A 57,671-nucleotide genomic window follows, 5' to 3' on the forward strand; every position below is an offset into this window, starting at 1 on the left:
TTCATTTATTCTCATGGGTTTTTATCCCAGCCCCTCCGGGAATGCAATTCCCGGACTAATAGCATAAGTCCTCTCAAGAGGACTAAAATTTTACCCTTCATAACTAATGCAATAGACCATTAGTACTCCACCACATAAGTTATGAGGGGTGTCTGGTAGTGCGTTCACGAAGTGTGCGCTAATTGTAACGAGCGACCAAGATGGTCGCACTACGAAAATTTTATCCATCAAAATTAATGTGGTGGAGTATTAGTAGTTCATTTCATTAGTTTTGAAGGCTTGTATTTCAGTCCTATTTATAGGACTTTCGCTATTAGACGGGGGTTGAAAACCACCGGCAGGTTGCGATCAAAACCAGTCAAATTTAATGCAATCGAATACTAGCTATGAAGATTTTCTTCAAGGCGATTGATAGCCAAATTATGCATGAAAAGCCCCAATCCCCAACCTGAAATCGGATAAATCGCCCAAAAATCGCGGGGAGTTGTCGCTAAATTCAGCACTACTAAGAATGTATTTACTGCTATAAATGAAATTAAGTGGGCTTTAAATCCTTGAATTTTAATTTCACGACGAGCTTGTTGTTCTTGTTGCACTTTGGTTTGAATCAGCCATTCCTGTTCTGCTGTTTTGAGTAATTCGGGAGAAATTCCCAATTCTACTCCCATTTCCAAAAGTTGTTTTTCTGAAAAAAGTTCTTCCTGCTGAGTAGCCATTGCCAAAATCAGGATTTTCTGCACGTCTTGCGAACTATAAGTCATATTAAATATTTCCTTAATTTATTTCTCAGGTTTTAGAGAGGTTAAAGCTTCATGCTCTCCTGAAACTGAGTAAGGAATGGTAAGCAGCGAACGAAAATCCGCAAATTAAGTAGGTCAGCGTTAAAAATCACAGTTATGAAAAGGGAGTAGGGAATAGGGTTCGGGTTTTGTTGACGCGCAAGCGTCTTCTCTTTGAGAGCTTAATTTACATTCTGTTACATAGTTTGATTTATTTCTACCAACCTACTTAATTAGCTAGACCCTATTCTCTACAGACCGACGTGCGCTTTCCCTACGCTTTACCACTGGTAGAAGCGATCACTCTGTTAAATAAATCAGTTTAAAAATTGTATGCTCTGCCCATAAGTAGGTTCCCGACAACTCTTTCACCTGCTAAAATATTTTGGTCGTTTAATAGCAATTAAATCTGTCTTTGAGTCAGTCAACAAACGTAATAAATAGCATCGATACATTAGCGCAAGAATTAGCGACTATTCAGCAAATGGGTTCCAAGCGAATCGCTGTGCTGGGTTCTCGTCATGTGCCTATTACCCACCAGAATCTAATTGAAATGATGACTTATGCCCTGGTTTTATCGGGTAATCGAGTTATCACCTCTGGTGCTACAGGTACAAATTCAGCCGCTATTAAAGGCGCAATGCGAGCCGACCCTAACTTTCTTACGGTAATTTTACCCCAAAGTTTAGACCGTCAGCCTTCGGAATCGCGCCAGCAATTAGAAAAGGTCATGCATTTGGTAGAAAACTCCAGCAATGACCATTTATCACTCGCTGAAGCTAGTTACCAATGCAATAAGGAGATCATCTCTCGCTGTCAACAACTTGTCTGCTTTGCTTTTCACGACAGTGGTATTCTGTTACAAACGTGTAAGGATGCGGAAGATCAAAGAAAAGTGGTAACTTTGTTCTATTTTGATTAGTCAGCTAGTTATTCAAGTTACTTTTTTATTCGTCATTAGTCATTTGATTTTGGATTCATGATTTTGAGGATACTGCGTTGCGGTGAGTCCATCCTATGGGGTATGGACTTCCGTCTCGTTAATCTAATTAAAATCTAAAATTACCCATGACTAGTGAAATCTTAAAGCGTACAGCTATCTACTGTTGATAGTATAGTTCGTCTTTGAAGCACAATAAATCAGTAACTTCTCACCTTAATTGCTGTAATAGCTGTAAGAACAATTACTGAAAATAGTTCGTTTCCTCAACCATCAAATTACATCGAAAGCTAGATTTTTTCCCAATATTTCCCAGAATTTATTTATGTTGATGCCTTTTTCACAATTGCCCGTACCAGTTATCTTTTTATACTGTATTGCTATAGCTTTCCTATTAATTTACGTTCCATTTTTAGCTATTGCTTTTGCCCGTTTGAATGTCGGTTACGATTATTACGCTCCTCGCGCTATGTTTGAGAAGCTGCCACCTTATGCACAACGCGCTACTTGGGCGCATCAAAACTGTTTTGAAACCTTTCCTATTTTTGCTGCTGCGGCTTTGATGGCTTACGTAACGGGTGTTAATTCTCCTTTAGCTGCATGGGCGGCATTAAGTTTTATTGCAGCACGTTTATTGTATTCATTTTTTTATATTTCAAACATCCCGATGCTGCGATCGCTAATGTATGCGATCGGCTTGGTTTGTTCTTGCACCTTATTTGTGCTGAGCATAATTCAAGCAAATAGTTAAATCTTAAGTTGCGATCGAATACAATTATTTAAATGTAAAATTACGAATAAAGAAAACTGGATTTTAATTATGGCTTCTACTTATTCTTTTGATGTTGTTAGCGATTTTGATAGACAAGAATTGGTTAATGCTATCGACCAAACTACGCGAGAAATTAAAGGTCGTTACGATTTGAAAGACACCAAAACCACAATGGAATTAGGAGAAGAAAGCATTAAAGTTAATGCAGACAGTGACTTTACTTTAGAAACTATCAATACGATATTGCGAGAAAAAGCAGCAAAGCGTAATCTTTCTCAGAAAATCTTTGAATTTGGTGAACCTGAATCTGCTGGGGGTAATCGCGTTAATCAAGAAGTAAAGTTGAAAAAAGGCATTAGTCAAGATATTGCCAAGAAACTTTCTAAGTTGATTCGCGATGAATTTAAGAAAGTACAGGCTTCTATTCAAGGAGACGTAATACGAGTTAGTAGTAAGAATAAAGATGATTTGCAAGTTGTGATGCAGCGCTTAAAAGAAGAAGATTTATCAGTCGCTTTGCAGTTTACAAATTATCGTTAGAAGTTTACCTATCAATTGAGTACTCGTGCAAAATATATAAACATTTCGTGTGGGGAGGGAATAGGGAATAGGGAGTAGGCAAGATTTATATAATTCACGAGTAATCATATAAATAAGTTTGCGTTAGTACTTGTTAAGCCCTTATTACTGCGGGTTCAGTCTGTGTATCGCGGTTTCAACCGCAAAATAAATCATAATTAAACATCCCCTGCTCAACTCAAACCAGTTATAACAATAATTAGGAAGCTGTAAATAGGGCAATTGCATGGGATGGACACCATTAAGAGAACGTATCGATCAACTACCACTCGTTCTTGCAGGACCAATTTTACGACGTACTCAACCAGATTCTGTAACTGTATGGGTGGCTTTAAAAGCAAGTCGTCACGTCACTTTAACAATATTTGACCAAAATCATAATTTCCTGTTTGAAAGTACTAGAACTACGGCAAGAATTGGCATTAATCTACACGTTGTTGCCGTGACTGCGAAGGCTTCATCAAATGTACTTATTAACGGTGAAAATTATCTCTACGATTTAGATTTTGGTAAGGGAGAATTACTTAATAGTCCCGGTATCTTAACTGCTGAGGGAACCCTTGAAGGTATTACTTATCCTCAATATAAATTACCTTCTTTTGCTTTACCACCAAGCGATTTAAAAGATTTACGTATCATTCATGGTTCTTGTCGCAAACCCCACGGTGAAAGCTCAGATGCGCTTGCTGCTATGGATAAAATGATTAAAGAAGCGTTGGAAAAAGAACCCAAAAAACGACCGCATCAACTGTTTTTAACCGGCGATCAAATTTATGCTGATGATGTCGCCGATGTATTACTTTTTATGTTAATGGATGCATCTGAAACGCTGTTGGGATGGTCGGAAAAGTTACCAGATGTTGAAAACTTAGCAGAACTAAAACCGGGAGAACGCAATAATTTAGTCACAAAAACGGCTGGGTTTACCGCAAGTATTGGTAAATTTAATCACATAACAAATGTTGCGAAAAGTCATCTATTTACTTATGGCGAATATTTGGCGATGTATTTATTTGCTTGGAGTGATGTACTGTGGGTTGAGGATGAATTTTTTCCAGATTTTGCTGATGTTAATTCCAAGCATTGGCAAGCTAAAAACGAAAAAAGGAAAGCTTACGAAGACGAAGTTGAGGATATTAAAGGTTTTTGGTCAAGTTTAAAAAGTGTCAGACGGGCTTTAGCAAATATTCCCACCTACATGATATTCGATGACCACGAAATTACCGATGATTGGTATTTAAATATGGCTTGGTGTTCCCGCATTCTCGATAAACCTTTGGGAAAGCGGATTTTACAAAACGGGATGCTGGCTTATACAATTTGTCAGGCTTGGGGAAATACACCGGAACAGTTTGAGAAAGATACTGTTGGTGAAACGTTACTCAAAGCTGCTGTCGCTTGGTCGATGAGTGGAGGTACAGATAGGACTTGTGAATCTCAAATTACTCGTAGTGTCGGTTTACCTAGTGTTGCAGATATTCAAAATAACTCGAAGAAGTTACCTCATGACGATGCTACCTTGACTTGGCACTATATAGTTAACGGACCAGGGTATGAAGTTATATTACTTGATGCCCGCACTTGGCGAGAATTTCCCGGCAAGGAATTTGATTTTCCCGCACTGATAAGTGAGGAAGGTTACGAAGAACAAATATTAAAATTAGTGCGTCGCGATGATGTTAAAGTTACTTTTATCGTATCTCCAAGTCCATTTATCGGCGTACCTTTTGTAGAAAATATTCAAAAAGTTGCTAAAAGTTTCTACGAAAAAATAGGTAATGCGGCTTGGGGTTTTGATACAGAAGCTTGGTCGTTAAATGAAACTGCATATGAGCGAATGCTTGCTAAATTAGCATTACGAGCATTACCCAATTTAAAAAGTCGTGTAGTGTTTTTATCCGGCGATGTTCACTACAGTTTTGGTGCGCGTTTGCAATATTCAACAACCCATCCTTTTGAAAGTCCCGAACCGATTAATTCTCAACTTGTAATTGCTCAATTAACCAGCAGTTCATTTAAAAATGAGGTTAGCGGTATGGGTGGTAGTCATTCTGCACACAAGAAAGGTTTTATCCCAATTGGAGTTGGTAGCGATTTACCAACAGCAGAAGTATTAGGATGGGAAAATAAGCAAGGAGAAACAGAAATTGGCAATATTTGTCTTGCGATCGAAGATATATTTCAACGTATTCCTTTAAAAATCAAAGGTAGTCCCGGAACAATTGATTTAATCAAACAAAGAAATAGTTTTCACAGTATAGAAATAACTAAAGAACCCGAATGGTGGTATAGAATTGATTTTTTGGCAGCTAAAGATGAAGGATTAAGTAAATTCAAAGCTGAGAAAATCGAAATTACTTCCCCGATAGCTCCACTACCAGGAGAAAACCGTAAAGAAGCTTTAGAAAAATATTTATCAATGGCGAAAAATTATCGTGAATATATTAGTAGGAAGGGAAATGGCACAGAAATTGTTGGTTTAAATAACCTTGCTGAAATAACATTTGACATCGTTGATGGTAAGGAAGTTGTAGTTCAAACTCTTTGGTGGAAATTAGAAAGTCAAGATGGCAAAATGTTAGAACCTTTTCCTTTAACTAGATGTGAAGTTTCATTAGATTTTGACGATAAACAACATCCCATGAGTGATGTAATTAAGGAAGTTGAGATTTAGTTAGGAGTTAGGAGTTAGGAGTTACAGCAGTTTGTAAATAAATGAGGTACATTCCCCTACTCCCTTCCCGCTAGAAGATTACCGAATTAAAAACCACAGAGACGCAGAGAACACAGAGAAAAGAGATAAAGAGAGATAGGTAATCTTAGAGCGGGATAGGAGTAATTCAATTATTTATTATCAAAAAGCCTGTACCCACTCTTTAACACAATACTCAGTCCAAATCCCGTTTTTCCAATAAGGGTCATTTTCTACCAATTTACGTACCGTCGCTTCATCAGCTGCTTCGTAAATCCCAAAAACTTGAGTTGTATCTTTTGTCGGTCCGATTGTCACTAAAACACCATCTTCTTTTTGCTTCTTTAACCCATCTAAATGTTCCTGACGATAAGGAGCGCGTTTTTCTAAAACGTTCTCACAGTAGCTGCCCCACATTATATATTTAGTCATGATTTATCGCTGATTAAATGGATGACGCTGATGACACTGATTGTTAACTCCTAACTCCTAACTCCTAATCCAAAATCCAAAATTCAAAATTGATTAGCTTCTTAAACTTACCCCAAACTGTTCTACTAAAGTATCTCGAACTTTTTGATGTACTGGTTCAACGTCTGCATCGGTAAGAGTGCGATCGCTCAAACGATAAATTAACCGAAATGCTAAGCTTCTTTGTCCTGATGGTACTTTTTCTCCGCGATATTCATCAAATAACTCGACGGAATCTAATAAGTTTTTACCGGCTTTGGTAATTGCTTTTTCGATTTCGGCAACTGTTAAATTAATGGGTGCGAAAAAGGCTATATCTCTATCGGATGCTGGATAAGTAGAATAAGATTTGAATCCAATCCTCTGTATATCATCGCTGTCTATTGCATCTAAAATTACATCCAGACTCAATTGAAAGACATAAACATCATCTGGTAAATCTCTTGCACTGCGAATTTGGGGATGCACTTGTCCAAATACACCTAATCTGTTACCTCCAACCCAAAGCGAAGCGGTACGACCGGGATGTAAGAACTCGTTGCGGCGATCTGGCTGATATTCTACCTGCAATCCCATGACTTGAAAGACGCTTTCTAAGACACCTTTGGCTTCAAACCAACTTAGCGATCGCGAACTACCACCGTTGATCCATTTACTCGAAGTAACATCACCTCCGATGATTCCCGCTACGATGTCTGTTTCTTGAAAACCGTCTTCTTCTTCCCAGAAAATTCTGCCGATTTCAAAGCCGTTTAGCGCACCGTTTCCTTGTTGGATGTTGTATTCAAACGCATCAATCAAACCGGATATCAAATCGGCTCGTAATGCTGAATATTCTGTAAACAACGGGTTGCTCAACACTACCTGTCTTTCTTCTCCGGGTTTGACCAAGGAGTAATGCATCAATTCTGTTAATCCAGCAGCGCGAAATGTCGCTCGTAATTTACGAATTAATTCTTGGTCTACTGGTAAATAACCGATTTCTGTTTTTTCTGGTAAGGTATCGCAAAGGTTATCGTAACCGTACAAACGAGCGACTTCTTCAATTAAATCGATTTCTCGCTCTAAGTCGCGGTAGCGATAAGCTGGTACAGAAACCGTCCAAGTTCCATCACCCGAAACAGTTAACCGACATCCCAATGCAGTTAAAATCCGCTCTACATCTTCGCTCTTAATTTCTCCTGTTTCTTCTCCCAAGTCAACAGGTCCCAATATTTGATTAATTCGATCTAAACGCAATTCAATCGAACGAGTCCAAGTAGAAGAATCGGCACGGGTCTCAGAAATTTCTTGAGTAACCAAAGTACCACCGGCAATTTCCACAATCAGCGATAAAGCACGACGACAAGCAACTTCTAACTCTACCTGATTTACTCCTCGTTCGTATCTAGTGGAAGATTCGCTTCTCAAACCAACGCTACGAGATGAACGACGAATAGCTACTGTATCAAACAACGCTGCTTCTAAAATCAAATTTTCGGTTCCGTCATGAACTTCGCTTTCTTCCCCACCCATGACTCCCGCTAAAGCGATGGGTTTGTTGTTAACAGTAATCAATAAATTTTGAGTTGATAGTTTACGAGTTTTTCCATCCAGGGTTTTGAAAGATTCCCCGTTATCTGCAAATCTCACCCCAACCTTAATCTTTTCACTATTAGCGATCGCTTGCAGTCGATCGCGGTCAAATGCGTGTAGCGGCTGTCCCCATTCCAACATTACATAGTTAGTAATATCAACTATATTGCTAATCGGTCGGACTCCGGCGGCTAATAACCTTTGCTGCAACCACTGGGGAGATGGAGCGATTTTTACTTGAGCGATCGCCGTTCCAATATAGGCAGGACAAGCTCTGGTTTCATCAATTTCTATACTTAAATTTCCCGCACCTTGAGGAACCGATATTTCTTCAGGTTGAGAAATTTTGAGCTTTCCCCCAGTTATTGCGGCAACTTCCCGCGCTATCCCTACCATACACAAAGCATCGGCACGGTTTGCGGTCGCGGTGACATCCAAAATTACGTCGTCTAACCCCAACAGCGGACGTACATCTGAGCCGACTTTGAGGTTTTCCCCAGTAAAAATATGAATTCCGTCTACATCAGTTGGTAAACCGAGTTCTTCTAAAGAACAAATCATTCCTTGAGAAGGTACCCCGCGTAATTTTGCAGGCTTAATCTTTAAATCTTTATTTGGCAGGTAAGTACCGACCGTCGCAACTGGCACATAAATATCTGCTCGCACGTTCGCAGCACCGCAGACAATATTTAAGTTTTCACCTCCACCCACATCAACCTGACAAACGCTGAGTTTATCGGCGTTTGGGTGCTGTTCGCGTTCAATAACTCTCCCAATAACAACCCCATCAGCCCAGGTACGACGGTCTTCAATATCTTCGACTTCAAACCCCGCCATCGTCAGTGTTTCTGCGAGGTCTTCGGGACTTAATTTTAACTCTACAAGTTCCTGTAACCAATTTAAAGAAATACGCATGGAATATATTTGCTTATGCGATTAAAAATAGCGAATCAACACGCACAAACTATTTTAGATGGGAATGGGGTTGAAAGACCGAAGGGTATTGACAGTTACTCCAATATTTTCGTTTTAGGCAAATTCAAATCTCGAAATAAATCGCTATAAGAATGATAATCATGTTTAGGGGGAATAGAAGACAATACGGTTGAGTTAACGATATCTAAATATTGTCGCTCATTCCTAGTCCTTGTTAAAAAGGATGAAACTAAGCCCCCATTTCTAAGGGGGGTTGGGGGGATCGAACCTTAACTGAACTGTATTGGAATACAAGAGGTAGACAGCAGCGAATAACTCTTAGCGCTGATAAAAAACTTCATAACATGATTATCATTATCAGCTTGGAGAAAGGAGGATCAATAAAAAACCCGGAAATATCCTTTATCGATCAATATCGAGAATATCAGCAACTAGACCTGTTTGCAGTTCTAACTTCTGACGAATTTTTCTGCCATTTTTTCTACCACTGACAAACACAACCTGCTTCTGAGAACCTTCTGCTTCTCCCTCGTAACGTATTGCGATTGTAGACTTCTTTTGCTTTGCGAATAATCCCCAGACTCCCAAAGCGAGAACCGCACCAACATCAGTTTTACTTTTTTCAGAGTATGAGAAAGACTTAATTGTCTTCATTGGAATAACAACTTCTTGTGTATTCTTTTCCCCTCCTAAAACATCCAATCCCTCCCCAATTTCAAAATACAGCTTAACTTGATCGTCGCTAAGATCAACTTTGCAACGCTTTCCTTTTTCCTCACCAGTGAAAAGACATTTAGCTTTTTCCCCAGAACGAGTATCAAGAGAAATAGGAGATGTCGCTTTATAACCTCCACATTCAGAGTTAGAAGGAAACTTTGAGCAGATGCTTTGGAGGTCATCAACCTCTTTAGCTTGTACAACTTCTGATAGTGTTGCAAACTGCATACATAACAAAACCGGTAACAATACTAGCTTAGTAAGTTTCATATGTTTAGGAGGTAGTATCTATTTGGACGTTTGTTCCAGAAAATATCATTAGTAAGTTGATTGTAATTATCCGCTTTATTTCGGAGGCTAACTCACAACTATAATTGCATATTAGACCCTAAATAAGTATTTGTATGTTCTTAAAATAACATTCAAATACTTGTTTACAGATAATTTAGAAGAAAATCAGAGGATTGAGGAGGTTTGCTGCTTGGCACTAATATTACGACCCAAAAGTCTTAAAAATTCAAAACCTCTGCTTAAAAAAACAGAGGATGAAAAAAAATAATCGCAAGTTATAAGTTAGCAGTATTTTAAAAGATATTGCCGTCTGTACATAAAGCGGATTGCGGATACATAATTTTAGGACTTACGCAAGCCCCCCTTTTTTAAGAGGGGTTGGGGGGATCTCAATGTTTAGAATAATAGTTTTTTTGTTCTTGTTGCGTAAGTCCTGAATTGGTGCAAGTAAGTTTTTAACAGGTAAGAAAACGAATAAAAGTAAATTAATCCAAATCGTTAATATAAAAATTAAGCATTAACAAAGTTAATGCGCTTGCGAATAATATTGTATTTTAGGTAGATACACTGTCAAAATAAACCATATAGACAAAATAATTAAATAATAACTGACTTTACGGCACTAATTAATTGCTGTCTAGTAAAAGGTTTTGTCAGATATGCATTAGCTCCCTGTCTCATTCCCCAAATCCGGTCAATATCTTTGTTTTTAGAACTACAGAAAATAATCGGTATTTTTTGCGTAGTCAAATCTCGTCTTAGTTTACGACAAAATTCAAAACCGCTCATTCCCGGCATTACTACATCTGAAATAATCGCATCTGGTTGATGTAGCTGCGCTTTTTCTAACCCGTCTTTAGCATTAGTTGCTCGGATTACCGTATACCCACTATCAGTCAAGAAAATATTCATTAACTCCAACTGAGAAGGAGTATCTTCAACAACCAAAATTGTAGCCATATTTTATCCTTACGATTTACATTTATTAGTAATTTGCTCGAATCAAAGCCAGCACTAAAGATAATCCTTAATTTATATTTCAGAAGTTTAGATATAACTTATATTGATGCAATTAATCAAGTTAAATGCATGAACACCATTTTGAGTAAATCTGCACGAGTAAAAGGTTTAGTTAAATAGCCACTAGCTCCAACCAATCTCGCTTTTACTTTATCTACAAATCCCTTACTTCCCGTTACCATAACAATGGGAGTATTTTTAAACTTCGAGTTATTCCTGATGATCCGGCACAATTCATAACCATCAATTCCTTCCATATTCAAATCTAATAAAATTAAATCTGGCTGATGTCGAATAATTGACATTACAGCTTTAAGAGGATTATCAATAGTCACAACAGAAAAACTTTCATCTTCTAAGAAACGACTAATTTCTTTGAGCATTACCGGACTATCATCCACAGAAACAATTTTGTAAACTTTTCGTGGTGGTAAGGTTTCCGCAGGAAGGGTAGGCTTAATCCGATCTGGTTTTACAACTTGTTCAACTTTTTCTGCGGTCGGAGAAGAAAGAGCAACAGACTGAATTGTGACTTTATTGACAGGAATTTGTTGCTTTTGTGGGGGAATACTCGGCTTTGGTTTGGTAGTTACTGTTGATGTTGTTTCTATTTTATTAGTTACTTCCGTCTTAATAAGTTGCGTTACCTTACTGTTAGTATGGGATATCTCACCATTAGTTTTAGGTAGTTTATCAAACGGTGGATCTGGTTCATGGAGTAAAATCGCTCCACTTTGGATATGAGGATATAAACTCCGTGCTAACTGTAGTTCATCTTGATTCATGATTACAGCAAGATGACGCAGACTAAATCCTTTCATCCAGTTAACTAAATTCGGCTGAATTTCTGAGATTTTCTGTATATGACTTTTTGTATTAATCCATAAATAAGGACGTTGAAATACAGAAGTAATATGTGGGGCAAGATTTCGCCAAGATTGCAATCTATCTTGAGAAACTAGTAATAGTTTTTCTGCATCCAATCGACAAATTTTCGGGGATAAAGTTAAATTCTTATGAAATTCATATGTACCTTGTTTAATTAGTAAAAATGATTCCACAACTTCTTTGACTAACTCTTGAATTAGTATCGCTGCTTGTGTAGGATTCAAATGTCTTTGAGTTACTAGCCAGCAAATTGCTTGATAATCTGGAGGCTGTTGAGAAGACGCAAGTTCTGATAAATTTTCTATAGTTTGAACTGACTTGTTTTGCGAATCTGGTTCAAACATCATGCGTAACTGCACCCGAATTTCGCTGGTCAATGCGGGTATTTGAACCGATAATCGACGTAAATGACGTTCCAGGCGATCGAAAGGCTCTATAGAATGAGTAGCATAAGCAATTTTGCCTTCTTCTAAGTAAATCCACCAGTTAACCGAATTACTTTGAACTTGTAAACAAGTGTTCTCAAAGCAACTAGACAAGTGTCTTAATAAACTTAAGGGAGGCAATTTTGTAAAGGTTGCAAAATTATTCATATAGCATGGAGAATTACAGTAAATAACCCAAAATATTTGTAAGCATCAATTGAATCCAGCTAAGTATTAAAGAGTAAATATTCTACATCAATCAATTTGTTCTCTTATAACATGGATATATTACCAGCTAAAAATATTACATCACAGCTTAATTGTTACATTTGTTTTTACAATATCCGAGTCAACAATACATCACCTAACCTTTAAGAAACTTACTATTCATTTTTATTTTCAGTTAATTAACTCTCTTTTTAAGAAGAGATAATTTTCATCCCCTAGGTATTTCATCTAATTTGGGTTTTTTCTACATATAATCTTTAAGTTTCCGCGTATGCATAGGTACGGATTTATTGTATTCTAGTTCTATTATGTATATTAACCCTTACAGTTAAAAACCATTGTTAATCAATGTTCCAGAAAAATACTTATGATTTATCAAATAACAATAAAGATATGTTAGATCTTATAAGCAATTATGCATTAGTAATCTGCGAACAGTAAAAAAAATATCTATCGTTTAAAATGCCACAGCTATAATTTGTTTGGGGCTTTAAACTATTTACTTTGATAAATCAAAAATCCTACCTTAGAACTTCAATATAGCACTGAAAGTTATGTCCGATACCTTAAGACTAGACGAAGTAGTTGATTTCGCGGAGAACCCCGAACCTCGTTGTCCTTGCGTACTATTGTTAGATACATCCGGGTCGATGCAAGGAGCGCCAATAGATGCTTTAAATCAAGGCTTGCTTAGTTTTAAGGATGAACTAACTAAAAATCCTTTAGCATCAAGAAGAGTAGAAGTATCCATAGTTACTTTTGATAGCAATATCAACGTAGTACAAGATTTTGTGACTGCCGACCAATTTACTCCGCCCATATTAACAGCACAAGGTTTAACAACTATGGGTGCTGGCATTCATAAATCTTTGGACTTGATTCAAGAACGTAAAGCTCAGTATCGCTCTAACGGTGTAGCTTATTATCGTCCTTGGATATTTATGATTACCGATGGTGAACCACAAGGAGAACCCGACGAGGCGATCGATCAAGCATCGTCTCGGTTGCAAAGCGACGAATCAAATAAGCGCGTAGCCTTTTTCTCTGTGGGAGTAGAAAATGCCAACATGATGCGCTTGAGTCAATTAACCGTGCGTACTCCTTTAAAGCTGAACGGATTAAACTTTGTGGAAATGTTTGTCTGGTTATCTGCTAGTATGTCAGCAGTCTCTCATTCCAAAGTAGACGAGCAAGTAGCTTTACCGCCAATTGGCTGGGGTTCTGTTTAATATAGTTCAAGTACAACTAAGCAGCCCTAGATCGAGGTAAGTTTATGAATTCAAGACAAAAGCTTCACTGGCGGGTAGTGGGTGCATCAGTTTGTGGAACTAGCCACATTAAGAACTCCCTGCTTTGTCAGGATGCCCATCACTGGCAGATGTTGCCAGATAATATTTTAGTGGCAGCCGCAGCAGATGGTGCGGGGAGTGCGAGTCTTGGGAAAGTAGGAGCTATGGTAGCAGTAGAAGCAGCAATTGAAAACATATGTGTGAAGCAGTTTAACCAAAGCACCCTTGCCTCGGACAGTTCGGCGAAGGCAATATTGAGCGAAGCGATTTTGGCTGCAAAAACAGCAGTTGAGGAAGAAGCCATAGCTTCAAATAGACCACCAAAGGATTTATCAACAACTTTAATTGTTGTAGTAGCAACGCCTAGCGTCGCCGTGGTGGCTCAAATAGGGGATGGTGTTGCAGTTGCTAAAGATAGCATGGGTAACTTGTCAGCTTTGACCTTCCCTGATAGCGGCGAGTACATTAACGAAACCAGCTTTCTAACCTCACCGACTGCTTTGGATTCAGTACAGGTAAATGTATGGCGACAGGGTATTACCAATATTGCGATTCTTACGGATGGGTTGCAAATGCTAGCAATAAATATGGCAGTAGGTTTACCCCACAAGCCGTTCTTTTTACCTTTATTTGACTTTGTAGCGAATGCCCAAGAATTAAAAGGAGCAAAAGAGCAACTAGTAAAATTTTTGCGTTCCGAAAAAATTACCCAACGTACTGATGATGATCTAACTTTAATCATAGCGGCATTAAGCGATGAATAATCGTTCTAACTATAATGTTCAACCGCAGTCAAATTTAAACAACAAAGTGTAATTTTAAATAAAATGCAGGTACTACGTCTTAGCAATCAAAAAAATATTCCGATTGACCTCAACATCAGTTTGGGGCGTGGTGGTGAAGCGTGCATCTATACAATACAGTCAGATGCCGAAATGGTTGCCAAAGTTTATCACAAGCCTACGCTTGAGAAAGCCCGTAAGCTAGAAGCGATGGTTCTTCACCCACCGGAAAATCCTACGGCATCTTTAGGACATATCTCAATTGCTTGGCCTTACGAACTGATTAGAGCGGCAGACGGTAGCAACCAAATTATTGGTTTTACAATGCCGCGCATCCGGGGAATGCGTCCGATTATTGATTTTTACAATCCTAGGACTCGTCGTCAGCATTGTCCTTTATTTAACTATCAGTACCTCATACGCACTGCTCGAAATTTGGCTGCGGCATTTGCGGCTCTGCACGCAAGCGGATATTGTGTCGGAGATGTGAATGAATCGAATATTTTAGTTAGCGATACGGCATTGGTCACGGTGGTAGACACGGATTCGTTTCAGGTGCGAGACCCAGAAACCGATACCGTTTATCGTACCCCCGTAGGTAAGCCAGAATTTACCCCCCCTGAACTACAAAATAAAACATTTTCCGAGTGCGATCGCGCTATTCCTCACGATTTATTTGGTTTAGGAGTGCTGATATTTCAACTTTTAATGGAAGGTACCCATCCATTTTCTGGAATTTTTCAAAGTGTAGGCGAACCACCACCGTATGAAGGACGCATTGCCAAAGGGCATTTTACCTACAGCGTCAATCGTCGCGTACCTTATAGCCCTACACCAATTGCACCATCTTGGAACATTCTTCACCCTACCTTACAACAACTTTTTGTCCGTTGTTTTGAAGATGGTCATAACAACCCCAACATTCGTCCTAACGCTCAAACCTGGCTGCTGGCGCTAGCTGAAGCCGAAGAGGCTCTGGTGCGATGTCAGAAAAACCCCCAACATCTCCACGGTAAACATCAGCATAAATGTCCTTGGTGCGAACGTAGTGCAAAATTAGGCGGAAGAGACCCTTTCCCTTCAATTCAAGCCGTAGAAACCAAACAGCATTTGCAGCCGCGTCCCAAGCCCAAACGGCGACGTACAGCCCCAACTCCTAGAAGACGGACTGCTGCTATAGCAACTGCACCGAGACAAACCGTTACTTATCGTCGTAACCCGCAAGTTTTTCATAATTCCTACTATCAGCCGCGTCAAAAGCCAAGATTTTACCCGGTGATTTTGTGCTTACTTGGCTTTTTGACATTGGGCTATTTAGATATAGTGACAAAGTTTACATCCTCGACCGTTGATAAAAATCAATATGCTCAACAAACTTTGATTGGTTCCAAAGCAGTCGAAAATAGCGGTAGTACGGATTATTATAAGCAGGGTCGTACTGCCTACAAAGGACAAAAATACGAAGAAGCTATTACTAATTTTGCCCAAGCAATCCAAAAAAATCCCGATGATTCAAAGGCTTACGTTAATCGCGGCAATTCGCATTACAACTTAAAAGAATATGAAGCGGCCCTAAGTGACTACACTCATGCCGTAACCTTAAATCCAAGTGAAGTCAAAGCTTTTGTGAATCGCGGTAACGTCCGGTATATGCTTGCCGAATATAGCAGCGACCCAGATAAAGAATATAAATTGGCAATTGATGATTACAATCAAGCCCTCAGAATTGACCGTGACGAAGTAGAAGCTTATATCAGAAGAGGTATTGTTCGTTCTCAAATAGCTAAATTTAGCGGAGATTCTCAGAAAGATTATTTACGAGCGATCGCCGATTTTAATCAAGCATTACAAATTGAGTCATCAAGACCAGAAGCTTTTTATCAAAGAGGTTTAGTTCGCTATCAATTAGCTCAATATAGCAGCAACTTTGAGCAAGAATATAAAAAAGCTCTTGAAGATTTTAACCTAGCATTGCAACTTAATTCTAAGCTACCAAAAGTTTATCTCAAACGAGGTTTAGTTCGTTACGAACTTGCACAATATGGAGGAGATGAATCTAATATGTATCGTCAACAAGCGATGGAAGATTTACAAAAAGCTGCTAAAATCTCCCTTGAGCAAGATGACATGGATAATTATCAGCAAGCGCTCAGCAGCATCTGCGTTGTTGTTGACAATAAATGCGACACTTTATTTCAAAAAACAAGCGTAATCGCACAGTAAAATTAGCTCGGATATCAAATATTTATTTGCTGTTAGCTGTTACAAATGTAGTGGGAGCTAATAATTTATAGTGAGTTATTAAGTTATATTTTTAGATTCAAGAAATGTGTTAATTTAATCAGCGCGGATGCGAGATAATCTTGCTTCCGCGCTGATTAAGTATAAATGTACTTAATATAGCGGTTTTCAATTGGGTGCAATAAGTAGGTTGGCGTTGAAAATTATAATTAGGGCAGGCAGTAGGCAGTAGGCAGTCGGCAGTAGGGGTAAGAGTTTAAGGCTAATTAACATTCTGTTACATGATTCGGTTTATTTCTGCCGACTTACTTACACGCTCAACCTCACCGAGTAAAATTTTAAGGTCTGAGCAAGACGGATTTATCCGTGGTAATGACTCTACCGAAGCCCCTAAATTTAATTTATGGGGCATTAATTACGAATTACGAATTATACTCACCCCCTTCCCCTGTCCCTTATTAAGGAGAGGGGTGAGGTTCAATATGTACTCAAGTCAACCGTAATTCGCTATATTTGCGTATGTTGTATTTCAACATATAAGTTATGAGTGTTTGGTAATGCGTTAGTGTAGTGCGACGCTGCGCGAATCTGCGCTTACGCACACGCTCGCTGCTTTTAGCTCGATAGTTGTAACGAGCAAGCAAGATGCGGTCTTTACGGACACGTTATACGAACGCACTACAAATTGGTTAAATGGCGATCGCAAAATCCTTCTTCTACCTTTTGCTTCTTCGTTAATCTAAAAATACTGATATAACTACCTTCTAGCTAGTATAATTTTTAATTATTTTTAGTAATATTACTGAGAAAAAGGGATTAGATAGATTTACTATATTCTTGGATTCCCAATGATTGATTAGTTGTTATATTGTGAGAAATTAAATGGTAACTATTTAAAATATCTATTGTCTGCTGTCTCTTCTTGGGCGGATAATTCGTCACCAACGCGGTTAATTTTGGAATATTAGACAAACTTAGAGTACAAGTATTTGAGAGTGACTTATATAAAAAATTATGTAAATAGATCGTTAGGGACAAAAATTATAAACAAAAGATATTTTACTTCGCTGATGCAATTATTCTTTGATTTTGAGAGTAAAAGTCAAGCAATAAGGTCAATTAGCTCTAAAATGCCCTCAAAACTAAGCTTAAACAGTAACAATAGATTTTAATTTTTAAATTTACTGAGAGAATAATAGCTAATTATCCAGATTATACTTAATGATTTAAGTAACTAAGGCAGGAGATTGGTTGATCGTTCATAAATTATATTTCCGTATTTTATATATTAACTTTTGATCAAAATAAATTTATTGATACTTCACTTTATTCTACAAAAACTTTGTTTTATAGCCTTTATTCTGCTAGAATCTTCGCTTTTTGAACGATACTTTTTTACTAAACCAAGCTTTTTCATTTTTTTACAGACAAAACAGCTATATTTATCTGGTCTTTACAATTTCCAGTAAAAATACGGTTAGATTGTATACTTAGAAAAATCAAAATAGATTTTCTAAATTCGGGTCGAAAATCGCAAGATAATTATTCAATCATCTATTTAAGAGATTAGAGGCAGTTTTTATGAAAGCAGTAATTTTGGCTGGAGGTCTTGGTACGCGCTTAAGTGAAGAAACTAGCGTTAGACCAAAACCGATGGTAGAAATTGGTGGGAAGCCAATTTTGTGGCACATCATGAAAATCTATTCCGCTCACGGTATCAATGACTTCATTATTTGTTGTGGTTATAAGGGTTACATAATTAAGGAGTATTTTGCTAACTACTTCTTACATATGTCGGACGTGACCTTTGATATGCGGTTTAATCAGATGAACGTGCATTCTGGTTATGCAGAACCTTGGCGCGTCACCTTGGTAGATACAGGAGATAATACTTTAACGGGTGGACGCTTAAAGCGAGTCAAAGAGCATATCGGTAACGAAACTTTTTGCTTTACCTATGGTGATGGTGTTAGTAACGTTAATGTTACTAATCTGATAAAATTTCATCAAGAACAAAAATCTTTAGCAACTTTAAGCGCAGTACAGCCACCAGGACGTTTTGGTGCGATTGTTCTAGGACAAGAACAAACTAAGATTACTAACTTCCGGGAAAAACCAGACGGAGATAACGCTTGGATTAACGGTGGCTTTTTTATATTAGAACCTCAAGTTATTGATTTTATTGAAGGTGATTCCACTGTTTGGGAAAAAGAGCCATTAGAAAAGCTGGCTGACATGGAACAGTTATCTGCTTACAAGCATGATGGCTTTTGGCAACCAATGGATACTTTAAGAGATAAGAATTATTTAGAAAACCTTTGGAAAAACAACGAAGCTCCTTGGAAGGTTTGGTAAATGAATATAAGTTATAAGTTTTCAATTATTCTACTTATAACTTTTAAGCTTAAATTATTGTAAATTGTTTGATTACAGGGGAGCAAATTTGAATGTATGATTTCGTAATTGTCGGTGGGGGTATAGTCGGTCTTTCTACGAGTATGGCATTAGGAGAACGCTATCCCCAAGCAAGAATTTTAGTTTTGGAAAAAGAAAATCAAGTCGCGTTGCACCAAACTGGCAATAATAGCGGTGTGATTCACTCAGGTGTTTATTATAAGCCCGGTAGCTTTAAAGCAAAGTTTTCCCGTGAAGGTTGTCGTTCGATGGTGCAATTTTGCCAAGAACACGACATTGACCATGAAGTCTGCGGTAAAGTGATTGTGGCAACTTCTCCCCAAGAACTTCCTCGTTTAGAAAACCTCTATAAGCGAGGTTTAGAAAATGGGATAGAAGTTAAAAAAATTACTAGCGAACAAGTAAAAGAAATCGAACCCCACGTCAGCAGTGTCGCTGGAATTTGGGTAGCATCAACTGGAATTGTTAACTATAAACAAGTTTGCCAGAAATACGCCGAAATCATTGAAAAACAGGGCGGAGAAATTAAATTTAATACCAAAGTTGAGAAAATAGTTAATAGCGGTGAAAACCAGGTTTTAGAAACCAATAATGGTAGCTTTGAGACTCGTTTTGTAATTAACTGCGCGGGTTTGTACTCCGACCGTGTAGCCAAATTAGGTAACGTCGATCCCCAGGCTAAAATTGTACCTTTCCGGGGAGAATATTACGAACTAACTCCAGAAAAACGTCATTTGGTAAAAGGTCTAATTTATCCAGTTCCCAACCCAGATTTTCCTTTTCTCGGCGTTCATTTTACCAGAATGATAGATGGTACAGTTCATGCCGGACCGAATGCCGTACTTAGTCTCAAACGTGAAGGTTATAAAAAAACAGATTTTAATTTACGTGATTTTGCGGAAGTAATGAGCTATCCAGGCTTTTGGAAACTAGCAGCGAAGCACTCAGATGAAGGGATCAAAGAAATTATCCGATCCTACAGTAAAGCAGCCTTTGTCAAAAGCTTGCAAAACTTAATTCCGGAAGTGCGATCGCAAGATGTAGTTCCGACCCATGCAGGAGTTCGCGCTCAAGCTTTAATGAACGATGGTAAATTAGTAGACGACTTTTTAATTGTTAAAACTAAAAACTCCGTTCATGTGTGCAATGCTCCTTCTCCAGCAGCTACTTCTTCTATCGAAATTGGTAAAGCTGTAGCCGCAGAAATTCCAGAAATTGCACATCTCAAACCAGCAGCAGTCAATTGCTAAAAATTGTCGCAAAAAATCTCTATCTGAATAACTAATAATAAATAGGAATTATTTCAATGAAAATTCTCGTTACTGGTACAGAAGGTTATCTGGGTTGTTTGCTAGCTCCTTTGTTAATCGAACGGGGACATGAAGTTATTGGTGTGGACACTGGTTATTATAAAGTTGGTTGGCTGTACAACGGGACTCAAACAACTGCTAAAACTTTAAATAAAGATATTCGTCACATCACCGTAGAAGATTTACAAGGTGTAGAAGCGATAGTTCACATGGCTGAACTTTCCAACGATCCCACCGGACAATTATCACCAAATATTACTTACGATATCAATCATGTAGGTTCGGTTCGTCTAGCTAAACTAGCCAAACAAGCGGGTGTGCGTCGCTTCGTATATATGTCTTCCTGTAGCGTTTATGGTGTTGCTACTGAGGGTGATGTTACCGAAGAATCCCCAGTCAACCCGCAAACTGCTTATGCAGAATGTAAAACCTTTGTAGAACGAGATATCAAACCGCTTGCTAGCGATGATTTTTCACCGACCTTCATGCGGAACGCAACCGCTTTTGGTGCTTCCCCAAGAATGCGCTTTGATATTGTACTAAATAACTTAGCTGGTTTAGCCTGGACTACCAAAGAAATTAAAATGACTAGCGATGGTACTCCTTGGAGACCGTTGGTTCATGCGCTAGATATTTCTAAATCAATTATTTGCGCTTTGGAAGCTCCTCGCGATATCATACACAACCAAATATTTAATGTTGGGGATACTGCGAATAATTATCGAGTTAAGCAAATAGCTGAATTTGTAGCTGAAGCCTTTCCGGGATGTAAATTGAGCTTTGGTGATAATGCTTCAGATAATCGCAGCTATCGAGTATCTTTTGAAAAAATTAATACTCTTTTACCAGGCTTTAAATGCGATTGGGATGCACGTTTGGGAGCCAAACAACTAGCTGATGTGTTCGGTGAGATTGATATGACCGAGGAAATATTTTTCTCTAGAGGTTTTACCCGTTTAAAACAGTTAGAGTATTTGATTCGCACCCAACAAATCGATAAAGATTTCTTCTGGGCTAAAAAATAGGAAAGCTATATTTCATCTAAATCAAATCGGTACGGTTACGATAAATAGCCGTACCCAAATATCCAAAAACAAAATCTTTAATAGGTTGCCATGATTTTTACCGAAACCGGACTTCAAGGGGCTTACACTATCGACTTAGAAGAAAAACACGATACTCGTGGCTTCTTCGCTCGTACTTTTTGCGCTAAAGAATTAGAAGCACATGGTTTAAAGTCAGTAGTTGCTCAATGTAATTTATCCTTTAACCATAAGAAAGGTACTTTGCGGGGAATGCACTATCAAGTAGCTCCCGCAGCAGAAACAAAATTAGTTCGCTGCACAAAAGGTGCCATCTATGACGTAATTATTGATATGCGTCCCGAATCTCCTTCCTACTTACAACATTTCGGTGTGGAATTAACCGCAGACAACCACCGCGCTTTATACATTCCGGAAATGTTTGCTCACGGCTACCAAGCACTGACCGATGGCTGTGAAGTTATGTATATGGTAGGTGAATTTTATACACCGGGCTACGAGAAAGGGTTGCGTTATGACGACCCGTTTTTTAACATCCAATGGCCGCTCGAAGCAACTGAAATGTCTGAAAAAGATACTCAGTGGCCCCTGATGAGAATGATGACCGTTGGTGGTGCTTCCTAAATTATTCTTAAGCTAATTTATACAATGCCATAATATGTGAGAAGTTGATTTAATAAACAAATTAAAAAAATAAAATATATTTAGGCATTGGTATTAGTCAGTTTTACATAGAAAACGCAAAAATCTATTACTCAAACCAGGATATCTAACAGGAGTTTAATTCATGATTATTATAGACCGCGCTTTACAAGCACGCGCCGAAGCAGGAAACCCAGTAAAAGTAGCAATGATTGGTGCTGGGTTTATGGGTCGCGGTATTGCCAATCAAATTGCTAATTCAGTTCCTGGAATGGAGTTGGTAGCGATTTCCAATCGTAATTTAGATGCAGCGAAGCGGGCTTATACAGAAGCTGGAATTGAAACAGTTAAAGAAATTTCCAACGTTACGGATTTGGAAGATGTCATCAAAAAAGGTGGATACGCAGTCACAGAGGATGCAATGCTGCTGTGTCGCGCTGAAGGTATTGATGCAATTATTGAAGTAACTGGAGCGATTGAATTTGGCGCTCATATTGTGATGGAGGCGATCGCTCATCGCAAGCATATCATTATGATGAATGCGGAGCTTGACGGTACTATTGGCTGTATTTTGAAAGTTTACGCCGATCAAGCCGGAGTTATCCTCTCAGCTTGTGACGGGGATCAACCGGGAGTAGAAATGAATCTCTATCGGTTTGTCAAAAGTATTGGTTTGACTCCGTTGCTGTGCGGAAACATCAAGGGACTGCAAGACCCCTATCGCAACCCTACCACTCAAGAAGCATTTGCCAAGCAGTGGGGACAGAAGCCTCACATGGTAACTAGCTTTGCCGACGGAAGCAAAATTTCCTTTGAACAAGCAATTGTTGCGAACGCTACGGGAATGAAAGTTGCCCAACGGGGAATGTTGGGATACGACTTTAGAGGTCATGTGGATGAAATGACCTCGATGTATGATGTAGAACAACTCAAGCAACTTGGCGGTATTGTTGATTATGTTGTGGGTACCAAACCCGGTCCGGGAGTATTCGTTTTTGCAACTCACGACGACCCCAAACAGCAACACTATCTCAATCTGTATAAGTTGGGTGAAGGACCTCTTTACAGTTTCTATACCCCCTATCACTTGTGCCACTTTGAAGTACCATTGTCAGTAGCTAGAGCCGTACTATTTGATGATGCGGTAATGGCTCCATTGGCTGGTCCTCTAGTCGATGTAGTAACTACCGCCAAAATTGACCTCAAAGCAGGAGAAACTCTTGACGGTATTGGCTACTATATGACCTACGGTCAATGCGAAAACTCCGAAATAGTTCGCGAACAAAACCTGCTCCCAATGGGACTAGCCGAAGGTTGTCGTTTAAAGCGAGACATTGCTAAAGACCAGGTTCTTACCTATGATGACGTAGAATTACCCCAAGGTAGACTTTGCGACCAATTGCGAGCCGAACAAAACGCAAAATTTGCTTCATCAAAAACCTTGGCAATAGCTAGATAAAATAACGAACAAAAACCCATGCGTTACGCGATCGGTTGACCTAAGTAACTCAGAAGAAATAAGTTGTGTAGTGAAGGATTCTTAACTCAAATATTTAGATCTTCTTCACTTCACTTCACTTAGTTAAAGTAGTTAAAAATTAATCAAGCTTTGCCAGGATATTTATGCAAACAAATTTAGTTAAGCGTGTAGCAGATAACATAGCCATAGTCGCAAATAAAATCCAAGGTCGTCTCGAAAGAAGGCGTATGGTTTCGCTCAAACCAAATAAACCTGCAATTGGAAACGTACTTATATCCTATATCGTTAGTCCATTTACTTTGAAACCGGGTGAGCCTGTCCCAACTTTTCATACTCAACATTGGGAATGCTTGCAAATGGCTAAAACTTTTTTAGACTTCGGCTATAACGTTGATGTTATAACCTTCGCTAACGATGTATTTATTCCCAAAAAAGACTATGCCTTTTTCGTGGAGACACGTTGGAATTTACAGAGATGCGTGCCGCTTCTGAATAAGGATTGTATAAAAATCTTTCATTCAGATACAGCACATCTTTTGTTTCATAACGCAGCCGAAGCGAACAGATTGTTAAAGTTGCAGCAAAGACGCGGTATTACTTTAAGTCCAAAAAGATTTGAGCAGCCAAACAAAGCCATCGAATCCGCCGATTGCGCTACGGTTTTGGGTAACGAATTTACGATGAACACATTGAGATACGCGAATAAACCGCTGTATCGAGTTCCTATTTCTGCTCCTCGGCTGTATTCTTTTCCTGAAGATAAAGATTTTTCAGCTTGTCGTAAAAACTTTCTTTGGTTTGGTAGCGCTGGCTTTGTTCATAAGGGATTAGATTTACTTTTAGAAGCCTTTTCCGAAATGCCAGATTATCATTTGACCATTTGCGGACCAATTGACAAAGAGCCAGATTTTCAAACAGCTTTTAATAAAGAACTTTATCAAACTCCTAACATTCATACAGTTGGTTGGGTTGATGTCAACTCCCAAAAGTTTTTAGACATTGTTAATAATTGCCTGGGTATTATTTATCCTTCCTGTTCTGAAGGTGGTGGGGGATGCGTAATCAACTGTATGCATACAGGTCTAATTCCGATTGTTAGTTACGAATCAAGTGTAGATGTTCGCGATGATTATGGAGTTATTTTAAAAGAAAATTCTGTGGCAGAAATTAAGCAGAGTATTCAGGATATTTCCAGATTAAATCCATCGCAACTCGAACAAATGGCGAGAAATTCCTGGAAATTTGTCAGAAAAAATCATACTAGAGAAAGATTTGCTCAAGTTTATCAAGAGACTATTGAAAAAATCATGTTGCAGCAGGGTGTAAAACAAGAGTTATTAACCTATGTCTAAATTGTCTTTGAATCAATTACGAATTACTTTAGGAGCCGCAGTTAGAGATACGAACTATAATGTACTCTACAATTGGCTGTTGCGTTTTAAAAGCAAACCTCTTGAGGTGAGTAAAAAATCGGCTATAGTCTTTTCTCCCCATCAAGATGACGAAACTATCGGTTGTGGAGGTGCGATCGCCCTGAAGCGTTCCCAAGGAATACCAGTCAAAGTTGTGTTCCTTACAGATGGACGTTACGGTAGACCTGATTGGATTGAGCCGGAGAATATTATCGGATATCGCCAACAAGAAGCGAACAGCGCTTTGAATATTTTGGGAGTTGAACCATCACAAACGCAATTTCTAGGTGTTGCCGATGGAACCCTAACTCAATTATCTGCCGAACAGCGAAACTTATTAATTGCTAAATTAGTGGAGATCATCCAATCCTTCGCACCGCAAGAAGTTTACGTTCCACATCATGACGATGGACATCCAGACCATGAAGCAACTTACTCTTTGGTTAGCAGTGCGATTAAAGCTTCTAAAATGCCGATAGAACTTTTACAATATCCAATTTGGATGTTGTGGCGGAGTCCCCTATCAACTCATAAATATTTGCAGAAACAAAGCAAAGCTTACCGCTTATTTATCGGTGATTCTCAAGAGAAGAAACAACAGGCAATTGCAATTTATAAATCGCAAACTCCAAATCTACCTTCTAGCTTGAAACAGGCAGCAAGTTCACCTTATGAAATGTTTTTCAAAGATTAAGTAGATTTATGAATATTGACACGAAATCATCATCTAAAATATTAAAATTAAGTTAATCTTATATTTATATATAACGGTGAATTAGTCACAATCGTTTTCTTAATTAACTTTTTTATATGCCTGTGATCGAACTGTCATTTTATAGTGAACAACATGAAAGTTGCTTTAGTCCATGATTACTTAACCCAAAAAGGTGGCGCGGAACGAGTATTTGAATTACTTTGCAAACGTTTTCCTGAAGCTGATATTTTTACATCTTTATACGATGCTCAAAAAACTATCGATCTCGGCGATCGAATAGTCAATACGACTTACTTACAAAGTATCCCTGGAGCAGCAAAATACTTCCGTCTCATGGCTCCCTTTTATTTTCCTGCCTTTCGAGCTTTAGACTTACAAGAGTATGATTTAATTATTAGTAGTAGTACTAGTTTTGCGAAAGCGGTGCGAAAAAGCCCCAAGGCACGCCACGTTTGTTTTTGTCACAACGTTACCCGCTTTCTATGGGATACGGAAACTTATCTTAGAGAATATGCTGACTATCAATATTTTGCTCCGTTAATTGAGAAAATTTTTCAGTTAATGAGAAATGTAGACTTAACTTATGCCCAAGAGCCAGACCTATATATTGCGAATTCTAGCGTTGTTGCGCGACGGATCAAAAGCATTTATGGTAAAAAAGCAATAGTTATTAACTACCCAATTGATACCAGTAAATTTGTTTATTCCGATTCCAAAGAAGACTATTTTCTTGCATCTGCCAGAATGATCGGTTACAAACGACTTGATATAATAATTGAAGCTTTTAACTGGCTGGGATGGCATCTAAAAATATCAGGTGACGGTCCAGAGAAAGAACGGTTACAATCAAAAGCTTTGAAAAATATCGAATTTGTGGGTCACGTATCAGATTTTGAACGTACCCAATTGTTTTCTAAGGCAAAGTCTGTAATAGTTGCAGCCTTAGAAGATTATGGATTAGTTCCGGTGGAGGCAAATGCTAGTGGAACACCAGTAGTTGCCTTCGGAGCCGGAGGAGTTTTAGATACTCAGGTACCTGGTAAAACAGGAGTCTTTTTCAAAAGGCAAACACCTGATTCTCTACAAACCGCATTATTAGAAGCCAGGGAAATCTATTGGAATTACGACAACATCCGCAATCATGCTGTAGCCAATTTTTCGGAAGAGGCATTTTTTAGCAAAGTCGAACAAGTTATCGACCAAACTAATCAAGTACAGCGATCGCAATCTCTGATTTGTTAGCTGAGGAAATTAATAAAGTGAATCAAGCCAGTCTAAGTCCCCATGTAAATCCAGCGGCTGATACAGAACCGGGTTACGGACAGCTGTTTGCGGTATTAATCCGGCGATTTCCTTGGTTTTTGATTGTATTTGTAGCTTCAGTAGGTGCGGGTTATTATATATACAAAAAAACCCCACCTACATACAAGAGTTCAATGGAACTGTTAGTAGAGCCAAATTATCAAGGAACAACTGAAGGAACCGAATTAGAAAAAAACCAGTTTACCGACTCTAGCGTGAAGATAGATACTGCTACGCAGTTGAACTTAATGCGTAGTTCTTCACTTATAAAAGAAGCTGTTGATAAATTAAAGCCAGAATATCCCCAAATAACAGTACAGCAGATAAAAAGCGCTTTATCCTTAGAGCAAGTAAGGTCAAAAGAAGATAATATTGCAACTAAGATTTTTCGCGTCGAGTATACGGGTCAAGACAAGCTCAAGACTCAAAGGGTGTTAGAAGCCATACGGCAAGTTTATCTTGACTATAACCAAGAACAGCAGCGAAAGCGTTTAGGAAATGGTCTGAAAGTTGTCAGGGAACAGAAAAAAAATGTAGCTGACGAGTTAAATCAAGCTGAAGCAAAGTTGTTAAGGTTTCGCAAATCTGAGAATTTAACAGACCCTTCTACACAAGCTAAAGCTTATGAAGATGCTTTAAATAGCGTTCAACAAGAACGAACCACAACTCGCAATCAATATAAAGAAGCTCAAGCTCGACTGAACTCTTTACAGCAACAACTTAAAAGCACTCCCCAGAACGCACTGATTTCTTCTCGCTTGAGTCAGTCAACTCGCTACCAATCCTTGCTGAACGAAATTCAAAAAACCGAACTGGCGATCGGTCAAGCCAATTTGCGTTTTACAGAAAATCATCCCGAAGTTTTAAAGCTTAGGGAACAGTTAGTAGAACAAAAGCAGTTACTCCAGCAAGAAGTAGGAAGAGCTTTAGGAGGAAGTAACGTAGATGCAAACGCGATTAATTCTGCTGAAATACTCAACCAAGGACAGCTAAGTCAGACAGACCTCAACCTTGCTAGCAACTTAGCAGAGACGCAAACAAATTTGTTTTCTTTAGCAGCTCGCGACCAAAGTTTGGCACAAAGAGAAGAGCAATTGAGCGAAGCGCTGAAAAAATTTCCTCTTTTGTTGGCTCAGTATAATCGCTTACAGCCCCAGGTAGATATTAGCCGTCAAAACTTGCAGCGACTGTTAAAAGTAGAACAAGAATTAGAACAAGAACTTAACAAAGGTGGATTTAAGTGGGAAGTAGTTGAACAACCCCAAGAAGGAGATTACCTCGGTCCAAACCTGCAACAAAACCTGTTGTTAGGTGGAGTAGTTGGTTTAATGTTGGGAGGGATAGCGGCTTTTGCTCGGGAAGCGGGTGATGATGCGGTTCGTACTACCGCTGAATTAGAAAAACAAGTTGCCATTCCGCTGTTAGGAACAACTCCTAAACTGCCTCCTGCTAGAGCCAAAGAATCGGTATTTAGATTACCCTTTGGTAAGCCAGAAGTTCTTGCTCCTTGGACTATTCAAGTATTGCAATCACCACCACGCTGGGAATCACTCGACTTAATTTATAAAAATATAGAATTGCTCAATTCTGTTTCCACCTTCAAGTCTTTAATGGTAACTTCAGCTTTACCAGATGAAGGTAAATCAGCTTTGGCTTTAGGTTTAGCGATGAGTGCTGCCCGCTTGCATAAAAAGGTATTATTAATTGATGCCAATTTACGCGACCCTAACGTACACAAGCATTTAAATCTTCCCAACGAACAAGGACTTTCTACTTTACTGACAAATGATGTAGCTTTACCTAACCAGATAACTCTTCAATCTTCAGGTTCATCTTACATAGATATTTTAACCGCAGGACCGATTCCAGAAGACCCTGCAAATCTATTAAGCTCTCCTCGCATGGAAGAATTGATGAGTGCATTTGAAGAAAACTACGATTTGGTGATCCTCGATGGGTCTTCAGTACTTGGTTTAGTGGATGCTTTACTGACTGCATCAACTTGTCGCGGCGTAATCATGGTAGCAAGTATTGGTAGAGTCACTCGTACTCAAGTTGCCCAAGCTACTGCGATGTTAGGCAAGTTAAATCTACTTGGGGTAGTCGCAAATGGAGTTTCAAACTCTGGTTTTAGCTACGTTCCCCACGTTAAGCAACAGCAACTGGCATTGAAAGGAGCCGTGGAAGAGTAGATATAGCCGTTTTTATTCGAGTGAGGTACGCATCATATCGTTATAAGGCAGGGGAGCAGGGGGAATGTACCTCATTTATGCGGCATTGGGCTGTATGTAATTAGTTCATCAAGGCAGCGCTTTCGTTTAAGCGTATGCCTTTTATATTATAAATTCCAATGCTTGTGTTTCTCTGTAGAGTAGCATTCATAGCGTTTTCACTTCCGTAGAATACAGATCCGAACCTCACGCCCTTAGTAAGGAGAGGGCTGAAGTATTATTTTTTACTTCACTCAACCGAAAACGCTCCACGTGATGGAAAATACTTAGATTACTTAAGATAGTCGCAAACGAGAATTTGACAGCTAAATAAACCAACTTTGAATAGTTTTATAAAAATCACATAACATCAAATCAGGTATATATGAATTTTACGTGAATTCCCTAGTATATTTAATTTATTTTAGATGAAGCTGTTGGAATACAGAAAAGTTTATTCAGTCCCAAAAAATATTTATGTTACAATTGCCTAGAATTCTATCGAAATACACTTATTAAGTGTTACGTAAATTTAATTCATAGTAGCTTAATAATAAATAGAATAAACCACTTACTATTTGAAGAATAAATAAAGAATTTATTTTAGATCGCCTTATTCCTATCGTTTCCTATATCCTATTTATTGAATACCGTTGCAAAAATAAAAAAGAATAGCGAAAATTCGTCGATTTATCGGTAGCCTCGTATCTTTTCTTAACATAGCTTTTATATCAAATCGATCAAAAGTATGTAATTCCCGCAACGGCATTTTTTCTATTCATTATTTGCCTGCATCATTTTTTTTTGATGGAAGCGAAGCCAACTATTACGGACAATATAGACGTTTTCTCAAGCTGTATATAAGACAAGCTGTCTACCACCATATAAAACAAAATTGATATGACAACCTCAATAGTTCCGACTTTATACAATAGCGATAGTGCATTAGAATCTAATAGCCTACCCTACTGCACCCTTCAATGGCGGCGTAACCAACTACTAGTTAAATATAAGGGTACAATTAAGCAGCCCTATATGCCTTTACTAGATAACCATGAATCGTTGAAGGAATGCCTAAAACATTCTTCCGTTAAGCTAGTTCGCATAGACCCGGAATTGGGTGAAGAAAAGGTAAGGCTTTGGGCGGATGCCTGTGCGGAAGCTTCTAAGCCAATATATTTATGTATAGGTGCCGACAAAAGCTTAAAGCCAAATAGCTTGTTTTTGTGGTGTTTAAAGCGTTTAACCGAACGAGCGATCGCCAGCGTTTTTTTAGTAGTGCTAAGTCCACTGATGCTGCTATTGGGCTTATTGATGAAAGTAGATGCTCAAGCACCAATATTTGAACGTTCTTGGCACGTTGGTGAAAGAGGTAAATTATTTAAGATCATCAAATACCGGACAAATGCCGACCAAAATATTTATAGCCAAGATTTAGAAAATAGAGAAATACAGGAAAACACCTTGCAACTTACTAGCTGGATGCATAAGTCTGGGCTAGAAAACTTGCCACAGTTGTTAAACGTGCTTCGAGGTGAAATTGGTTTATTTGGTTCTCGTTGCTGGACTTTGGAAGAAGCTATAAGCTTAACTCCCGAAGCAAAAAAGCAACTGAATCATCTACCCGGAATTATGGGTTCGTGGGAAGTAGAGGCTGAATCGAATATATTGCAACATCTAGATAGTCAAACATCATAGTTGATGTGTTGCCTATAAGATTAATGTTATTCATAACTTTACCTTGCGAAACGATAAGTGCCAGCACTTTTAAAAACTATTCAGCTTTTGTGTTGGCATCGTATCCTTGAGGAATAATTACTAAATACTCGTAGAAAAGAAAATAACTATTTATTTCATGCGACTACCATATTAAAAAAGGACTGATGCTTGATTATCCGTGACTTCTACACTTTAAAATATATATATGCAGTTAAAAATATACCAGCCATTAAGCAATTTACTGAAAGCAACAAACTTCTGGCGCGATAATTATTTGGTATTGCGAGAATTTAAACATTTTCGTAAAGTTACTATTTTTGCTTTAATTTTTTCTCTACTAGCAGCAGCTTTTGAAGGTTTTAGTATTGGTTTCTTGTTAACTTTTTTACAAAGTTTGACGGCTGGAAGCAATGCCGAACCGATACACACGGGCAATGCTTGGTTTGATATTTGGATCTTAGGAGTCAAAACTTCTGCAACAAGTCGTTTATATAGAATATCAATATTAATTTTATTAAGTACTTGGCTGCGTTCTGCATTCAACTATTTTGGTTCAATATATACGGAGTCAGCACAGTTACATCTTGCAGATCGTTTGCGTAAACGGATGTTTGAACATTTACAAGCATTACCGTTAAGCTACTTTGTGAAAACTCGTTCCGGCGAACTTATAAACACGATAACTACTGAAATTGAGAGATTGAAGCAAGGCTTCGGTGGTGTTGCTTTTCTAATTACTAGAGGAATGGCAGTCTCTGTATATTTTGCCTCAATGTTTTTAATCTCATGGCAGCTTTCGATAATTTCCGTTTTGCTGTTTACACTCTTAGGAGTAGGACTTTCAACGCTTAATGCTCGTGTTCGAGAATCAAGTTTTGGAATCTCGAATGCTAACGGTGCTTTTCATTCAACAGCTACGGAGTTTATTAACGGTATCCGTACAGTTCAAGCATCGGGTACGCAAGATTTTGAGCGCGAGCGTTTTTATAGCGTTAGCAGTAAATTACTTAATGCTTCAATAAAAGTTGCAAAAGCTTGGACTCTGGTAAAACCCATCGCTGAAGCAATTGCGACTACTGCTCTTATTGGTTTAATTATTCTTTCTTTTGCGAAATTTACCTTACCAGTTGAGTCTTTATTAACATTTTTCTTTGTAATGACTCGTCTTGTACCTAGCATTCAGGATATCAATGGAACCGTAGCATTTATGAGTACGTTGAACGGTTCCTTGGATAACGTTAAAAAACTGTTGCAAAGTAACGATCAAGCCTACTTTCAAAATGGCTTTACTGAGTTTACACAGTTAAATCGTTCTATTGACATCGTATCTATTGATTTTGGCTACGAACCTACTAGTTTGGTGTTGCAAAATATTACCCTTACAATTGAAAAAGGAAAAACAACTGCTTTGGTAGGAGCTTCCGGGGCTGGAAAAACCACCCTTGCAGATTTGATCCCTCGATTTTACGACCCAACAGAAGGACATATTTTTGTTGATGGAGTTGATTTAAAAGATTTTGAGATTTACTCGCTGCGGAAAAATATGGCTGTTGTCAGTCAAGATACATTTATCTTCAATACTTCCGTTTGGAATAATATTGCTTACGGTACGCAAAATGCGAGTGAAGCCGAAATTAAAGAAGCTGCTCGTCTTGCAAATGCCCTAGAATTTATCGAAGAGATGCCTCAAGGTTTCGATACTCAACTTGGCGATCGCGGAGTCCGATTATCTGGGGGACAAAGACAGCGAATCGCGATCGCTCGTGCATTACTTCGCGACCCTCAAATTTTGATTTTAGATGAAGCTACCAGCGCTTTGGATTCTGTATCAGAACGGTTGATTCAAGAATCTTTAGAAAAACTTTCTGTCGGTCGAACAGTAATTGCGATCGCTCATAGACTTTCTACAATTGCTAAAGCCGATAAGGTAGTTGTATTAGAGGGGGGAAATATTGTGGAGCAAGGAAAATATCAAGATTTACTACAATTACGCGGCAAGTTATGGAAATATCATCAAATGCAGAATGAAGTCGGTCAAACAAATTGATATATTTAATTAGTCAAAAATATAGGAATCCGTTTTGATTTCTGTACGCGAAGCTTGGCGTAGCCATGTAACTCGTAGGGGTTAGGGAATAGGAAACGGGGAACAGAAGAAAATCTACTTAATCTTTTATGCCCTCCGGGCAATCTCCGCTAACAAAATTCAAGTAGGATTCCTATATTAATCATGAGGCTTGCCAATGGCAAGCCTTATTTTTTTAGATCGAAAATCATAAATAAGTACTAACGCAAAATTATTTATATAAGTAGGTTGGTGTAAATAAACATAACTATACTTTGTCATTGCGTGTGCGTAAGCGCAGATTCACAGAGTGTTCCCTCTTAGGGAAGGAGGCACGACGAAGCAATCGCAAGGGTTTCGGATTATTTACATTTTGTTATATAGTTGTAAATTTCCCCGCCCACCTACTTAATTACTCGTGAGTTATATAAACCTTCCTTATTGCCTATTCCCTTACCAGACCAAATGTTTAATTTACTTGCAGACAACTGATAACTAATTATTATGGCATAAAAATTGATTACAAATAATTATAATTTGCCAAATTACTTAATACATTAAATACTTTCAATATTTGATTGTAGTTAGTTTTTTGTAATTACCAAATCTAAATGTAAAGTTTTTGTAAAGAAGATTCTCTTTAACATTTTAATTCCAAGAAATCACGCAAAAGCTCTCGCCTAAGATACATATCTTTTGATATAACCTATTGAAAAGATACACATAGCAATTATCCAAAAATAACTTGCTTGCTGAGAATAAGTAAAAATTAAATACGATTACTTGCATGAATTAATTAAACATAATTTTTTTATACTTAGATTTATTAAGTATATACACTTGCAACGGCAATAACTAGATTGCCAAAGTCGTAGGAAGTAATCATTTATTTTTTCCCGCGAATATATCAGTCAAACACAACTTTTTCAAATAACCATGAATTGTTTTAATCCTTATCGTCCAAGCATTTTACCAGTTTCTGGAGAAGTAGAGCGTCCACTATGGTCTGTAATGATTCCAACGTATAATTGTGCGGAATATTTACGGGATACGTTGAAGAGTGTTTTAGCTCAAGATCCTGGTGCAGATCGGATGCAAATTGTAGTTGTTGATAACCACTCGACGGTAGATGACTCAGAAGCAGTTGTAAAAGAATTGGGTGAGGGACGGGTGGAATTTTACCGTCAACCGCGCAATGTCGGGATAATGAATAATTTTCAAACTTGTTTTGAATTATCTCGGGGAAAGTTAATTCATCTGCTGTGCAGCGACGATTGCGTCAGGGAGGGCTTTTATGAAAAAATGGCACAACCTTTTGCACAACACCCGGAGGTAGGGGCCGCTTTTTGTCGCAGTATCTTGATTGATAAACACAATCAATGGCAGGGTCTATCAAATTTTGAAGTACCTAATAGCGGTATTTTACCTAAAACTTGGCTGCACAAAATTGCGGAAAGTTGCCGTATTTCCGTACCTTCTCTTGCGGTAGTGCGACGGGAGGTTTACGAAAACCTTGGAGGTTTTGATCGACGCTGCGGTATCAGTGGAGATTGGGAAATGTGGGTGAGAATCTTTGCTCACTATTCAATGTGGTTTGAAGCCGAACCTCTAGCTCTGTGGAGAGTGCATTTACAGTCTGCAAACAACCTTAACGCAAAAAGTAATATTTTTATTCAGGAAAATTTCAATACCGTAGAAACTATCTTTAATTCTTATCTCCCTCAAGATAGCAGTAAGCTTGCTCGAATAGCAAAACAAAACTGTGCTTTCCTGGCTCTAGAATCAGCAGATTTTTTAATCCAAAACGGTGATATTCCTGGAGCTATGCTGCAATTGAAAACAGCGATTAAATATAGTAAGTCTTACCGAGTAGTTCGGTCGGCAAGTCGTATACTTTTATGGAATAGGACGATTAGTATTCTCAGAAAAATGATAGAATCGGGCGGATATAACAATAGTATAGAGGTTTAAATGTATGACCGAACATTGCGATCAAAATCAGCCTTTAATTAGTGTAATTACTCCGACTTATAACCGTCCCGAATATTTAAGAGCGGCTTTAACAAGTGCCGTACAGCAAACATATCAGAATATCGAAATTATTGTTTCTGATAATTGCAGTCCTGAGAATCCTCAAGCCATAGTTGAATCTTTTCAAGATTCGAGAATTCGCTTTTTTCGCAACCAAAGTAACTTAGGAATGTTTGCGAATACTATGAACGCTTTTAAACAAGCACGAGGTAAATATGTTGCGAGTTTGCTAGACGATGATATGTGGGAAAAAGACTTTTTAGCTAAGCTAGTACCCGCATTAGAAGCTAACTCCGATTTAGCTTTAGCTTTTTGCGACCACTATATTATTAAAGGAGACGGCACAATTGATATTGCTGCAACAAACAGGTGTTCGCATTTTTATAAACGTGCCAATTTAGAAGAAGGCATTTACCAACCTTTTTGCGAATTGGGTTTAATAGATCGATCGGTTTCCAGCGCAACTGCGGCTGTAATTCGTCGAGAAATTATCGATTGGGATAGCATTCCAGAAGAAGTTGGTGGTTCGTGGGATATTTATCTAAATTATCTTTGTTGCCGTTCTGGTAATGGTGCTTATTATTATCCTGCTAAATTGACTAAATATCGCGAACACGAATTAACAGACACCATGCTTAGCGGAAGACGTAATTTTCAAGCCAAAATTCGCAAAGCGAAAGCCGACCTTTTTTGCTACGAGCAGTTCATGAAAGATGAACGATTAAAAGAACTTTTTCCTTCTTTTCAAAAGCAATGGAGTCATGTGAGTACAACTATCGGCATTGGCTTGATGCGAGGTGAAAATTTAAGAGAAGCACGGATTCGTTTTTGGCATTCTTTGCGTCAGTGTTTTAGTCTGCGGACAATTGCCGCACTAATAGTAAGTTTTATTCCCCCGAAAATCGCAGCTAAATTTTAGCTGTTTGGTAATCAATATTAACCTCATTTATTCTAAGCCAAGGAAGATATATTTATATGAGAATCGCAGCTTGTATTACAACTAGAAATCGTTCTCTACAGCTTGATGATTGTTTAAAAGCTTTATGGAATTCTACAGTTAAACCGCATACGGTAATTGTTTCCGATGACTCGCAAGAAACTGAGGTACAGCAAACAAATTTAGAAGTTGTTCGACAGTATCCAGGAACAATTTATATTACAGGTCCCAAGCGTGGTGTTTGCGCTAACCGTAATAATGCAGTCAACGCAACTTCTGTATTAGAAACAGATTTTGTGGCTTTTGTTGATGATGATATTTGTGTAGAGCCAGACTTTATTGCTAATGCGATCGCTCGATATTCACAAATCCCAAACGAGCAACTCAAATATACTATTATTACGGGTGTTAGTACGGGTACTAAAGGAGAAAAACTGCTACCATCAAAACTAACTTTTCGAGGATACTTTTGTGCGACCGAAGATAATCCCGAAACAGTAGTAATTCACGCAGCATTATTCCCCAGACAATTTTTCTCTCAAGAACAATGGGATGAAGATATATATTTCGGTTATGAAGATGCAGAATTATGTTTGAGAGCGATTAAATACGGTTACAAAATTGTTTCTTGTCCGGAGTTACAAGTAAATGTTAAAAGTACTGAAAGTGTGCTTGATGCACCCGGTATCGGTGGCATAAATAATTATGAATTACACATAGAAGCCGCTAGACTTTATGTAGGTATTAAACGCTATAAAAAGATATTTCCAAATTATATTAAACTGTTAGCTTTTTTAACTATATATTTTATTCATCTGAGCGGGTACTTATTTAAGCGAGGAGCAATCCAAGCATGGCCCGAAATTATTCGTCGTTCTCGCATTCAACTATTATGGCAGCAGGAAGATATGCATCAATCAGAAGCTACTGCTTCGGTGATTGTCTCTTGATCGTACTTTATTTTTACAGCAGGCTGATATCGTGAAGCTTTGCATTATTACTCACAGTTTAATTAAGGGTGATGGTCAAGGAAGGGTGAATTATGAGGTTGCTTGCGAAGCAATTAATCGCGGTCATCATCTGACCGTATTAGCAAGCAACCTTGCTCCAGAGTTAGAAAAACATCACCAAGTTCGTTGGGTTCCCATTCCTGTAAAAGCACCAACAGAATTAATGCGGAACATGATGTTTGCTTTCTCAAGTAATTCTTGGCTGAAAAAACATCATCACGAATTCGATTTAATTAAAACAAATGGTGCTATTACCTGGGCAAAGTCAGATGTGAATGCAGTACATTTCGTACACAATTCCTGGCTGAAATTTTCCATACAAGCTACACCGACCGCGAAAAACAATATCTTGAATCCACGGTTTGTGTACAATTTTTATCAGTGGCTGTATACAAAACTTAATGCACGTTGGGAAAAAGCAGCATTCGAGAATACGAAAGTAGTAATTGCAGTTTCTGATAAAGTCGCTGAAGATTTACGGGAAATTGGCGTACCTCAAGACGCAATTCGAGTAATTAGTAATGGGGTGGATGTCGAAGAATTTTCACCCGGTAACAGTGCAAGTCGTGAAACATGGAACTTACCCACCGGGGTTCCCTTGGCAATGTTTGCTGGGGATATCAGACTACCTCGTAAAAATTTAGACACGGTTTTACAGGCTTTAGTACAAGTTCCCGATTTGCATTTAGCCGTGGTAGGTGTTACAGATGGTAGTCCCTATCCCCAGCTATCAGCATCTCTAGGACTCAGCGATCGCGTACATTTTTTGGGATTCCGTCGCGATGTCCCCTCGATTATGAAAGTTGTAGACTTATTCGTATTTCCTTCCCGCTACGAACCTTTTGGCTTAGTAGTTACCGAAGCGATGGCGACAGGACTACCAGTAATTACCGCAAGCTGTACGGGTTCAGCTCCCTTAGTGAGTAAAGAAGCAGGGATAGTTTTGTCAGACCCAAACGATCGCAATGCTTTAGCACAAGCAATGCACAAACTGAGCGCCAATCTTGATTTAAGAACAAAAATGGGTCAGGCCGCCAGAGCGATCGCCCTACAGCATACCTGGAAAAAGATGGCACAACAATACGTAGATTTATTTGAGGAGATGTAATCATGGCGATCGCGGTCATTGTACCAACTTACCGACGCAGCCAAGACTTGGCTCGCTGTTTGCAAGCCCTGCAAAATCAAACTCGATCTGCTGATGAGGTGATAGTGGTAGTCCGCGATACGGATACTGAAACCTGGTCGTTTCTAGCAGACTTTAATTCTCAAAACTTAGCGTTACGTACCGCAAAGGTCAGCGTTACTGGGGTAGTTGCAGCCATGAATACTGGTCTTGATACAGCAACAGCCGATATTGTGGCTTTTACAGACGATGATGCAGCCCCCCATACTGATTGGTTAGCGCGGATTGAAAGTCACTATCTTGCAGACGAACGTGTCGGCGGTGTTGGCGGACGCGATTGGGTATATCATGGCACTGACTTAGAAGCTGGAGATTGCGTAACAGTTGGACAAGTAAGTTGGTTTGGTAAAGTTATTGGCAACCATCATATAGGTAGTGGTGCAGCGCGGGAAGTTGATGTCCTTAAAGGAGTCAATATGAGCTTTCGACGTGCTGCTATTGAAGGATGGCACTTTGACCAAAGAATGCGAGGTACCGGCGCTCAAGTTCACTTTGAATTAGCTTTTTCTTTAAAATTAAAACGGGCTGGTTGGAAATTAATTTACGATCCCCAAGTAGCAGTAAATCATTATCCGGCAAAAAGATTTGACGAAGATCAACGTCAAAGTTTCAATCAAATTGCCTTTGCTAATGCCGTACATAACGAAACTTTAGCTTTATTAGAATACTTTTCACCATTTCAAAAACTAGCATTTTTAATCTGGTCTATAACAGTAGGAACGCGAGAAGCAATGGGTTTTGTGCAGTGGTTGCGATTTCTGCCTTCTCAAGGTTTATTCGCAGGTAAAAAGCTATTTGCATCTTTAAAAGGTCGCTGGCAAGGTTTACAAACTTGGCAAAAGTCAATTATCAATGAGGTATAGGTCAAAGGTCAAAGGTCAAAGGTTAGGTAATAACTCCTAACTCCGAACACGGATTAAATGGATGACACTGATGACACTGATTAATAACTCATGACTCCTAACTCCTAACTTCTAACTTCTAACTCTTTTAATCCAAAATCCATAATCTAAAATCTAAAACGCAAAACAATCAGGGGTCTTAGTAAATTTTAATTATGAACTCCCAATTGAATCAATAACTTATAATCCAAAATCCATTGACGCGGAAGCGTCTTCCCGCAGGGTAATCTAAAATCTAAAATCCAATAACTCTTAACTTTTTAACAGTGAATCATATACAAACGCAAAATAATCACGCTCCTAAAAAAGGATATTCTTTCGGTTTAGAACCACCTTTGGGTTGGACGGCAATACTTGCATTAGTATTTTTTACAACTGTATGTATCTTTTCTGGTGCTACAGCTATTCTTCGCAATGGTTATATAGCTCTGTCTCTTGCGGTGGGTCTTTTTCTATATCTACAATATCCTATTCTCTATATTGGCTTTACATGGTGGATGTGGTTCGTTACACCATTTGTGACTCGCTTAGTTGATTTTAAAAGCGGCTTCGATCCCAGTCGTCTGATGCTGATATCGCCATATTTAATTACTTTATTTACCTTACATACCTTTTTAAAATATCTGCCTAAGTCTTTACGTCAAGGTGGTTTGCCATTTGTTTTGGCATTTTTAGGCGTATTTTATGGTGCGCTGATCGGACTAATTAAAACTTCACCAATGACTGCGGTTCGGGGAATTTTCGATTGGCTACCACCTATTGTTTTTGGCTTCTTTTTGTTTATCAAATGGCGGGAATATCCTCAGTATCGTCAGGTAATTCAGCGTACCTTTATCTGGGGTGTATTGGTGATGGGTGCTTATGGTGTTTGGCAGTTTATAGTAGCACCTGAATGGGATGTATTTTGGCTTGTAGAAACCGAGCTTAAGAGCATGGGAGACCCGGAACCTTTGGGATTGCGCGTATGGAGTACAATGGCTTCTCCCGCGCCTTTTGGGGCTGTAATGATGGCTGGTTTGTTATTATTATTAACTCATAGTCACTATTTAAATATTCCTGCTACTGCTGCGGGTTATTTAGCATTTTTGCTAACATCAGTACGGACTTTATGGGGTGCTTGGTTAGTAGGATTAGTAACTTTATTTGGTTCGCTTAAAGCCCGCTCTCAAATGCGGCTAGTTATGGTTATTTTGTTGATGGTACTTTTTGTTGTACCTTTAGCAACAATTGAGCCATTTTCGGAAACAATTTCAGGACGTTTTGAAACTTTTTCTAATTTGGAACAAGACGATAGCGCTCAAGTCCGACAAAAGATTTACGAAAAAGGTTTGAATGAAGCTCTTACCAACGGTTTAGGAAATGGAGTCGGAAATACTTTTGTCGTCAACGAACAAGGCATTTTAGAACCAATTGTAATTGACAGTGGATTTCTCGATACCTTTTTTACATTAGGTTGGTTTGGAGCCGTATTTTATTTAGGTGGAATGCTGCTGTTAGTTCATCAAATATTTCAATTTAACGAATGTCGCTTCGATTCTTTTATGGCTGCATCGCGGGGTATTGGTATTGGAATGATATCGACTTTAGCCGGGAACAGCGGAATGTTAGGTGTTGCTGGTATGGTGTTATGGGGATTTCTAGCTATGGCTTTAGCAGGACATAATTACCACGTACACGAGCAGAATAAATTGGGGAGTTAGGAGTTAGGAATTAGGAGTTAAGAGTTATGAGTTATAAGTTATTAATCAGTGTCATCCATTTAATCCGTGTTCGGAGTTAGGAGTTGAGAGTTATACCGTTTATTTATAAAGATGAGACTAATTTAGCCTACGCAGGTAGGCTTTGTAATATTAACCCCAGCCTTCTAGGCTGAGGGTATTTTTATTAATATTATTTAGCTAGACGAAAAAAATAAAACAAAAGAAAACATTAAATTCTAACTTATAACTCATAACTCCTAACTATCTAAAACTATCCGATTAATTTCCGCCAAGTTAGATTTCCCACAATTCCATCAGCATATAACCCGTTTGTTGTTTGAAATTGTTGAATTGCAGCTTCTGTAAAAGAGCCATATATCCCATCAGGTTCGGCACCTACACGGTACTGTAAATATTTCATTACTATACCCGCAGCATGGTTTTTTCTAAGTACTGGTTTTGCTAAAACTTGATTAATTGCACCCCATGTAGTATCACCGGCTATTCCTGTTTGTTGAATACCAACAATTTCCTGAAATTTATTAATTGCAGATACTGTAGCTGTACCGATCGCATTATCTTCGTCTAAAGGTCTACTGTTATAATCTGTAATTCTGAGACGATTTAAAGCTTTTTGTAATCTTAGTATAGATACGTCAGGATTTTGTGATTCATCGGGTACGGAGATAACACGAGCAACAGGTAATTTACCCGTTAATCCTTTCACGATCGCATTTGCCATTGCTTCGGAATCAAACAATTTCATATCTTTTGCTGAATCAAGAAAGCAACATTCAAGTAAAATCGCAGGCATATTTATATTTCTTAAAACAAATAGATGGGAGCCATTCTTAATCCCGCGATTGAAAAATCCCATTTGAACAATTTCATTTAATATTGATTTAGCAATCTTTTTGGCTGTATCGCTCACAGCAAAGATTTCTGTACCGTTGGCAAATCCATTAAAAGCATTAAAATGTATCGAAACAAATATATCAACTTTGCTCTCATTTGCTTTCGCACATCTTTGTCGCAGGGAATTCCCCACAATATCAGATTTTGCTGGTTTACAATCTATAACTTGATGTCCCAAATCTTTGAGCTTACCCATAACTCTATTTCCGACATCCAAAGTTAAATTATCTTCAAATTTAATGCCGTTTGCTCCGGTGTCTGGAGGACAATTATGTCCAATATCAATTCCAAATCTCATTTAGTTACCTAAAATATTAAACATTACTTTTAAAACATTGAATATAGAAGTTGTCAAGACAATTTCATCACATAACAGTTAGTTAAATTTATATTTTTATCTTTGAAAAAGTCTGTGTTTTATTAATTCAATATTGTTCGTATAATTCTAGAACTGAAATTTTAGCGTTAAAAGCGCAGCCGGAGACATATCACCATCATTATTTCATTTGAGCATCAAGCTTCGCTTCCGATTTGGATATTCGAGTGTTTAGCGATCGCGATATCGACAGCAAACCAAGTACGGTGGAAACTGCACTTCAAGATGCTGATGTGTTTTTTGGTAGTTTACTATTCGACTACGACCAAGTTGTATGGTGTTGCATCAACTTTTGGGAAGTACCAGTCGGATTGTACAAGAAATTGATTCGGTGGAATACGGTTTAACTGATATTCAGGAATATTACGGAAATACGGATGGTTTGAAGAAAGCTGCGGAAAAGCAAGGTGAAAGGAAGGTTAAAGCTAGCTTTGTGGAAAGTTTTTCTAATGATACTACTCCTCGCGATTTAGATGATTTATTGCGGATGAAGTATCGGACTAAGTTATTAAATCCTAAATGGGCTGAAGCGATGGTCATTGAAGTATCGCAGCGAATGACCGCTTTAATTGGTTGGGGTGGGACTGCGGATTTTACTGATAAATGGGTATACGAACAGGCAGCGGATACTTATGCTTTAGATGCCCAGATGGCGGAGAAGTTGAGGAAAGCTAATCCAGAAGCCTTTAAGAATATTGTCGGAAGAATGTTGGAAGCTCACGGAAGAGGGTTTTGGGATGTTAGTGACGAGAAGTTGCAGAAATTACGCGAGATGTATGAGTTGACGGATGAGGAGTTGGAAGGAGTGACGGTTTAATTCTTCGGTTGGGTTAGACATGAAAATCAAATCTATTTCTAATGAGAATCTTTATTCATCGTGTCGTAACCTAACATCATGCTGATGAATAAAATTAAATATTGCAAAATACCCATAATCAAATGTTGGGTTACAGCGCAATCTTAATTTTCTGTATGAAACACTTATTTTTCGTGCGCTTAACCCAACCTACTACTGCATCATCATCTAGTTTATATTTTTCTAAATATATGGAAAATTCTTTTACAGGAAGCTATTGCACTGATTTTATTATCCAATCGGGAACTTGTAGAAGATAACTTTTAAAATAGAATCTATGTCTTTGGAAATTTCCAGATAGTTTGTAAAATCTTTGATACTGATTTTTTTACCTTTTAGTACTACATAATTTATAAATAAGCTTTTAGGATATTGTATTTTATTTCTCAATCCAACAATCAAATTTTATTTAATGTTAGGTTTATTTCCCTGCTAATAAACCTACAGCACTTACTAAGATAACAGCAGACCTCCCTATCTGCCGTTTCAATAATTAACTTCACATTAACTAATTCGTAAAGTACATTCCAAAATCAACTTTTGATTGACTAAGGAATAAGGCTGAATTTTTAAAGCACGTTGGAAAGAGTTTATTGCTCTTGCATACTCTCCTAAAGCTGCATAACACAAACCCATTCCGTGAAATGCGCCAAAATGTAGTGGGTTAAGTTCTATAGCTACTTGAGTGTCAGCTAAAGACTTTTCGTACTCACCATTTGTGTAGTAAAGAAAAGCACGACGGTTCCAAGCTTCGGCAAAATCGGGCTGGTTTTCAATCAACTGGGTCAGCATTTCTTCTGCTTCGGTAATTTTACCTGCATCCAGTAGTTTTTGGCTAGTTTCTATTTTTTCTAACCCATAAACTCCCTTCTGCTGAAACCATAAACGCCACAATTTCCGAGTTGCTTCTTCACGGACTACCTCATCCGGGTTTTTCAAGTCTTCAAGTAATGAGTTAATAAATAAGGAATCCATAAAGTTTATCTTTTGAGTATCAGAGTATCTATTTAATCTATTTAAGTTTAATCTCGCACAAAATTACATGAAAATACAGTAATTTACCTACTTTTAATCTTTAACTTTAAATTACATAATTAAAAATATTTATCTAATTTTTTGTAACTTTTAACACGGTTTTTTTGTACTGAGTTAAAAATAATCATCCTGAAGCTAAAAATTTATATTTGTCTTACATTATCTATACCAAAAATAGACTATTGATAGTTGACAAGTTAATGTTTATTGATAGTTGATCAAGACATAACAAAAAAATCATCACTATGACTTCTTCAAACGGTATTTCAAAGCATATTGTACTTACTTCCCATCCTAGTAAATTCGGTCCCAAACCCATTCCTATTTGCTGGGGAGCTTCATCTGGGATGGAAAGAGGTCCGGCGATCGCCACTTTAACTAAACAAGCGCATCGGAATGTTGTCGGGACTCATTCGGGAAATTACGCGATATATAGAGCTTTGGCTGTCGCTAGTGGAGCTTTACAATCCGACCATCGAGCCGATTTAACTAATACATCTCCCGTGGAACGTATTGGTCCTCATCCCAGTTGGTTTGACCCGGATAAAATTGTTTCTCTCGACCCTTTCGGAGCAACTGTAGGAGAGGTATTCGCACCATATTACGAACAAGGATACGATATCCGTCCGACCATCGCTATAACCAAAGCACACATCAATATGCCGGAGTTACAGGATGCTATCCGTAAAGGACGATTGCCAATTGATGGCAAAATCATGAAGTCCGGTGGTGACTTGGTTGTAACTAAAGCCGCGATCGATGCAGTTTGGTATTTACCCGGAATCGCCAAACGTTTTAATATTAACGAAGGAGAATTACGCCGCGCTTTATTTGAACAAACTGGGGGAATGTTTCCCGAATTGGTGACACGTTCCGATTTAGAAGTGTTTTTACCACCCATCGGCGGTTTAACCGTATATATCATTGGCAATGTTGCAGATATTACCAATCCTGATAAACAAGTAGCCGTGCGCGTACATGATGAATGTAATGGCTCTGATGTATTTGGTTCCGATATTTGCACCTGTCGTCCTTATTTAGTTCACGGGATTGAAATTTGCGTAGAAACCGCTCAAAAAGGTGGAGTTGGTGTTATTGTTTACCATCGTAAAGAAGGGCGAGCTTTAGGGGAAGTCACGAAATTTTTGGTTTACAACGCCCGCAAGCGTCAAGAAGGTGGAGATACGGCTGATGCTTATTTCAACCGTACTGAATGCGTCGCAGGGGTTCAAGATATGCGTTTTCAGGAATTAATGCCAGACGTGCTGCATTGGTTGGGTATTACTCGGATTGATCGCATGGTATCAATGAGTAACATGAAATACAACGCCATTGTTGAATCGGGAATTGAAATTATCGAACGGGTAGCGATTCCGGAAGAATTGGTTCCTGATGATGCGCGGGTAGAAATTGAAGCGAAGAAAGCTGCTGGTTATTACAGTGAAACTGAGGTGCTTGATACGAATGATTTATCGTTCGTGAAGGGACGTTCTTTGGAATAGTGAGCAGTAGGGTGTGTTAAACGCAAGACTATATATCGCTTCAGACAATAACTTCCATGCCCTTAACGCATTCTTGTTCCCAGCCTCCGGCTGGGAACGCTTGGCTGGAGGCTCTGCCTCAAGTATATTAAGAAGCAGAGGAAGCAGAGAGAGCCTCACATACAGGAATTCCCAGTCGGAGACTGGGAACTAGTTAGCTGCTGTATTAAGCTGTATGAAAAAATAATGGTTAATTACTCATAAAGTCAACAGCCTAGTAACACACCCTACAAAAATAATTTCTGGTTAAAAAGGTGTATCTATTAAGGAATTAATCAATGGAAAAATCAACGCTGGAGAAAATTGCTTATTTGCGATCGCCGTTAGCAATTCGCGAACGTTGCGGACAGCTATACGATTATGTAGTTTCCCAGAAATCACCGTATTTCGGTTGTGATTTGACGCAATTAGAAAATGTTGCCGATTATGTGATTGAGGTAATGCGATCGCAATACCCAGTACAAATTCCTTTTCACAGTAGATGGAGACATTTTGTAGTCGGAGTACCCCGTTTAACTTGGTTGGATGAAAAGTTAGCCCAATTAAGTGATGTAGAAATTGCGATCGCAAAATACGATTTAGCAATTGTGAGCGTTTTATTGGATGCAGGTGCTGGGAATTGGCATTATATTGAACCCGAAACGCAATTAACTTTTGCACGTTCGGAAGGATTAGCTGTTGCTAGTTACCAGATGTTTTGTCAGGGCATTTTTTCCAGTGACCCCAGCAATCCTTTACGAGTTGATGCTCAAAAATTGCAAAGTTTAACGGAAGAAGATCTTGTCACGGGGTTCCAGGTGACTCCGGATAATCCCTTAGTAGGATTGAGCGGGAGGTTAAAATTATTGCAAAAACTAGGAGAAGTTTTACTAATTTTTCCCGATATATTTGGCAAGGAAAATCCTCGACCGGGCAATTTAGTAAATTACCTTTTATTAAAAGTAGAGCATAATCAAATTGCCGCAGCGACTATATTTGATGCAGTTTTGCAAGGATTTAGCGACATTTGGACGGGACGCATCGAGTTAGACGGGGTTAACTTAGGAGATGTATGGTTTCACAGCGCGGTTGTAGATGATGGTTTAGTACCTTTTCATAAACTCTCGCAATGGCTGACTTACTCTTTATTAGAACCGCTACAGGAATTGGGATTAGAAATTACTAACTTAGACACACTTACCGGATTAGCAGAATATCGTAACGGTGGTTTGTGTCTGGATTTAGAACTTATTTACGTTAAGAATCCAGACATTTTATCTCATTCTCACCCAGTCGGATCGGAAGTTATTGTAGAATGGCGTGCCTTGACTTTAATATTATTAGATAAAATCGCCGTTAAAATACGCGAAAAACTGAATGTTAACGCTTCAGAATTACCCTTAGTAAAAGTATTACAAGGAGGAACCTGGAGCGCAGGTAGAAAAATTGCCGCAGAATTGAGAAATGGTGTTCCCCCTCTACAGATAGAGAGCGATGGGACGGTATTTTGATCTGGTTCCTAAGCGCAAGACTTTTTATAACTTAAAAAAAGATAAGCTTTAATCATAACCTTCCCTCAATCCTTAAAATAGCCATGCTAAAACTTTACGGTGGTGCGCGTAGTCGTGCTTCAATTGTTCACTGGTACTTAGAAGAATTAGAAATTCCCTACGAATTCATCAAGCTGGATATGCAAGCGGGAGAACACCGTCAACCGGAATTCTTAGCGATTAACCCGATGGGTAAAGTTCCAGCAATTACAGACGGTGATTTCAAACTTTGGGAATCCGGCGCAATATTACTATATCTTGCCGATAAATATAGTAAAAAAACTCTCTCCCCAGAAGAACGCGGTATTTATTCTCAATGGTCGCTGTTTGCAAATGCAACTTTGGGACCCGGAGTTTTCGTAGAAGCTACCCGAGAAAAAGAAACACCGCGTTTAATGAATCCCTTGAATGAAATATTAGGTCAACAGCCTTTTTTACTCGGTCAAGAATTCACTGTTGCTGATGTTGCTGTAGGTTCGATTCTCAACTACATTCCGATCATGCTCAAGCTAGATTTGAGCGAATACCCAAATGTAACCAACTATATGAAAAAACTTTCCGAACGTCCAGCATTTCAGAAAGCTATGGGTTCTTACAGTTAAGTAAAATTCTTGTAGAGCGGGTATCACAGCCCGCTTTAATATATAGCGGTTTTCCATTGAGTGAAGTACAAAATAATACCTCACCCTACCTCCAGCAACTTTCTCGTTTAACAAACCAAAATAATTCAAATTATGGCAATTCTCCAAAGTAAAAATTTATCAATAGGAGATATCCACCGTCTTTTCAATTATCAAAGGCAATACAATGATTCATTCACATCATTGTTATCCCTCGAATCTTTAACCGAATTTGAGCAACAAGAACTTTTACAAATTCGTACAGATTTTGATAATTACATTATAGAAAGCAAAGTATTAGAAGGATTAGTAAAAGCGTTAACAGTCTTTCCATTAATGCGATTAGCTGGCTTTTATCGCTCTCCCATCAAAATTGCTTTAGAAGAAAATATTGCCGATATAGTTATTGAAGACGAAGATACAAAAGTTACAGGAAGGCTAGATATTTTAGCTGTTAATAAAGCGAAATTAAACGCAGCTAAAGTATCTTTTTGGGTTTTGGTAATTGAATCAAAGAATAGCGAAATTGCTGTATCGGCTGGTTTACCGCAATTACTCTCTTATGCATATCAATGTTTAGAACATCAAAAATCAGTTTGGGGTTTGACTACAAACGGAAGAGAATATCAATTTGTTTATATTCAGCAGGGAAATCCTCCGATATATCAGTTAATGCCATTATTAAACTTGATGGAATCTGAGCGATCGGTTGAGTTATTGCAGGTTTTGAAAGCGATTTGTGAGTTGGGTTGAGAATTTAGCGGATTTATTTTATCTGGCGGTTGAAACCGCAGCTACACAGGCAAAACCCACCTTCGTGGGTTCAAAACTGCTATGTCTACACATTTACTGCACCAACCAACGGCGGAATAATTCCACAATAATACACAACCGTTGCTGATTCTCTTCAATTACATCATGGCGCTGCAAAGTTTTGATTGCTGCTTGTAAAATTTCCTCGTCAAAACCTTCTCTAGAAACTTCCCCGATAACATCCTCATAACTCAACCCTTGTGGATGCGGTGCAAGTACCCGAAGTATAGCTTGTTGCCCTTCCGCTCCCTGCTCTGCTTGACTCCAAACGCCATCAAAATAGTAGCGTCCCCGTTTAAAAAACTCAGTATTATTAACAACTGCTTCCACATCTTCCACCGTGAAAACCGAGTCGCGCTTGCGTCCTAATTCAAAAACTTGGTCATTGTAACGACGAACTAGCACAAAGCCGATTAATTGGACTAAATAAGGTTGTCCGTGGGTGAATTCGTAGATTTTATCTAATGCTTCGGGCTTGTAGTCGAGAAGAAAATCTTCCTCTGTAGACGTTGCATCATCTGAAAATTGTATCGGATTAGCAAGAATTTGACGGGTAACAGCAGGTTCCATAAAACCCACATGAATGGGAATAACGCTAGCGAAGAAAGGTTGAAAATAATCTGCTGTCATCTCCTCCAAAGTATGCAAACCAGCAAAAGCAAAAGCAATTTGAGAATTCATTTGCAACAATCCCCGCAGATAACCAAGAAAATTTTCAGGAATTTTTCCTTCTGTAATCAATTCTTCGATTTTCTCAAACTCATCAATGGCGATTATTAAACCCCGTAAAGACGTTGCATGGAAAGTCTCTACAACCTGTTTCAAATATCTTTCAAAAGTACGTTCGGGAAGCTTGAGCAACTTATCGTCATCGGGAGGTGGAACATTTACAGCTTCAGAAACAGCATCACATATCGCCGTCTCCAATTGCATCATTCATCCCAATTACATAGGGAATATGTTGTGCGATCGCATGAGCTTGAATTTCTGAATAGCAAGCATTTAATAGCACACAATTAACTTGCTCTACCAATAACTCAAACATTGCCGCTAAAGCATTAGGTTCTACAGGTTGAATTTGACCTAATTCATTCTCAAAGCAAAGCTCACCTTGACTCGTACCATGCCCAGAGAAATGTATAATCTGCGGTCCAACATCAAATATTGCCTGTGTAATATCCGCAACTCTGACAGACTCTCGCTGTTCTAGCTGATACTTTCCCCGCTCCTTAGCAATTCGCAATCTTTCTCTAATATCTCGCAACTCCTGCCCCAAACGCAGCCGAGAAGCATCACTTGGATCGGCTGCTAAAAATAGTATTTTTACGGGAATGTCGCTATTCATTCAGGGAATAGTCTGAGTTTAGTTACTTAAAAATATACCACGGTCGTATTTTATTTAAGTTTATTAATATATATCGGCAATAACCGAAATCAATGCATTTCTCAAAGCTGGACAAAGCCGATGAAGAAATTATAGTAAGATAATTAAATCATATATTTTAGTAAGACTGATGCAGAAAGTTACAATCACCTTAGAAGATGACATCCTGCAATTTGTAGATTCTCAGTCAAAAGGTAATCGTAGCGCCTATATAAACGCACTTTTAGCAGAATATCGTCGTCGTAATTTAGAATCGCAAATGATTACTGCTCTACAAGAAGATGCCCAAGACTCAGAATATCAGGCTGAAATCGCAGCTTGGGATACTGTTGTCGGAGATGGGATTAATGCCCCAGAATAACTTAACTTATAAACGAGGAGAAATTCGTTGGGTAAAACTCGATCCAACAGTAGGGGCTGAAGCACAAAAAACACGCCCTTGCCTAATAGTTCAAAATGACATCATGAATCAATATGGATTATTAACTATTGTGATGCCTTTTCGACCAGGAAGTAAAGAAGCTCCTTACGTTGTCAATGTTAAAGCAAGTGCTGCGAATGGATTAGATAAAGAACGTTTTATTGATGTGGGGCAAATTCGTGCTGTTGATCATCGTCGCGTTTTGGGTTTAGTTGGTGTATTAGAGGAAGAATACTGGGAATCTATTCGCACCGCATTAAATATAGTTATGGGATTTGGATTGTAAATCTTTTTATTGAATCAAAATTTTATCGTAAAAAAGAAAAAACAAAAGCAGATAACTTGTAATTTCATTGTTACAAACTGGAAATAATAAGACAAATTCTCATAACCGCGATCGCCATCTTTACTATTAAGGTGCATATTATGATGAAAATACAAAATTCCCCTCTAAATTTGACTCCTGTCAGAAAGACCAAATGCAAGTATGGCAGCGTTTCATAAAACAAAAATAATTTAGACAGAAAAATAATTTTTATTATCGGTTTTATAAAAACAAAAAATTACCTTTATATATAAACATGATGCGTTAATGCGCTCAATCACCCTCACTCTAGAAGAGTGGGGCTATCGGAACAAAGCCCACCTGCGTGGGCTAAATTAGACACATTTTGATATTATCTAGCCTACGAAGGTAGGCTTTGTAAATGTAGCCCCAGGCTTCTAGCCTGCGGGCGATTGAGTTGTTTAAAAAAAATTACCAATTACCCAATTACCTAATAACGAATCCTCGGATCGACATAAGCATTCAAAATATCAATCAAAATACTCGCTCCGACAACAATTGTCCCGAAAAATATCATGATTCCCTGCACTGTAGGATAATCCCGTTCGGTAATTCCTTGAAACAATCTATTCGCTAAACCCGGCCATGAAAATGTTACTTCGGTTAATACTGCTCCACCAAGTAAAGATGCAAACGTTAATCCCAAAACTGTAATTACCGGAATCAAAGCATTTCTCAAAGCGTGGGAAACCAAAATCTTCCTTTCTTGAATGCCTCTGGCTCTTGCTGCTTCCACATAATCCGACTGCATGGTTCGCTGTAAATTTACCCGCACAATCCGCTCGAAAATACCGCTGAGCAATATTCCCAAGGTAGAGCAAGGCAGGATCAAATATTGTATAGCTGTAAAAAACTTACCCAAATTACCGCTCAAAAGACTATCTACCGTATATAAGCCAGTCAAACCTTCCGGTGAAGCGATACTTGCCGGAAAACGAGTTCCTAAAGGAAACCAACCCAACCAAACAGCGAAAATTAACTGTAGTATCATTCCTGCCCAAAACATCGGTAGAGCATAAGTAATAGTACCGAATAATCTTCCTCCGAGGTCAAGCGCTGTACCCGGACGAGAAGCCGAAATAGTACCAACTCCAATCCCAACCACCAGAGCAATGATAATCGCAAACACCGCTAATTCAACAGTTGCGGGGAAATACTGCCAAATAATTTCCCAAACTTTCTGTCCGCGACTAGTTGTAGATTCACCCATATCGAGGACAAGCAATTTACCCAAATATCTAAAATATTGCAACCACAAAGGTAAATTTAAACCTAATTGTTGACGTAATTCTTCCTTCGCACTTTCCGGCGCACGACCACCCAAAATAGCATCAACCGGGTCTCCAGGTGTGGCTCTTAGTAATAAGAAAACTATAGTAATAATAGTCAAAACTTGCAGCGGAGCCAGCAACAAACGAGTCGTAACATAATACGCTAAAGCTTTTGAACGGGACATGATTTAAATTAGTTAGGAGTTAGGAGTTATGAGTTAGGAGTTATGAGTTGGAAATACAAAACTATTTAACCTTTGACCTTATTTCTTAATATTCTTATAGATCAAAATTTGGGTTGGGTCTAATTGCACACCGCTCACTCCATTTTGGGCAAATACATAATCTTTACTTTGCCATAACGGAACGTAAGGTACTTCATAAGCTAATAATTCTTGAATTTCTGCAAAGATTTTCTTGCGTTTTTCAGGGTCTTGTTCTGCACGTTCTCGATCAATTAGTTTATTCATGCGCTGACTGTAGAAAAACGAACCTTGGCTCTGACTTCCTCCTTCAATACATCCTTTCTCTGGAGAACCTTTCTGACAAGATAAAAATGGCTGAATGTAATTATCTGCATCTAAAAAGTCAGGATACCAATCAAGTAAGAATGATGGATATAAACCTTTGCCAATATTTTTGAAAGCGGAAGTAGATTCTACGGTATTTACATCAAATACCAGCATTCCATCCATTGTTTTTTTCGCCAGAGCGTCTAAAACCAAAGCTGTTAAACTGCGAGTCGCAGAACTAGAAGGATACCAAACTTCTACTACTGCGGGCTTCTCTTTGGTAAAACCTGCTTTTTTAAGTAATTCTTTCGCTTTTTCGACATTCCCACCTTCACCGTATTCTTCTTTAAATACTGGTTTATAAACATCAAAGGTTGTCGGAACCATACTATAAACTTCTTGTGCTTGACCGTATAGCACTCTGTCATAGATCAATTTACGGTCAACCATCGCGGCGATCGCCTGTCTCACTTCGGGTATATCTAAGGGTTTCTGGTTACGGTTAAGTGTTAAATAACTAACTACGCTACCTTCGTTGGGAATTGCTAACCATTTACCTTCTTTGGACATTTTCTCCAAACTGGTAATTTGGTCAGGGTCTAAACTTTGATAAGCAACATCTACACCTTGTTTGCGAAAACCGTTGTACAAATTTACGCCACTACTGAGGATTTGGACGTTTACGCCTTTATTAAGGGGCTTTTCTCCCCAATATTCCTCGAATACGTCAAATGTCAGCGAATCGGTACCAAATTTAGTTAATTTATAAGGTCCAGTTCCGACAAATTTATTCGGTTCAAATTTAGCTTCACCGATTTCGTAAACTTTGGGAGAAAGTGCAGGAACCCCAGCAAAAGCCAGTAATGAAGGGAAAGCAGCAAAGGGTTGTTTTAATTTAATAGTTAACTCATAATCTTCCGTGGCTTTGACTGATTCCACAACATCAGAAAGTAAAAAAGATGGCTTACCTTTGTTTTCGATAAAGCGACGCAAACTAAACTCCATCGCTTTAGCATCGAACTTCGTACCGTCGTGATACACCACACCCTGACGTATCGGAATAGTATAAATTAACCCGTCATTGCTCACAGTCGGTAATGCTGTGGCTAGTTGCGGCTTGATTTCCGTGCTTCCAGGTGGGTAAGTGTAAAGGCGATCGCTCATGTTGTACACCAACCACAGCGAAGCCAACTCATAAGCATCTGCGGGGTCAAGAGTACGCGGTTTTAAGGTAGTACCGATGGTAATCCGACCATTTCCAGAAGCAGAAGCAGACGGATTAGTAACTTGATTGCTAGCGCAACTAGAAACCAACAAAATACAAATACAGAACAGGGAGAATAATAATCTAATTCGCCCCCACCCTCTTATAGATAAGGAAAAACTCATAGTATGTATCTGATTAGTAAATTAAAATAAGCGGTGAAATATTTTACTATATGTTGGGCAATATCTCTACGTTTTTTTTAGGTCAAAGGTCAAAGGTCAAAGGTCAAAGGTCAAAGGTCAAAGGTCAAAGGTCAAAGGTCAAAGGTCAAAGGTCAAAGGTCAAAGGTCAAAGGTTAGAGGTTAAAGGTTAGAGGTTAAAAATTATCTATCCGCTATACTTCCTCTCACTCTTCCCAATGTTCAATGCCCAATTCCCTAATTCAACACAAAAAAAATTAAAAGCAGCGAAATTTATCTTAAACTACCAACTTAGTGGCAAGAGGTTTGGTAAGCTTTTCTCGTGTCTTAGGTTCTGATTAAAGTCTGTACGAGTAATGGTAAATAAGTCACCTCCTCAGTTCAACGGTATACAGTTACAAATAAATACCGACTTTAAAAAATAAACGGAGCTTGATTTTTAACCTTGAACCTTTGACCTTTAACCTCTTAATGGGATATAAAACGTGAAATATTTTTTCTTGTCGGAAGGTTGGAAAGTTGGTAGAATATGGGCTTTTGACGGACTGTGGCAAGTAACGGCATGGCGACGACAACCAGATATTCAACGATTAAATATTTGTTTGGTGGAAGATAGCGAGGTGATGTGGCTTTATCAAGTTGAAGATGCGATCGTTACTGTGGAAGTTCAGCCAGAATTATCTGTACCTCCACAGACACCACCTCAAAATATCGGTCAAGTTGTGTTAAAACGTCTCATTAGTGCCGAACAAGTGATCGAACGTCTGGGAAATGGTTTTGCTAAATGTCATCTGCAAAATATTCATTCGGTTGTAAAATGACATCGTTTTCGTGAGTACAATCATCAGTTTGATTTTGCTCAAGGCAATCCTGATGTTCTTTTAACGGTCGCTTTGATCTGCAAGTTCGCTCTCCAACATATTCAACCTGAAGATTTTGCGATCGCAAAGATTATTGCCTACTTTATACGTCTTTATAAGTAATAGTACTTAAATAAAGAATAGTAGTTAAATTTTGCTTTTTTATGAGATAAATTCCGAAGATTAAGACTTATAAGGGCTGCATCGACCCATCTTAATAAAAAAATCTAAGTATTCCCATCTACATTGCTGTTACCACATATCAGTCTTAAGCCTGCTGTTAACACTCTTGCAAACAGTTCCATGAATAGTTACACTTTTTAAAACATTCTCATTTTTACATGGCAGTTTCTGCCTCCTAAGAAGCGGTTTCTTACGAGGATGGCTGTCATGGTGACTAATGCGTTTCTTTAATATTTAAGATGCGCTTAGCCAAAAAAACCAAGTCTGCTAATAACAAAAACTCAAAAATTTGTTTGTAAACATAAATTATCGTGGAGGAGCGTAGTCAATGGGACTACCTTGGTACCGAGTACATACAGTCGTTCTGAACGATCCAGGACGGCTTATTTCTGTACATTTAATGCATACAGCCTTGGTGGCTGGCTGGGCTGGTTCGATGGCTTTGTACGAACTAGCTACTTTCGATCCTTCAGACTCCGTATTGAATCCAATGTGGCGACAAGGGATGTTTGTACTACCCTTCATGGCACGTTTAGGTGTTACGGAATCTTGGGGTGGTTGGAGTGTTACCGGAGGTACTGCTGTTGACCCCGGTTTCTGGTCGTTTGAAGGTGTGGCCGCAGCTCACATCGTTCTTTCGGGTTTATTGTTCTTAGCTGCCGTTTGGCACTGGGTTTATTGGGATTTGGAATTGTTCCAAGACCCGCGCACCGGCGAACCAGCTTTGGATTTGCCAAAAATGTTTGGTATTCACCTGTTCTTATCCGGTCTTCTTTGCTTTGGTTTTGGTGCTTTCCACCTCACGGGCTTATTTGGCCCAGGTATGTGGATTTCTGACCCTTACGGATTAACGGGTCACATTGAAGCAGTAGCGCCGGAATGGGGTCCTGCGGGTTTTAACCCGTTTAACCCTGGTGGAGTTGTAGCTCACCACATTGCTGCTGGTATTGTCGGAATTCTGGCTGGTTTGTTCCACTTGACTGTACGACCCCCTGAAAGACTTTATAAAGCCTTACGGATGGGTAACATTGAAACCGTACTTTCTAGTTCGATCGCAGCAGTATTTTTTGCCGCATTCGTAGTTGCTGGTACCATGTGGTACGGAAGCGCGACGACTCCAGTAGAATTGTTCGGTCCAACTCGCTATCAGTGGGATCAAAATTATTACCATCAGGAAATTGACCGTCGCGTTCAGGCTAGTGTTGCCAATGGCGCAAGTCTAGAAGCGGCTTGGTCGAGAATTCCCGAAAAACTAGCTTTTTACGACTACGTTGGTAATAGTCCTGCCAAAGGTGGTCTATTCCGTACTGGTGCGATGGATAAAGGCGACGGTATAGCCCAATCTTGGTTAGGACATCCGGTATTCAAAGATGGTGAAGGACGGGTATTAGATGTACGTCGTCTTCCTAACTTCTTTGAAACATTCCCCGTGATTTTAACCGACGCTGATGGTGTTGTCCGCGCTGATATTCCCTTCCGTCGTGCAGAATCCAAGTACAGTTTCGAGCAGACTGGTGTTACTGTCAGCCTTTACGGTGGCGACCTTAACGGTAAAACGTTTACTGACCCAGTAGATGTGAAAAAATATGCTCGTAAAGCTCAACTGGGTGAACCATTTGACTTTGACACTGAAACCTTAAACTCTGACGGTGTATTCCGTACCAGCCCCAGAGGTTGGTTTACCTACGGACACGCTGTATTTGCACTACTGTTCTTCTTTGGTCATATCTGGCATGGTTCTCGGACAATTTACCGAGATGTATTTGCTGGTGTTGACGCGGATCTTGAAGAACAAGTGGAATGGGGTAGATTCGCTAAAGTGGGCGACAAAACTACTCGCACAAGGGAAACCGCTTAACTGCGTTTTTACTTACTTCTAAGTAAAGAAGTGTAAAGAATGGTCGCGAAATAAATCTAAAATTGATCGTTTAGCTTATTTACGTGACCATTACTTCCTGTAGCTTGGTACACTAAGATTGCAGCCTGATAGTCAGCAGGAATTAATAATATGGAAAGCGTTGCATACATTTTGATTTTGGCACTGGCGATTGGCACCTTATTTTTTGCGATCGCCTTCCGCGAACCTCCTCGCATTGAAAATAAAGAGGAAAAGTAAGTTGATGCCCATTTGGCATTCAATTTCAATCAATTGATAATCTGACCGCTGCGATTAACATTCAAGAAACTGCAGCGGTTATTTTTATGAATGGGGAATGGGGAATTGGGAATGGGGAATTGGGAATTGGGAATGGGGAATGGGGAATGGGTAAAGAGTTTACCGATCTTCAATCCAAAATCCAAAATCTAAAATCCAAAATTTTATTGACTATTGACACTGATTTTATTAATATTTGATATAATTTAAAATCTGGAAGTTGATGTGTGTTTTAATCGGCTTTTCTGCGATAGGATGATATTGAATGTAGGTATGAACTCCCAAAACAAAGCGATTGCATATACATCGCTAGGAGGCAAAAATTTTACGGAGAATAAAACCAGGAAACATAAAGCATGGTAAATGTCAATCAGAAACCAACAAATGATATAGGGTTTACTCACGACGATTTTGCGGCTCTACTTGATAAGTACGATTATCACTTCAGCCCAGGGGATGTAGTCCCAGGTACAGTTTTTAGTTTAGAACCACGCGGCGCTCTGATTGACATTGGTGCTAAAACTGCGGCATATATACCTATACAAGAAATGTCAATTAACCGGGTCGATAACCCGGAAGAAGTATTACAATCCAACGAAACACGGGAATTTTACATTCTTAGCGATGAGAATGAAGAAGGTCAGTTAACGCTTTCTATTCGTCGCATCGAGTATATGCGGGCTTGGGAGCGAGTACGTCAGTTACAAACAGAGGATGCTACCGTGCGTTCCGGCGTATTTGCG

General features: G+C 38.7%; 49 protein-coding genes and 1 pseudogene (1 of these 50 running past the window's edge). 38 read left to right on the top strand and 12 right to left on the bottom strand.

From position 1 onward, the window contains the following. Positions 1–380: 380 nt before the first annotated feature. Entirely contained in the window at positions 381–761 is a 381-nt protein-coding gene (locus tag VB797_RS24885) for a 2TM domain-containing protein (RefSeq protein WP_323240436.1), read from the bottom strand. Positions 762–1,263: 502 nt separating this feature from the next. Here VB797_RS24885 and VB797_RS24890 point away from each other — a divergent pair. The 4 genes from VB797_RS24890 to VB797_RS24905 all read left to right on the top strand — a co-directional run bounded on the left by VB797_RS24890 (position 1,264) and on the right by VB797_RS24905 (position 5,744). Beyond that, on the top strand, positions 1,264–1,701 hold the full coding sequence (locus tag VB797_RS24890; protein ID WP_416350932.1) for a DNA recombination-mediator protein A: 438 nt from the start codon (positions 1,264–1,266) through the stop codon (positions 1,699–1,701). Between the two features lie 349 nt (positions 1,702–2,050). Then, the gene (locus VB797_RS24895) at positions 2,051–2,470 is read left to right on the top strand and encodes an MAPEG family protein (protein WP_323240486.1); all 420 of its coding nucleotides are present in this window, start codon (positions 2,051–2,053) and stop codon (positions 2,468–2,470) included. A gap of 69 nt (positions 2,471–2,539) precedes the next feature. After that, positions 2,540–3,031 (top strand): YajQ family cyclic di-GMP-binding protein, encoded by a 492-nt coding sequence (locus VB797_RS24900; protein ID WP_323240438.1) that lies wholly within the window; start codon positions 2,540–2,542, stop codon positions 3,029–3,031. Between the two features lie 265 nt (positions 3,032–3,296). Continuing rightward, entirely contained in the window at positions 3,297–5,744 is a 2,448-nt protein-coding gene (locus tag VB797_RS24905; protein WP_323240439.1) for a hypothetical protein, read from the top strand. A 180-nt stretch (positions 5,745–5,924) separates the two neighbouring features. Here the strand turns inward: VB797_RS24905 and VB797_RS24910 are convergent, their stop codons facing one another. The 5 genes from VB797_RS24910 to VB797_RS24930 form a co-directional block, all read right to left on the bottom strand. Beyond that, on the bottom strand, positions 5,925–6,194 hold the full coding sequence (locus VB797_RS24910; RefSeq protein WP_323240440.1) for a YciI family protein: 270 nt from the start codon (positions 6,192–6,194) through the stop codon (positions 5,925–5,927). Positions 6,195–6,287: 93 nt separating this feature from the next. Then, on the bottom strand, positions 6,288–8,723 hold the full coding sequence (pheT, locus tag VB797_RS24915; protein ID WP_323240441.1) for a phenylalanine--tRNA ligase subunit beta: 2,436 nt from the start codon (positions 8,721–8,723) through the stop codon (positions 6,288–6,290). 423 nt (positions 8,724–9,146) lie between these two features. Next, positions 9,147–9,689: a hypothetical protein gene (locus VB797_RS24920; RefSeq protein ID WP_323240442.1), complete on the bottom strand. Its 543-nt coding sequence runs from the start codon at positions 9,687–9,689 to the stop codon at positions 9,147–9,149. A 660-nt stretch (positions 9,690–10,349) separates the two neighbouring features. Further along, positions 10,350–10,712, bottom strand: coding sequence for a response regulator transcription factor (locus VB797_RS24925; protein WP_323240443.1), 363 nt, complete (start codon positions 10,710–10,712; stop codon positions 10,350–10,352). A 116-nt stretch (positions 10,713–10,828) separates the two neighbouring features. After that, positions 10,829–12,253, bottom strand: a complete 1,425-nt coding sequence (locus tag VB797_RS24930; protein ID WP_323240444.1) for a response regulator — start codon at positions 12,251–12,253, stop codon at positions 10,829–10,831. Positions 12,254–12,867: 614 nt separating this feature from the next. Here VB797_RS24930 and VB797_RS24935 point away from each other — a divergent pair. The 20 genes from VB797_RS24935 to VB797_RS25030 all read left to right on the top strand — a co-directional run bounded on the left by VB797_RS24935 (position 12,868) and on the right by VB797_RS25030 (position 40,704). Continuing rightward, complete coding sequence (locus VB797_RS24935) at positions 12,868–13,542, top strand: vWA domain-containing protein (protein WP_323240445.1); 675 nt, start codon at positions 12,868–12,870, stop codon at positions 13,540–13,542. 44 nt (positions 13,543–13,586) lie between these two features. Continuing rightward, positions 13,587–14,366, top strand: coding sequence for a PP2C family serine/threonine-protein phosphatase (locus VB797_RS24940; protein ID WP_323240446.1), 780 nt, complete (start codon positions 13,587–13,589; stop codon positions 14,364–14,366). 63 nt (positions 14,367–14,429) lie between these two features. Continuing rightward, a complete protein-coding gene (locus VB797_RS24945) occupies positions 14,430–16,607 on the top strand; it encodes a tetratricopeptide repeat protein (protein WP_323240447.1) in 2,178 nt (725 codons plus the stop codon). Positions 16,608–18,206: 1,599 nt separating this feature from the next. Further along, a complete protein-coding gene (rfbF, locus tag VB797_RS24950) occupies positions 18,207–18,980 on the top strand; it encodes a glucose-1-phosphate cytidylyltransferase (protein ID WP_323240448.1) in 774 nt (257 codons plus the stop codon). Positions 18,981–19,072: 92 nt separating this feature from the next. Then, complete coding sequence (gene lhgO, locus VB797_RS24955) at positions 19,073–20,290, top strand: L-2-hydroxyglutarate oxidase (protein WP_323240449.1); 1,218 nt, start codon at positions 19,073–19,075, stop codon at positions 20,288–20,290. Between the two features lie 56 nt (positions 20,291–20,346). Beyond that, positions 20,347–21,375, top strand: a complete 1,029-nt coding sequence (locus VB797_RS24960) for an SDR family oxidoreductase (protein WP_323240450.1) — start codon at positions 20,347–20,349, stop codon at positions 21,373–21,375. A 90-nt stretch (positions 21,376–21,465) separates the two neighbouring features. Then, positions 21,466–22,017 carry a dTDP-4-dehydrorhamnose 3,5-epimerase gene (rfbC, locus tag VB797_RS24965; protein WP_323240451.1) on the top strand — a complete coding sequence of 184 codons (552 nt, stop codon included), beginning with the start codon at positions 21,466–21,468 and terminating at the stop codon, positions 22,015–22,017. 163 nt (positions 22,018–22,180) lie between these two features. Next, positions 22,181–23,494: an NAD(P)H-dependent oxidoreductase gene (locus tag VB797_RS24970; protein WP_323240452.1), complete on the top strand. Its 1,314-nt coding sequence runs from the start codon at positions 22,181–22,183 to the stop codon at positions 23,492–23,494. Between the two features lie 164 nt (positions 23,495–23,658). Continuing rightward, entirely contained in the window at positions 23,659–24,867 is a 1,209-nt protein-coding gene (locus VB797_RS24975; RefSeq protein ID WP_323240453.1) for a glycosyltransferase, read from the top strand. Further along, positions 24,860–25,621, top strand: a complete 762-nt coding sequence (locus VB797_RS24980; RefSeq protein ID WP_323240454.1) for a PIG-L deacetylase family protein — start codon at positions 24,860–24,862, stop codon at positions 25,619–25,621. Before VB797_RS24975 ends, VB797_RS24980 begins: the two co-directional genes overlap by 8 nt. A gap of 153 nt (positions 25,622–25,774) precedes the next feature. Beyond that, positions 25,775–26,884: a glycosyltransferase gene (locus VB797_RS24985; RefSeq protein ID WP_323240455.1), complete on the top strand. Its 1,110-nt coding sequence runs from the start codon at positions 25,775–25,777 to the stop codon at positions 26,882–26,884. A gap of 17 nt (positions 26,885–26,901) precedes the next feature. After that, on the top strand, positions 26,902–29,136 hold the full coding sequence (locus VB797_RS24990) for a polysaccharide biosynthesis tyrosine autokinase (RefSeq protein WP_323240456.1): 2,235 nt from the start codon (positions 26,902–26,904) through the stop codon (positions 29,134–29,136). Positions 29,137–30,054: 918 nt separating this feature from the next. Next, positions 30,055–30,852 carry a heterocyst development glycosyltransferase HepC gene (hepC, locus tag VB797_RS24995; RefSeq protein ID WP_323240457.1) on the top strand — a complete coding sequence of 266 codons (798 nt, stop codon included), beginning with the start codon at positions 30,055–30,057 and terminating at the stop codon, positions 30,850–30,852. Between the two features lie 226 nt (positions 30,853–31,078). Beyond that, complete coding sequence (gene hepA, locus VB797_RS25000; RefSeq protein ID WP_323240458.1) at positions 31,079–32,920, top strand: heterocyst formation ABC transporter subunit HepA; 1,842 nt, start codon at positions 31,079–31,081, stop codon at positions 32,918–32,920. 954 nt (positions 32,921–33,874) lie between these two features. Beyond that, entirely contained in the window at positions 33,875–34,909 is a 1,035-nt protein-coding gene (locus VB797_RS25005; RefSeq protein WP_323240459.1) for a glycosyltransferase family 2 protein, read from the top strand. Between the two features lie 4 nt (positions 34,910–34,913). Continuing rightward, positions 34,914–35,888 carry a glycosyltransferase family 2 protein gene (locus VB797_RS25010; RefSeq protein ID WP_323240460.1) on the top strand — a complete coding sequence of 325 codons (975 nt, stop codon included), beginning with the start codon at positions 34,914–34,916 and terminating at the stop codon, positions 35,886–35,888. A gap of 56 nt (positions 35,889–35,944) precedes the next feature. Then, positions 35,945–36,856 (top strand): glycosyltransferase family 2 protein, encoded by a 912-nt coding sequence (locus tag VB797_RS25015; RefSeq protein WP_323240461.1) that lies wholly within the window; start codon positions 35,945–35,947, stop codon positions 36,854–36,856. Positions 36,857–36,887: 31 nt separating this feature from the next. Then, positions 36,888–38,024: a glycosyltransferase family 4 protein gene (locus tag VB797_RS25020; protein ID WP_323240487.1), complete on the top strand. Its 1,137-nt coding sequence runs from the start codon at positions 36,888–36,890 to the stop codon at positions 38,022–38,024. 2 nt (positions 38,025–38,026) lie between these two features. After that, a complete protein-coding gene (locus tag VB797_RS25025; RefSeq protein ID WP_323240462.1) occupies positions 38,027–38,965 on the top strand; it encodes a glycosyltransferase family 2 protein in 939 nt (312 codons plus the stop codon). Positions 38,966–39,279: 314 nt separating this feature from the next. Next, complete coding sequence (locus VB797_RS25030; RefSeq protein WP_323240488.1) at positions 39,280–40,704, top strand: O-antigen ligase family protein; 1,425 nt, start codon at positions 39,280–39,282, stop codon at positions 40,702–40,704. A gap of 271 nt (positions 40,705–40,975) precedes the next feature. On the opposite strand, the gene VB797_RS25035 is transcribed toward VB797_RS25030, so the two are convergent. Further along, the gene (locus VB797_RS25035; protein WP_323240463.1) at positions 40,976–41,917 is read right to left on the bottom strand and encodes an N-acetylmuramoyl-L-alanine amidase; all 942 of its coding nucleotides are present in this window, start codon (positions 41,915–41,917) and stop codon (positions 40,976–40,978) included. 245 nt (positions 41,918–42,162) lie between these two features. On the opposite strand from VB797_RS25035, the gene VB797_RS25040 reads away from it, so the two are divergent. Both VB797_RS25040 and VB797_RS25045 read left to right on the top strand, forming a co-directional pair. Further along, complete coding sequence (locus VB797_RS25040) at positions 42,163–42,342, top strand: DUF3479 domain-containing protein (RefSeq protein ID WP_323240464.1); 180 nt, start codon at positions 42,163–42,165, stop codon at positions 42,340–42,342. After that, positions 42,273–42,812: pseudogene (locus tag VB797_RS25045) on the top strand (cobaltochelatase subunit CobN); the annotation flags it as partial. The gene VB797_RS25040 and the pseudogene VB797_RS25045, both read left to right, overlap by 70 nt. A 543-nt stretch (positions 42,813–43,355) precedes the next feature. On the opposite strand, the gene VB797_RS25050 reads toward VB797_RS25045, so the two are convergent. Beyond that, on the bottom strand, positions 43,356–43,826 hold the full coding sequence (locus VB797_RS25050; protein ID WP_323240465.1) for a tetratricopeptide repeat protein: 471 nt from the start codon (positions 43,824–43,826) through the stop codon (positions 43,356–43,358). 305 nt (positions 43,827–44,131) lie between these two features. On the opposite strand from VB797_RS25050, the gene VB797_RS25055 reads away from it, so the two are divergent. The 4 genes from VB797_RS25055 to VB797_RS25070 all read left to right on the top strand — a co-directional run bounded on the left by VB797_RS25055 (position 44,132) and on the right by VB797_RS25070 (position 48,329). After that, positions 44,132–45,388, top strand: coding sequence for a GTP cyclohydrolase II (locus tag VB797_RS25055; protein WP_323240466.1), 1,257 nt, complete (start codon positions 44,132–44,134; stop codon positions 45,386–45,388). A gap of 317 nt (positions 45,389–45,705) precedes the next feature. Beyond that, the gene (locus tag VB797_RS25060) at positions 45,706–46,917 is read left to right on the top strand and encodes a URC4/urg3 family protein (protein ID WP_323240467.1); all 1,212 of its coding nucleotides are present in this window, start codon (positions 45,706–45,708) and stop codon (positions 46,915–46,917) included. A gap of 83 nt (positions 46,918–47,000) precedes the next feature. Then, on the top strand, positions 47,001–47,558 hold the full coding sequence (locus VB797_RS25065) for a glutathione S-transferase family protein (RefSeq protein ID WP_323240468.1): 558 nt from the start codon (positions 47,001–47,003) through the stop codon (positions 47,556–47,558). A 132-nt stretch (positions 47,559–47,690) separates the two neighbouring features. After that, positions 47,691–48,329, top strand: a complete 639-nt coding sequence (locus VB797_RS25070; protein ID WP_323240469.1) for a restriction endonuclease subunit R — start codon at positions 47,691–47,693, stop codon at positions 48,327–48,329. A gap of 93 nt (positions 48,330–48,422) precedes the next feature. Here the strand turns inward: VB797_RS25070 and VB797_RS25075 are convergent, their stop codons facing one another. Together VB797_RS25075 and VB797_RS25080 are read right to left on the bottom strand one after the other, a co-directional pair. After that, positions 48,423–49,325: an ATP-binding protein gene (locus tag VB797_RS25075; protein WP_323240470.1), complete on the bottom strand. Its 903-nt coding sequence runs from the start codon at positions 49,323–49,325 to the stop codon at positions 48,423–48,425. Then, complete coding sequence (locus tag VB797_RS25080) at positions 49,297–49,734, bottom strand: hypothetical protein (RefSeq protein ID WP_323240472.1); 438 nt, start codon at positions 49,732–49,734, stop codon at positions 49,297–49,299. The genes VB797_RS25075 and VB797_RS25080 overlap by 29 nt, the downstream gene beginning before the upstream one ends. Before the next feature lie 169 nt (positions 49,735–49,903). On the opposite strand from VB797_RS25080, the gene VB797_RS25085 reads away from it, so the two are divergent. Further along, on the top strand, positions 49,904–50,134 hold the full coding sequence (locus VB797_RS25085; protein ID WP_323240474.1) for a CopG family transcriptional regulator: 231 nt from the start codon (positions 49,904–49,906) through the stop codon (positions 50,132–50,134). Next, the gene (locus VB797_RS25090) at positions 50,121–50,480 is read left to right on the top strand and encodes a type II toxin-antitoxin system PemK/MazF family toxin (RefSeq protein ID WP_323240475.1); all 360 of its coding nucleotides are present in this window, start codon (positions 50,121–50,123) and stop codon (positions 50,478–50,480) included. Before VB797_RS25085 ends, VB797_RS25090 begins: the two co-directional genes overlap by 14 nt. 490 nt (positions 50,481–50,970) lie before the next feature. Here the strand turns inward: VB797_RS25090 and VB797_RS25095 are convergent, their stop codons facing one another. Further along, positions 50,971–51,996 carry an ABC transporter permease gene (locus tag VB797_RS25095; RefSeq protein ID WP_323240476.1) on the bottom strand — a complete coding sequence of 342 codons (1,026 nt, stop codon included), beginning with the start codon at positions 51,994–51,996 and terminating at the stop codon, positions 50,971–50,973. A gap of 78 nt (positions 51,997–52,074) precedes the next feature. Next, on the bottom strand, positions 52,075–53,712 hold the full coding sequence (locus VB797_RS25100; RefSeq protein ID WP_323240477.1) for an ABC transporter substrate-binding protein: 1,638 nt from the start codon (positions 53,710–53,712) through the stop codon (positions 52,075–52,077). Positions 53,713–53,762: 50 nt separating this feature from the next. Between VB797_RS25100 and VB797_RS25105 the strand changes: the two genes are divergently transcribed. From VB797_RS25105 to VB797_RS25130, 6 genes are all read left to right on the top strand, one after another. Beyond that, on the top strand, positions 53,763–53,903 hold the full coding sequence (locus tag VB797_RS25105; protein WP_323240478.1) for a hypothetical protein: 141 nt from the start codon (positions 53,763–53,765) through the stop codon (positions 53,901–53,903). A gap of 312 nt (positions 53,904–54,215) precedes the next feature. After that, positions 54,216–54,551 (top strand): hypothetical protein, encoded by a 336-nt coding sequence (locus VB797_RS25110; protein WP_323240479.1) that lies wholly within the window; start codon positions 54,216–54,218, stop codon positions 54,549–54,551. A 550-nt stretch (positions 54,552–55,101) separates the two neighbouring features. Beyond that, a complete protein-coding gene (psbB, locus tag VB797_RS25115; RefSeq protein WP_323240480.1) occupies positions 55,102–56,631 on the top strand; it encodes a photosystem II chlorophyll-binding protein CP47 in 1,530 nt (509 codons plus the stop codon). Positions 56,632–56,781: 150 nt separating this feature from the next. Further along, positions 56,782–56,889 carry a photosystem II reaction center protein T gene (locus tag VB797_RS25120; RefSeq protein ID WP_017744537.1) on the top strand — a complete coding sequence of 36 codons (108 nt, stop codon included), beginning with the start codon at positions 56,782–56,784 and terminating at the stop codon, positions 56,887–56,889. 86 nt (positions 56,890–56,975) lie between these two features. Further along, positions 56,976–57,128, top strand: coding sequence for a hypothetical protein (locus VB797_RS25125; RefSeq protein WP_323240481.1), 153 nt, complete (start codon positions 56,976–56,978; stop codon positions 57,126–57,128). A 156-nt stretch (positions 57,129–57,284) separates the two neighbouring features. Continuing rightward, the coding region annotated (locus VB797_RS25130; protein WP_323240482.1) for a 30S ribosomal protein S1 crosses the window boundary (this coding region is incomplete at its 3' end): on the top strand, positions 57,285–57,671 show 387 of its 1,015 nt. 628 nt of the annotated region lie beyond the right edge of the window.

The organism is Rivularia sp. UHCC 0363, assembly GCF_034931125.1.
In the GTDB taxonomy this organism is placed as follows: domain Bacteria; phylum Cyanobacteriota; class Cyanobacteriia; order Cyanobacteriales; family Nostocaceae; genus Rivularia.

Excerpts from the sequence above, each read along its gene's own strand:
- VB797_RS25005 (WP_323240459.1), top strand. The coding sequence starts at position 33,875 with ATGAATTGTTTTAATCCTTATCGTCCAAGCATTTTACCAGTTTCTGGA.
- rfbC (WP_323240451.1), top strand. The coding sequence starts at position 21,466 with ATGATTTTTACCGAAACCGGACTTCAAGGGGCTTACACTATCGACTTA.
- VB797_RS24975 (WP_323240453.1), top strand. The coding sequence starts at position 23,659 with ATGCAAACAAATTTAGTTAAGCGTGTAGCAGATAACATAGCCATAGTC.
- VB797_RS24985 (WP_323240455.1), top strand. The coding sequence starts at position 25,775 with ATGAAAGTTGCTTTAGTCCATGATTACTTAACCCAAAAAGGTGGCGCG.
- VB797_RS25070 (WP_323240469.1), top strand. The coding sequence starts at position 47,691 with ATGGCAATTCTCCAAAGTAAAAATTTATCAATAGGAGATATCCACCGT.
- VB797_RS25080 (WP_323240472.1), bottom strand. The coding sequence starts at position 49,734 with ATGAATAGCGACATTCCCGTAAAAATACTATTTTTAGCAGCCGATCCA.
- lhgO (WP_323240449.1), top strand. The coding sequence starts at position 19,073 with ATGTATGATTTCGTAATTGTCGGTGGGGGTATAGTCGGTCTTTCTACG.
- VB797_RS25120 (WP_017744537.1), top strand. The coding sequence starts at position 56,782 with ATGGAAAGCGTTGCATACATTTTGATTTTGGCACTGGCGATTGGCACC.
- VB797_RS25055 (WP_323240466.1), top strand. The coding sequence starts at position 44,132 with ATGACTTCTTCAAACGGTATTTCAAAGCATATTGTACTTACTTCCCAT.
- VB797_RS24895 (WP_323240486.1), top strand. The coding sequence starts at position 2,051 with ATGCCTTTTTCACAATTGCCCGTACCAGTTATCTTTTTATACTGTATT.
- VB797_RS24935 (WP_323240445.1), top strand. The coding sequence starts at position 12,868 with ATGTCCGATACCTTAAGACTAGACGAAGTAGTTGATTTCGCGGAGAAC.
- VB797_RS24920 (WP_323240442.1), bottom strand. The coding sequence starts at position 9,689 with ATGCAGTTTGCAACACTATCAGAAGTTGTACAAGCTAAAGAGGTTGAT.
- rfbF (WP_323240448.1), top strand. The coding sequence starts at position 18,207 with ATGAAAGCAGTAATTTTGGCTGGAGGTCTTGGTACGCGCTTAAGTGAA.
- VB797_RS24900 (WP_323240438.1), top strand. The coding sequence starts at position 2,540 with ATGGCTTCTACTTATTCTTTTGATGTTGTTAGCGATTTTGATAGACAA.
- VB797_RS24885 (WP_323240436.1), bottom strand. The coding sequence starts at position 761 with ATGACTTATAGTTCGCAAGACGTGCAGAAAATCCTGATTTTGGCAATG.
- VB797_RS25100 (WP_323240477.1), bottom strand. The coding sequence starts at position 53,712 with ATGAGTTTTTCCTTATCTATAAGAGGGTGGGGGCGAATTAGATTATTA.
- VB797_RS25025 (WP_323240462.1), top strand. The coding sequence starts at position 38,027 with ATGGCGATCGCGGTCATTGTACCAACTTACCGACGCAGCCAAGACTTG.
- VB797_RS25090 (WP_323240475.1), top strand. The coding sequence starts at position 50,121 with ATGCCCCAGAATAACTTAACTTATAAACGAGGAGAAATTCGTTGGGTA.
- VB797_RS25010 (WP_323240460.1), top strand. The coding sequence starts at position 34,914 with ATGACCGAACATTGCGATCAAAATCAGCCTTTAATTAGTGTAATTACT.
- VB797_RS24945 (WP_323240447.1), top strand. The coding sequence starts at position 14,430 with ATGCAGGTACTACGTCTTAGCAATCAAAAAAATATTCCGATTGACCTC.
- pheT (WP_323240441.1), bottom strand. The coding sequence starts at position 8,723 with ATGCGTATTTCTTTAAATTGGTTACAGGAACTTGTAGAGTTAAAATTA.
- VB797_RS25060 (WP_323240467.1), top strand. The coding sequence starts at position 45,706 with ATGGAAAAATCAACGCTGGAGAAAATTGCTTATTTGCGATCGCCGTTA.
- VB797_RS25035 (WP_323240463.1), bottom strand. The coding sequence starts at position 41,917 with ATGAGATTTGGAATTGATATTGGACATAATTGTCCTCCAGACACCGGA.
- VB797_RS25075 (WP_323240470.1), bottom strand. The coding sequence starts at position 49,325 with ATGATGCAATTGGAGACGGCGATATGTGATGCTGTTTCTGAAGCTGTA.
- VB797_RS24890 (WP_416350932.1), top strand. The coding sequence starts at position 1,264 with ATGGGTTCCAAGCGAATCGCTGTGCTGGGTTCTCGTCATGTGCCTATT.
- VB797_RS25105 (WP_323240478.1), top strand. The coding sequence starts at position 53,763 with ATGTTGGGCAATATCTCTACGTTTTTTTTAGGTCAAAGGTCAAAGGTC.
- psbB (WP_323240480.1), top strand. The coding sequence starts at position 55,102 with ATGGGACTACCTTGGTACCGAGTACATACAGTCGTTCTGAACGATCCA.
- VB797_RS24980 (WP_323240454.1), top strand. The coding sequence starts at position 24,860 with ATGTCTAAATTGTCTTTGAATCAATTACGAATTACTTTAGGAGCCGCA.
- VB797_RS25125 (WP_323240481.1), top strand. The coding sequence starts at position 56,976 with ATGAATGGGGAATGGGGAATTGGGAATGGGGAATTGGGAATTGGGAAT.
- VB797_RS24960 (WP_323240450.1), top strand. The coding sequence starts at position 20,347 with ATGAAAATTCTCGTTACTGGTACAGAAGGTTATCTGGGTTGTTTGCTA.
- VB797_RS24970 (WP_323240452.1), top strand. The coding sequence starts at position 22,181 with ATGATTATTATAGACCGCGCTTTACAAGCACGCGCCGAAGCAGGAAAC.
- hepA (WP_323240458.1), top strand. The coding sequence starts at position 31,079 with ATGCAGTTAAAAATATACCAGCCATTAAGCAATTTACTGAAAGCAACA.
- VB797_RS24925 (WP_323240443.1), bottom strand. The coding sequence starts at position 10,712 with ATGGCTACAATTTTGGTTGTTGAAGATACTCCTTCTCAGTTGGAGTTA.
- VB797_RS25065 (WP_323240468.1), top strand. The coding sequence starts at position 47,001 with ATGCTAAAACTTTACGGTGGTGCGCGTAGTCGTGCTTCAATTGTTCAC.
- VB797_RS24930 (WP_323240444.1), bottom strand. The coding sequence starts at position 12,253 with ATGAATAATTTTGCAACCTTTACAAAATTGCCTCCCTTAAGTTTATTA.
- VB797_RS24905 (WP_323240439.1), top strand. The coding sequence starts at position 3,297 with ATGGGATGGACACCATTAAGAGAACGTATCGATCAACTACCACTCGTT.
- VB797_RS25095 (WP_323240476.1), bottom strand. The coding sequence starts at position 51,996 with ATGTCCCGTTCAAAAGCTTTAGCGTATTATGTTACGACTCGTTTGTTG.
- VB797_RS24940 (WP_323240446.1), top strand. The coding sequence starts at position 13,587 with ATGAATTCAAGACAAAAGCTTCACTGGCGGGTAGTGGGTGCATCAGTT.
- VB797_RS25015 (WP_323240461.1), top strand. The coding sequence starts at position 35,945 with ATGAGAATCGCAGCTTGTATTACAACTAGAAATCGTTCTCTACAGCTT.
- VB797_RS25085 (WP_323240474.1), top strand. The coding sequence starts at position 49,904 with ATGCAGAAAGTTACAATCACCTTAGAAGATGACATCCTGCAATTTGTA.
- VB797_RS25050 (WP_323240465.1), bottom strand. The coding sequence starts at position 43,826 with ATGGATTCCTTATTTATTAACTCATTACTTGAAGACTTGAAAAACCCG.
- hepC (WP_323240457.1), top strand. The coding sequence starts at position 30,055 with ATGACAACCTCAATAGTTCCGACTTTATACAATAGCGATAGTGCATTA.
- VB797_RS24910 (WP_323240440.1), bottom strand. The coding sequence starts at position 6,194 with ATGACTAAATATATAATGTGGGGCAGCTACTGTGAGAACGTTTTAGAA.